We start from the raw sequence: 57,671 nt of genomic DNA, 5'->3' as shown, positions 1-57,671 counted from the left end.
CCGCGCCCTCGTGCGGGAGGATGCCGCGCTCGAGGTTGCGCGCGAGCTGCTGCTCCGCGGGCGAGAGCTCGCGATCCGCCCCCTTCTCGAGCTCGACCTCGCTCGGCGAGGGACGCGCCGCGAGCGCGAACTCGCCGGTGCCCGTCGTGCGCTTGATCGAGAAGCCCTTCACCTCGACGAGCGTGTTGCCCTGCGGGTCGCAGAGGACGACGTCGAAGCTCGCGAGGTCCGCGCCCGGCTTGCCCTCGCCCGTGTAGCGCACCCAGCTCCGGATGCGCGACCCGAGCGGCGCGTGGACCTTCACGCTCTCGTACGAGAGCGGGACCCAGAGCGTCTTCGCGTCGTAGCCGGGGATGAGATCCATCGCGTAGCCGGTCGCGAGATCGAGCAGCGCCGGGTGCAGCTGGTACTCGCCGACCTCGGCCTCGAAGCGCGGATCGAGCGCGAGGTCGGCGATCGCCTCGCCGCGTCCCCAGCGCACCTCGTGCAGGACGCGCCAGCGCGGCCCGAAGCGCAGAAACTGCTCCTGCGGCGTCTTGATGCCCGCGATGTCCGCCTGGCGGCGCAGATCACAGCGCGCCTCGATGGACTCGACGGGCACCTTGCGCGGCTCGCTCAGCTGCGCGAGCGAGAGGCTCGCCTGCGCGTGCAGCTCCCAGCCGACCCTGCCGTCGAGCTCGATGCGGCTGCGCACCTCCATCGTGTACCCGGCCTGCGTCGGCTCGAGGCGCACGCGCACTTCCTTCGCCTCGTCCTCGCCGACCGCGAGCGGACGGATGAAGAAGAGATCCTGGATCTCGAACGCGCTCATGCCTCCGGTCGGCGCAGCGCCGAGCGCCGCGAGCGCCTCGCGCGCGAGCTCGAGGTAGCCGGTGCCGGGGATGAGCGCGTGGCCCGCGGCCGTGCGGTGCTCGTCCAGGAACCAGCACGTCGCGTGGTGCCATCGCGCGACCAGCGTCTCGCGGCGCGTCGCGCCGCTCTCGCGCGCGATCGCGTCGAGCATCGGCTGCCCCGCCTCGCCCACGATCTCGATCGACGAGCCGCGCGACTTCGAGGTCATCGCCTCGTGCGCCATGCCGACGTCGTTCCAGATGCCCCACGCGATCGCGGTCGCGGGCAGCCCGCGCTCGCGACGGCTCTGCGCGAAGGCGTTGAGGAACGCGTTCGCCGCGACGTAGTCCACCTGGCCCGCCGCGCCGATCACGCTCGACGTCGACGAGAAGAGCACGAAGAAGTCGAGCGGCCTGCCCGACAGCACGCGATCGAGGACGAGCGTGCCGTGGATCTTCGGCGTGAAGACGTCCTCGCACTCGCCCTGCGTCTTCTGCGAGATCAGCGCGTCGCGCACGACGCCCGCGGTGTGCAGCACGCCGTCGATGCGACCGAACTTCTGCTCGGCGCGGCGCACCACGTCGCGCATCTCGCTCTCGATCGTCACGTCGGCCGCCGCGACCATCACCTCGGCGCCGATGCGCTCGAGCGCGCGCACCTTCTGGATGCGCTGGCTCGTCTTGTCCTCGGGGCCGAACGCGCGGAGGTGCGCGTCCCACTGCTCGCGCTCCGGCAGCTCGGTGCGGCCGACGAGGATCAGCTTCGCGCGGCGCGTCGACGCGAGGTGCTCCGCGAAGAGCAGACCCAGCCCGCCGAGGCCGCCCGTGATCAGCACGACCGCGCCGTCCTTCACGCGCGCGTGCTGCGCGGACGTCGTGCGCTCGATCGCGGGCAGCTTCTGCTGCTCGACCGCCTCCTCGAAGCGCACCGCGCCGCGCAGCGCGATCACCGCGTTGCGCGCGGGCGCGAGCACCTCGGCCTCGAGCCGCTTCGCGAGGTCGTCGAGCTCCTCCTGCGCCGCCTTGCGACCGGCGAAGGGATCGATGAGCGCGTTGAACAGGTTGCCGCCGAAGAGCCTCGCGCTCGTCTCGGGCAGGCGCAGATCGATCGCGCTGCACGTCACGCCCGGCATCTCGCGCGGGATGACCTTCACCGGGCCGAGCAGCGTCGACTTCTCGGGGTAGGGCAGCGCCTCGTGCTCCACCTGCGCGAGCCCGTTGCCGACGATCGTGATGTGGATCGGCGTGGCGAGCGCCTCTTCCTGCATCGCCTGCGCGAGGAAGAGCAGCGAGTAGAAGCCGCGCTCCTGGTTGCGATGGAAGAAGCTCGAGCCCGGGCGGAACGACTCGTCCGCGGTGACCATCCACAGGTGCGCGATGCGCGACGGCGCGTGCCCGCTCTTGATCAGGTCCTGGAGCAGCGCGACGTAGCCCTCGCGCCCGCGCTCGGGCGCGATCGCGTACTCGGTGTCGCTGCGACGCACGTACGCATCGCCCTCCCACACCGAGATCACGGTGTGCCCGTGCGACGCGAGCCGCTCGCGCAGCCGCTTGCCGAGCCCTGCCGAGTCCATGAAGACCAGCCACGTCTGCGGCTTCGTCGACTCCGGCGGCTGGACGAGCGAGGGACGCCACACCGGGCGCCAGCCCCACTCGCTCACGTCCTCGAGCTTCGGCAGGTCGCGCACGTCCTCCTCGAGGACCTGCACCTTGCCGGGCTGGATGAAGAAGTACTGGCGCTGGAACGCGTAGGTCGGCAGCGGCACGCGCTTGCGCGTCTCGCCCGCCCAGAGGCGATCCCAGTCGAACGTCCCGCCCGCGGCCCACACGCGGCCGAGCTGCGTGAGGAAGTACGCCGCGTCGTCGACGACCTCGTCCTTGTGGCGCAGCGAGACGAGCGCGTGCGTCTGCGGACCGCCGGACGGATGCTGCTTCGCGAGCGAGCTCAGCGTGCGGCCGGGGCCGACCTCGATGACGACGCGATCCTTCGTCTCGAACAGCGTCGCGAGGCACTTCGAGAAGTCGACCGAGCCGCGCAGGTGCGAGACCCAGTACTCGGGATCGGTCGCCTGCGCGTCGGTGATCCAGGTGCCGGTGCGGTTCGAGAGGAACGGCGTCTTCGGCTTGCTGAGCTTGATCGACTTCAGGTACGCGCGGAACTCGCCGAGGATCGGCTCGAGCATGCGCGAGTGCGCCGCGACCGGGATCGCGAGGCGCTTGTGCTCGATCTCGCGCTCCGCGAGCTGCGCCTCGAGCGCCTCGATCGCCGCGACCGGGCCCGACACGACCGTCACGTCGGGCACGTTGATCACCGCGATGTCCACCGCGCCGCCGACGATCGGCTCGAGGTCCTCGCGGCGCATCGCGACGCTCGTCATCGCGCCGCCGGGCACCTTCGCGAAGAGCTTGCCGCGCAGCGTGACGAGGCCGAGGCAGTCCTCGAAGCTCATCACGCCCGCGAGGCACGCCGCGGTGTTCTCGCCGAGCGAGTGACCGAGCAGCGCCGCGGGCTCCACGCCCCAGCTCTTCCAGAGCTGCGCGAGCGCGTGCTCCACGATGAAGATCGCCGGCAGCTGGTGCGGCATCGGCTCGAGCTCGGCGTTGGCCTTCTCGAGCTCCTCGGGCTTGCAGAAGAGGAGCGGGCGCAGATCGATCCCGTGCTTGCTCTTCAGCAGGTCGAGCCCGCGATCGACGTGCTGCTTGAACACCGGCTCGGCGTGGTAGAGGTCCGCGCCCATGCGCGCGTACTGCGCGCCGCCGCCTGGAAGCAGGAACACGATCGACGGCTTGTCCGCCTTGGTGTCGCCGAACACGCGCCGCGCGTCGCTCTCGCGCAGCAGCTTCGCGGCCTCGGCGTGATCGCGCGCGACCACGACGCGGCGCTTGTCGAACTCGCGGCGACCGACGTGCAGCGTCCACGCGATGTCCGCGAGCTTCGTCTGCGGCTCCTTCTCCGAGGAACCGCATGCTTCGAGGTACGCGGCGAGCCGCTTCGCGTTGTCGTCGAGCGCCGCGTTGTTGCGCCCGCTGATCGTCAGCAGCTGCCACGGGCGCTTCGCGTCGCTCGACGCCTTCTGCTCCGGCGCTTCCTCGAGCACCGCGTGCGCGTTCGTGCCGCCGACGCCGAGCGAGTTGACCGCCGCGCGCCGCGGGTGATCGCCGCGCTTCCACTCGGTCAGTCGATCGTTCACGACGAACGGGCTCGTCGCGAAGTCGATCGTCGGGTTCGGCTTCTCGTAGTTGAGGCTCGGCGGCATCTGCCGGTGGTAGAGCGCGAGCGACGCCTTGATCAGGCTCGCGACACCGGCCGCGTTGTCGAGGTGCCCGATGTTCGACTTCACCGAGCCGATGCGGCAGTACCCGACGCGCTTGGTCTCCTTGCGGAACGCCTGCGTCAGCGCGGCGATCTCGATCGGATCACCGAGGTACGTGCCCGTGCCGTGGGTCTCGATGTAGTCGATCGTGTCGGGCGAGACGCCGCTCAGGCCGTACGCCTCGACCATGCAGCGCGCCTGTCCGTCGACGCTCGGCGCGAGGTAGTTGACCTTCGTCGAGCCGTCGTTGTTGACCGCGGTGCCCTTGATGACCGCGTAGATGTGATCGCCGTCCGCGAGCGCGTCGTCGAGACGGCGCAGCACCACGATGCCGGTGCCGCTGCCGAACACGGTGCCCTGCGCGCGATGATCGAACGCGTGGCAGTGCCCGTCGGGCGAGAGCACCTCGCCCTCGTGATACAGGTAGCCGCGCCGATGCGGCATCTCGACGGTGACACCGCCGGCGAGCGCCATGTCGACCTCGCGGGCGAGGAGCGACTGCACCGCGAGGTGCACCGCGGTGAGCGACGACGAGCACGCCGTCTGCACCGCGATGCTCGGCCCGTGGAGGTTCAGCAGATACGAGACGCGCGTCGGGAGGAAGTCCTTGTCGTTCCCGGTGTGGCGCAGCAGGAAGAGCCCGACGTCGCGCGTCAGCTCGGGGTTCGTGCAGAGGTTGAACGCGAAGTAGAAGCCGGGGCCGCACCCGCTCCACACGCCGACGGGACCGTCGAACTTCTCGGGCGGATGGCCCGCGTTCTCCATCGCCTCCCAGGCCGCCTCGAGGAACTGGCGGTGCTGGGGATCCATGATCGCCGACTCCTTCGGGCTGAACCCGAAGAACTCGCCGTCGAACATCTCCATGTCGTCGAGCGGCGCGCCCGCCCGCACGTAGTTCTTCTTGCGCAGGTTCTCGGGGGACTCGCCCGCCGCGAGCAGCTCTTCGTCGGTGTAGCGACGGACCGACTCGACGCCGTTCTTCAGGTTCCGCCAGTACTCGTCGACGCTGCGCGCACCGGGCACGCGCGCCGCCATGCCGACGATCGCGATCGCGTTCCCGTCGACCTCGCCCTCGTCGTCGACGTTCTGGTCCTCGATGGAAGTCTGGTCCGACATCGTCTCGGTCTCGTCCGTCAATCGCGAAAACTGTGGCTGGCTCGCGGGCTGAAGCCGCGAACGTGCGAGGCCCCCGCCTCACGCGGCGAGCGCCAAGGTGCCCCGCCCCGCTGCGTTTCGCAATCGGTCGAATGAGTGCGCCCGCACTGTGAGCGCAGCACGCGACACGGTTCCCCCGACCCTCCGAGCGCTCCTCGGCGAATCGCGCGACATCCCCGCGCGCACCGCCCTCACACGAGGATTCATCGACACCCCGTGACGGGCTCGCAACGTCGGCGAATCGCGCTTGCTCGCATCGGATGGGGCTGGCTTGCGGTCCGCGCGAGGGGAACGTATGCGATGGGCTCGGATGCTGCGGCTGCGAGTGAACGGCGAGGACCTCGAGGTCGACGCGCCGGACGACATGCCGCTCCTCTGGGTGCTGCGCGACGTGCTCGCGCTCACCGGTACGAAGTACGGCTGCGGGATCGCGCAGTGCGGCGCGTGCACCGTGCACGTCGACGGCGAGGCGGTGCGCTCGTGCGTGACGCCGGTCTCCTCGGTCGCAGGTCGCGCGGTGACGACGATCGAAGGGCTCTCGCCCGATCGATCGCACCCGGTGCAGCGCGCGTGGATCGCGGAGGACGTTCCGCAGTGCGGCTACTGCCAGTCCGGCCAGATCATGGGCGCGGCGGCGCTCCTCGCGCGCAACCCACGGCCCGACGGCGCCGCGATCGACGAGGCGATGCGCGGCCACCTGTGTCGCTGCGGCACGTACGCGCGCATCCGTCGTGCGATCGCGCGCGCGGCAGGAGAGGACGCGTGAGCGACGTCGCGGGCATCGTGCTCGCCGCCGGACGCAGCGCGCGCGCCGGGCGGGTCAAGGCGCTCGACACGCTCGACGGCGAGACGTGGATCGCGCGCGCCGTGCGCGCCCAGCGCGACGCGGGCGTCGAGCGCGTGCTCGTCGTGCTCGGCGAGCCCCACGCCGCGCGCATCGCGCGCGCACTGCCCGAGGGCGTGCGGTGGGTCCGCAATCCCGCGCCCGCGCGCGGCATGCTCTCCTCGCTGCAGGTCGCGCTCGCCGCGAGCGATGCCGAGCGCGTGGTCGTGTCGCTGATCGATCATCCGCGCGTCCGCGCGTCGACGGTGCGCGGGCTGATCGCCGCGCTCGACGCGGGCGCGCTCGTCGCGCGTCCCCGCTTCGGAGGACGTCGCGGCCATCCGTACGCGATCGCGGGCGACGCGATTCGCGCGCTGCGCGAGGCCCCGCTCGATCGCAGCGCGCGCGACGTGTTACTCGGGATCGTCCCCGCGCTCGACGTCGAGGTCGACGACCCCGGCGTGCTCGACGACCTCGATCATCTCGGCCGGAGCTCCCTCGGATGAAGATCGCCTACCTCATCAACCAGTACCCCGCGATCAGCCACACCTTCGTGCGCCGCGAGATCCAGGCGCTCGAGCAGCTCGGTGTCGACGTCGTGCGCTTCAGCGTGCGCCGCCACCCCGCGGGCCTGAAGGACCCCGAGGACCAGAAGGAGCTCGAGAAGACGCACGTGCTGCTCGAGCACGGCGCGCGCGGCCTCGCGGAGGCGCTCGCGCGGTGGTCGCTCACGCGTCCCGTGCAGCTCGCGAAGGCGGCGAAGCGCGCGACCGAGCTCGGCCTCAACAGCGATCGCGGCGTGCTCTATCACGGCGCGTACCTCGCCGAGGCGTGCGTGCTCGTCGAGCAGCTCGAGAAGCACGGCGTGGAGCACGTGCACGCGCACTTCGGCACGAACTCCGCGACCGTCGCGATGCTCGCGCGCGAGCTCGGCGGCCCGCCGTTCTCGTTCACCGTCCACGGCCCCGAGGAGTTCGACAAGCCCGAGACCATCAAGCTCGGCGAGAAGATCCGCGCGTCGCGCTTCGTCGCCGCGATCTCGAGCTTCGGCCGCAGCCAGCTGTGGCGTCGCGTTCCCTCGACCGAGTGGAGCAAGGTGCACGTCGTGCGCTGCGGGCTCGACGCGAGCTTCCTCGCGAAGGAGCCGGCGCCGGTGCCCGACGTGCCGCGCGTCGTGTGCGTCGGTCGGCTGCACGAGCAGAAGGGCCAGGCGCTCCTGGTCGAGGCGGTCGCGCGCGTCGCGAAGTCGGGCACACCGATCGAGCTCGTGCTGGTCGGCGGCGGCGAGCTCGAGGAGGAGATCAAGGCCGCGGTCGCGCGTCACGGCATCGAGAAGAACGTGCGCTTCACCGGCTGGGCGAGCGGAGACGTGGTGCGCCGCGAGGTCGAGGGCGGCCGCGCGATGGTGCTGCCGAGCTTCGCGGAGGGACTGCCGGTCGTGATCATGGAGGCGCTCGCGCTCGGGCGTCCCGTGATCAGCACGTACGTCGCGGGCATCCCCGAGCTCGTCGCGCCCGGCGACTGCGGATGGCTCTGCGCGGCGGGCAGCGTCGAGCAGCTCGAGACCGCGCTGCGCGAGTGCCTCGCGACGCCGATCCCGCGGCTGAACGAGATGGCGGTCGAGGGGCGTCGTCGCGTGAGCGCGATGCACGACATCCGCGTGAGCGCGCAGCGGCTCAAGACGCTGTTCGAAGGCGGCGAGCTCGAGGACGACGGCGTCGCGCGCGAAGAGGGCTCGGGCGAGCGCGTCGTCCCGCCGCACGTCGCGGGCTGAGGCGCCGCAGCGAGCGCGCGGCGCGGCCTCGTCGGCCTGGCGCGGCTCGCCGAGCGCGCCGAGGCGGGCTCGCGGGCGTCTCGCGGCGTGTGGAGCGCGCCCACGCCGCGTCGACGGCCTTCGAAAGAGGCGCGAACCGCGCCGAGGCGGCCTCGGGGGGCTTGCGAGGTCTGCGAAGCGCGCCGAGGCGGCCTCGGCGGGCTTACGAGGTCTGCGGAGCGCGCCGAGGCGGCCTCGGCGGGCTTACGAGGTCTGCGGAGCGCGCCGAGGCGGCCTCGGCGGGCTTACGAGGTCTGCGAAGTGCGCCGAAGCGGCCTCGGCGGGGCCTACGAGGTTTGCGGAGCGCGCCGAGGCGGCCTCGGCGTCCGCTCACGCCGTCGTCGCGCGTCGCACGATCCACGGGCCGGCGCCGAGCGCGATCACGCCCGCCACGCCCGCGACCGCCGCTGCGACCAGGTACGCGTCGCCCTGCATGCGTTCGTACAGCGCGCCGGCGGCGGGCGTCGCGACGCCGTACGCGAGCCCGAGGATCGCGGTGTACATGCCCTGTCCGGTCCCGAGCCGCGTGATCGGCAGCGCGCGTCGCACGAAGTCCATCGCGCCGAGGTGCGTCGCGCCGAACGAGAGCGCGTGCAGCAACTGCGCGACCGCGATCCGCGCGAGGTCGTCGGCGCGCGCGAGCAGCACCCAGCGCAGCGCCGCCGCGAGCGCGCCCGCGATCCACATCGGCGCGGGGCCGACGCGCGCGACGAGCGGCGGCGCGAGCGCGAAGAGCACGATCTCCGCGACGACCCCTTCGGCCCAGAGCGCGCCAATCGTCGTCTCGTCGAGCCCGAGCGCGCTCCACCGCAGGCTCCCGAACCCGTAGTAGACCGAGTGCGTCGCCTGGATCGCGCCCGCGAGCACCATGCCCGCCACGAGCGCGCCCCACGCGACCCCGCGCGGCGTCGTCGCCGATGCGTCGTCGCTCGCGCTCGGCACGCGCGCGTCCGCGCGCTTCGGCATCTGCTGCGACGCGACGAGGCACGCGAGCGTTCCGCTCGCCATGAGCCACGGCACGACCGCGGCCCCGACGTGCTCGACGAGCCACCCCGCGCCCGCCGACGCGACGATGAACGCGAGCGAGCCCCAGAGCCGCACGGGCCCGTAGCGCGCGTTGCCCGCGGCCGCGTGCGCCTGCGTGATGCTCTCGGCGAGCGGCAGGAGCGCGGAGTGCGCGCCGAACGTGATCACGCCGAGCACCGCGAGCGCGGGCACGCCCGACGCGAACGAGAACGCGACGAACCCGAGCACCGCGATCACCGCGAGCACGGCCATCGGCGGCCGCGCCGCGCCGACGCGATCCGAGATGCGCCCGGCGAGCGGCGAGCTCGCGATCGAAACCCAGTAGCCGAGCCCGATCAGGACGCCGATCCAGTCCGCGGGCACGTCGCGCGACGCGAGCCAGAGCGCCCAGAACGGAAGGTGGATCCCGGTGCAGGTGAAGTGCGCGACGTAGTACGCCGAGAGGCGTGCAGGGACGTGGCGCATGCGGCCCGAAGGGGTAGCACGCGCGCTCCGCGCGAGGCCGAGATCGCCGAGGATGCGAGAACGCACGCGCGGCGTCGGGGGCGTTCGCCAACCAGAGGCCGTAGGAGTCACGCGCGGGAGGTGCTCGATGCTCTGGTGGATCCTCGGTGGAGTGGTGGTGATCGTCGCGCTCGTCGGTGGGCTCCTCTTCGCGGCGGACGCGAGCGCGAAGCGCGCGGCGCGCGAGGCCGAGCTCGCGAAGGGCAGCGCGGTCGGCACGTGGACGGTCTTCTACGACGTCCCGGGGCGCCGCATCGGCCTCTCGGCGACGTTCGGCGAGCGCGACCTGCTTCGCTACCTGCTCCTGCGCGCGCACGATCTGTTCGAGTACAACCAGGGCCTCGAGAACGAGCGGCGCGCGCTGGGTGACGCGCTCCTCGCCGCGTCGCGCGGCGCTCCGAGCGAGCCGTGGACGCTGCTCTACCCGGTGCCCGAGAGCGAGTGCTTCCACGCGAGCCAGCGCCCGGACGCGAAGCTGTTCAAGTACTTCGACGGGACGCTCTTCGAGCGCGCGATCACGCAGCCGCGCTTCCTCGGCGGCGACTCGATCGCGAAGCAGAAGGGCCTGGTCGGCGAGTGCGTCGCGATCGCGGCGCACCTGAGCCGCGACCCCGCGCGCTCGGCGCAGGTGGCGCGCGCGATCGAACGCCTCGTGCAGCGCGAGCTCGCGGAAGGAACGTCCTCGCCGGGCGCGAAGTTCTGGGACCGCCCGAACGACGCGCTCCGCGACGCGGGCGCGTGAGGCGATCACGCGGCCTCGGTCGAGATCTCCTTCCGCACTCGCTGGAGCCGCCAGAGGTTCCGGTCGACGACGCGCCACGGGTCCATCGCCCCGAGCGCGAGCAGTCGGAACATCCAGAGCGCCTCGCCGCCCTCGACCTTCACGCGCGGGAGCGACACGAGCGCGTCCTCGCGACCCGGCGCCGGGCGGATCGCGCCGTGCTGTGAGTTGAACGCGATCTCGAACCCCGCATCGCGCAGCGCGCGATCGGTCGCGTCGCTGAAGTCGCCGTGCGTGCCGAAGGGATACGCGAACGACTTCACGCTCTGGTCGAGCTCGCGCTCGAGCGTCTCCTTGCTCCGCCGGATCTGCGCGCGCGCATCGTCGATCGACATCTGTCCGAGCGACTTGTGCGCGTGCGAGTGGCTCCCGATCGTCATGCCCGCCTTCGCGCACGAGCGGATCTCGTCCCACGTCATGTAGCGCTCGGGCAGCCCGAGATAGCCCGCGCCGACGAGCTCCGTGCTGATGAACGCGACGCCCGGGATGCGGTGCTTCTGCATGATCGGGAGCGCGATCTCGAGCGTGCTGATGCACCCGTCGTCGATCGTCACGAGCACCGCGCCGTCGGGCAGCGCGCGTCGCCCGCGCACGAACTCGATGACGTCCTCCTGCGACACCGCGAGCCCTTCGCTCGCGAGCCACGCCATCTGCACCTCGAACTCCTCGGGCGCGACGCAGAAGGCCTCTTTCGGCTCGTGGCCGAAGCGGTGGTACGTCAGCGCGCGCACCCGCGGCCCCGGCGAGACCATCCGCTCCGCGCGGACGACGCCCGAGCCCCACGCGCCGAGCGCCACGCCGCCGCGCGCCGCCTTCTTCACGTACCAGCGCAGATCGCTCATCCCTGCGTCCCCTCCTGCAGCCAGCTGGTGAGCACCTTGCGATCGACCTTGCCGTTCGCGTTGAGCGGCCACTCGCGCACGAAGCGGATCTGCCGCGGCTGCATGTACGGAGGCAGTCGCTCGTTCGCCGCGGCGCGGATCGCGTCCGCGTCTCCACCGTCCTGGAGAGCACCGTCGAGGCCGACGAAACCGACGACGCCGTCCGCGCCGCTCGGGCTCTTCGGCCATCCGATCGCGATCGCGACATCACACTTCGCCACGTCGCGCAGCACCGCTTCGATCTCTCCGAGCTCGACGCGATACCCCTGGATCTTGATCTGGTTGTCGACGCGCCCGAGGTAGACCATCGGCGAGCCGTCCTTCGGCTTCCGGACGCGATCACCGGTTCGATAGAACACGCGCGTCTCGCCGGGCGGCACCACGAACGCCTTCGCGGTGCGCTCCTCGTCGCGGAAGTATCCGAGCGTCAGCTGCGAGCCCGTCATCAAGAGCTCGCCGGTCTCGCCGGGCGGAACCTCGCGCAGCTCCTCGTCGACGACCTTGATCTCCATGCCCGGATACGCGTCGCCGATGGGCACCACGCCGAGCTCGCACTCGCGCGGCGAGCTCTCGACGTCCCAACGGTACAGCGTGCACGCGATGGTGAGCTCGGTCGGACCGTAGAGGTTCTCGAGCACCGCGTTGGGCGCGGCCTTCGCGAACTGCTGCGTGACCTCGACGGGCAGCGCCTCTCCGCAGAAGAGCGCGTAGCGCATCCTCGGATAGGTGCCTTCCTTGAGCATGCGGAGCTTGTTCATGAGCACCGCGGTCGACGGCACGCTGAACCAGATCGTGATGTCGCTGCTCGTCGCGTACTTGCCGGGGAACGCCTTCTGCTGCGCGGTGGGGCAGCACACGCACGCGCCCGACCACCACGCCATGAAGAGGTCGAACACCGAGAGGTCGAACGTCAGATCGAACGTGTGCGAGAAGCGGTCCTCGGGCGTCGGGCGGTAGCGCTCGATCATCGAGTCGAGGAACGCGACGACGTTGCGGTGCGCGACCATCACGCCCTTCGGCACGCCCGTCGAGCCCGACGTGAAGAGCAGGTACGCGATGCCATTCTCGTCGACCTCGCGAGGCGACCAATCGCTCGCCGGCGCCAGGTCGTGTGCTCCGAGCACACGATGCGTCGGGTACTTCGCGCGCTCGGCCGCGACCTCGTCCTCGCTCGCGTCGGGCATCAGGATGACGAGCTCGCGCTCGATCCCGTGCAGCACCTCGCCGAGCGTCGCGCGCGCGTGCGCGTCGACGATCAGACAGCGCACCTGCGAGCGATCGAGCATCGCGCGCGTGCGATCCGGCGGGAACACCGGGTTGAGCGGCACGTACCCGTGACCGCGCAGCAGCGCGCCGAGGATCCCCGCGAACGTCGACACGTGACGGTGCCCGTAGATCGCGGTGAGCGCGTGCTCCTCCCGCACGCCGTGATCGCGCACCGCGCGATCGAGCGTCGCCGCGATGCGCGCCGCGCGATCACGGAGCTCGCGATACGTGATCGGCTGCCCGTCGACCGTCAGCGCGGGTCGATCGGGATGACGCTCCGCCGACGCCAGGAACCCGCTGCGCAGCGTGCGCGCTCGTTCGTGCATGGACCGCTAAATGGCAGTTCCGCGACCGCGTCGCAAGACCCTCGCCCGCAGGCGAGGAGGGCGATCACACGACGCTCGCGCGCTCCGCGCGACGCGCGTCAGGCGGACTTGCGGAGGGGCTCGAAGAAGCCCTTCCACAGCGTCTCGACGCTGGTGAACACCTCGGGCTCGATCGCGTCGGTGTCGACCTCTTCGCCGCGCAGCGACTCGATGTAGAGAACGAACTCCACGATGTCGAGCGAGCTCAGGATCCCCTGCTCCAGGATCGGAGTGTCGTCCTGCAGATCCCCACGCACGGCCACCTTCGAGTGGTCGAGGATCCAACGCTTGAGGTTCTTGCGGATCGTCGCTTCGTCCATCGTCGTCGTCCGAGAGATATCGCCCCGCACCGGGTGCCGTCAGCGCCCCATCGGGTGTCGGGAGCGCCAGACAGCCTAACAGTCTGGTCCCCTGCCGCGGCGCGCAAAATGGTGCGGTGTGCGCGGCCGCGCAGCGCTCAGAGCGCGGGCGCCTCCGTGAGCATCCCGTTGCGCAGGAAGTACGTGATGAGCTTCTTGCTCGCCTTCTCGCGGTGCTCGAGGCACTTCGGGTGCGCGAGCGCCATCTGCCGGACCTCGTACGGGTCACCGAGCCCGCTGTCTCGCGTGATCCCCGCGTCGCGGTACATCGACGGGTTGTAGAAGTCGGCCCACGAGCTCTTGAGGTACTGCGCGAGCCAGCTGCGGAAGCGCGTCAGCACCTCCGGCGGCCACGACGGCGAGTGCTTCTCCCACATCTCGCGCGCGAATTCGCGACCGAACCCGAGGTGACGCGCTTCGTCGCGGTGATGGACGAAGTTGATCTCCTGGATGAGCGAGTGGATGCGCTTGTCGCGCTGCATCACGACGTTGTAGTAGTCGCCCAATTCCTCGACGACCATCACCTTGCAGAAGAAGGTGACCTCCGCCTCGCCCTTCGCGTACTCGCGGGGAAGGGCGATCTTCTTCTCCGGATACACCTTGCCCAGGTACCGGTGGCAGAAGATGCCGAACATGATCATGTGCTTGTTCTCTTCGTCGATGAAGTGATGCAGGTACTCGGTGGCCTGCGGCGTCATCTTCGACGAGTAGAGAAGGTCGCTCATGCCCGCGACGAGCGGGCGCTCGCCCTGCAGCGTCAGCGAGAAGAAGTTGCCGATCTCGAAGAGGCTCAGCTTCTTCTGCTGCGCCTCGGTCATGCGCTCCCACAGCTCGGTCCCGTAGATCGAGATCAGCTCGGGGCTCATGTACCAGGCGTCGTCGGGCAGCGACTCCGGCCACTGGAAGTACGAGTACACGTCCCAGAAGCCCTTGCGCGATGCTTTCGTCAGCTGCTCTGCGAGCATCGAGGACTGGGGAACCGTGGTCGTCGTCTGCATGGTCGATGCTCCTGGGATCGTACGAGCGTCGTGAAAAGATCCTCGATGAGGCGTCGCGCTACAAGCCCATCGGGCCGTGACCGTCCATGTTCGTCAAGAACAGGCCGTTGCGCGTCTCCTCGAACGGCGCCAGCGCTTCGCGCAGCGGGGGCGAGCCCGCGAACAGACGGCGATGCGGCACGAGGACGAAGCCCTGCTCCTCGAGCGCGCGAAGCCACGCGGGATGCGACTGGTTGGCGATGACGATGTCGACGCCGCGCGCCTTCAGATGATCGAGCCCCGCGCTCACCACGTCCGCGGCGTCGTCGGGATGCGCGAAGTAGTCGACGAGCGTGCCGACGTGGAGCTCGCCGAAGCGCGGATCGTCGCGCATCTGGCGCGCGCTCACCGCGATCCATCCGATCGTGCGCCCGCCGCGATCCACGCGGAGACGCGTCTGCGGCGACCACTCGGGCGAGGTCCATCCGGGCGGCATCAGGAGGTTGAGCGACGCCGCGTCGCGCACTGCGAGCGCCGCGTACTCGTCCTTCACGCGGTGCCAGAGCTCGTCGGCCCACGAACCGAACGAGTCGATCTCGACGACGTCGACCTGCGGCTTGCGACGCGGACGCCCGACCGGCGCCGAGCGCCTCGACGAGGCCCATTGCAGCGCCGAGAGCGCGGCGTTGCCCAGCCCCGTGAACGCGAGGCCATCGAGGAAGAGACGTCGCTCCGGCGTGCCACGCAGCTGGCGATTGAGGCGCAGGAACCGATACGCGTCGACGACGTGCAGCGCGAAGGGCGTCGGGTGCATCAGCCACCCCATGCGACGCAGCATCTGCACGATCGGCTCCTCGTCGCTGCCGTGCCCCCAGGAGTAGAGCAGCGGCCGCTTCTTGAGCATGTCGCGCACGAGGCGCAGGCCGAGCGAGTTGTATTTGCGGCTGATCGCGCCTTCGCTGACCGGTCCCTGCCAGTCGGTGATCACGAGCGAGCGACCGCGGACGCGCCACTCCTGCGGCTTCAGGCCGTAGCCACCGCGCACCTGATCGTCGCCCTCGACCGCGAGCCAGTACTCCATCCACACGGGCTGATCGGCGCGCTGCTTCGCGATCCACGCGGGGACTGGCTCGACGTACCAGCCCCAGCGGGAGCCACCGAGGCGCATGCGACGGTTGAACGCCTCGACGGCGTCCTTCCACCGCTCGGCATGAGGCACGATCGCGATCGACATCGAGGGCGCGCGAGTATGCGGGCGCGACGCGTCGTTCGCAAAGCGGTGGAGGAATCTTCCCAGGTGGCAAGTCCGGTGCGGGAGTCTATGCTGCCGCGCGAAGGGGCAAGAGATCGCGAATGAACGTCCTCGTGACCGGCGGCGCGGGATTCATCGGTTCGAATTTCCTGAACCTGATGGTGCCGCGGTACCCACAGCACCGTTTCGTCTGCGTCGACAAGCTCACGTACGCCGCGAACCTGCAGTCGCTCGAGGGCGTGTCGAGCGCGTCGAACTACGCGCTCGAGCGCGTCGACATCGCCGACTGGGACGCGGTCGATCGCCTCTTCGCGAAGGAGACGCCGGACCTCGTCGTGCACTTCGCGGCGGAGAGCCACGTCGATCGCAGCATCCTCGGCCCGCGCGACTTCGTGAAGACGAACATCGAGGGGACGTTCAACCTCCTCGAGGCGTGCCGCAAGGCGTGGGGTTCGACAAAAGACGGTGCGAAGAAGAGCGACGTGCTCTTCCACCACGTCTCGACCGACGAGGTGTACGGCTCGCTCGGCGACGAGGGGCTCTTCACGGAAGAGACGCGCTACGACCCGTCGAGCCCGTACTCCGCGAGCAAGGCGTCGAGCGATCACCTCGTGCGTGCCTATTCACGCACGTACGGCATGCCCGTGAAGATCACGAACTGCTCGAACAACTACGGTCCGCGGCAGTTCCCCGAGAAGCTCATCCCGCTGATGATCCAGCACATGCTCGAGCGGAAGCCGCTGCCGATCTACGGCAAGGGCCTCAACGTGCGTGACTGGCTCTACGTCGACGATCACTGCGAGGCGATCTGGGCGGTGATCGAGCGCGGCGTGGTCGGCGAGACGTACAACGTCGGCGGCAACTCGGAGAAGAAGAACATCGAGGTCGTCGACACGCTCTGCGCGATCGTCGCCGAGGAGACGGGCACGAAGGCCGACGAGCTGCTCGGGCTCAAGACCTACGTGACCGATCGTCCGGGCCACGACCTGCGCTACGCGATCGACGCGACGAAGATCCGTCGCGAGTGCGGCTGGACGCCGAAGGAGACCTTCGAGACCGGCATGCGCAAGACGGTGCGCTGGTATCTCGACAACCGCGCTTGGGTCGAGGCCGTGAAGAGCGGCGAGTACCGCAAGTGGATGGACGCGAACTACGGGGGACGCTGAAGATGTCGATCCAGAAGGGCATCATCCTCGCGGGCGGATCGGGCACGCGCCTCTGGCCGATGACGAAGTCGGTCAGCAAGCAGCTGATGCCCATCTACGACAAGCCGATGATCTACTACCCGCTGACCACGCTCATGCTGGCGGGGATCAGCGACGTGCTCGTCATCACCACGCCGCACGAGCAGGCGCTCTTCAAGAACCTGCTGGGCGACGGCTCGCAGTGGGGCATGTCGATCCGCTACGCCGTGCAGCCGAAGCCCGAGGGGCTCGCGCAGGCGTTCCTCATCGGCAAGGAGTTCATCGGCGGCCAGCCCTGCGCGCTGGTGCTCGGTGACAACATCTTCTACGGCCACGGTCTGCAGGGCCTGCTCGAGGACAGCGCGAAGCGCGATCAGGGCGCGACCGTCTTCGGCTACTGGGTGAAGAACCCGCAGGCGTACGGCGTCGCGGAGTTCGACGCCGAGGGCAAGGTGATCGGCCTCGAGGAGAAGCCGCAGAACCCGCGCTCGCACTACGCCGTCGCCGGGCTCTACTTCTACGACAAGCAGGTCGTCGACCTCGCGACGAGCCTCAAGCCGAGCAAGCGCGGCGAGCTCGAGATCACCGACCTCAACCGCCTCTATCTCGAGCAGGGCAACCTGCGCCTCGAGAAGTTCGGGCGCGGCGTCGCGTGGCTCGACACCGGCACGCCGGAGTCGCTGCTCCAGGCCGCGAACTTCATCCAGACGATCCAGCAGCGCCAGGGCCTCCAGGTCGCGTGCCCGGAGGAGGTCGCGTTCCGCAAGGGATGGATCAAGGCGGGCGATCTCGAGAAGCTCGCCGAGCCGCTCGCGAAGACCGAGTACGGGCAGTACCTGATCGCGATCGCCACCGACGGCCCCGCGCGATGAAGGTCACCGAGACCACGCTCCCGGGCGTGCTGCTGATCGAGCCGCAGGTCTTCGGCGACTCGCGCGGCTTCTTCCTCGAGACGTTCTCGGCGCAGCGCTACGCGGAAGCGGGCATCCCCGGGCCCTTCGTGCAGGACAACATGTCCCGCAGCGCGAAGGGCATCGTGCGCGGCCTGCACCTCCAGAGCCCGAACGCGCAGGGGAAGCTCGTGTGGGTCGTGCAGGGCTCGGTGCTCGACGTGGCGCTCGACGTGCGCGTGGGCTCGCCGACGTTCGGCAAGTGGGTCGCGGAGGAGCTGAGCGAGGAGAACAAGCGCCAGCTCTGGATCCCGCCAGGCTTCGCGCACGGCTTCGCGGTCACGAGCGAGAGCGCGGTCTTCGTCTACAAGTGCACCGAGTACTACGCGCCGAAGGACGAGGTCGGCGTGCTCTGGAACGATCCCGATCTCGGCATCCCGTGGCCCGTGATCGAAGCGGTCGTGTCGCCGAAGGATCGCGCGCACCCGCGGCTGAAGGACGTCGATCACGCGCGCCTGCCGAGGTACGTCGGATGACGACGCTGCTGATCTCGCCCGACGGCATGCTCGGTCGTGCGTTCGTCGAGGCGCTCGGTGAGGGCATCACCGGCGTCTCGTATCCGCAGATCGATCTCACGAAGCCCGAGACGATCACCGCGCACCTGACGCCCGGCGTCACGCGCGTGATCAACTGCTCGGCGTACACCGACGTCGACGGCGCGGAGACGAACGAAGCGCTCGCGAACGCGATCAACGGGCACGGCGTGGAGGCGCTCGCGAAGCGCTGCCGCGAGATCGGCGCGACGCTGATCCACTTCGGCACCGACTACGTGTTCGACGGCAACGCGACGAAGCCGTACCCGGTGTCCGCGCCGCTCGCGCCGCAGGGCGCGTACGGACGCAGCAAGGCGCTCGGCGAGACGCTGCTGCGCGAGAGCGGTGCGCAGCACCTCTACGTGCGCACGAGCTGGCTCTACGCGCCGTGGGCGAAGAACTTCGTGCGCACGATCGCGTCGCTCGCGAAGACGAAGAGCGAGCTCAAGGTGGTCGACGATCAGCGCGGACGCCCGACCAGCGCCGAGCACCTCGCGCGCACGACGCTCGCGCTCTCGGAGCGCGGCAAGCGCGGCACGTGGCACGTGACCGACGGCGGCGAGTGCTCGTGGTTCGACTTCGCGCGCGAGATCGTCCGGCTCGGCGGATCGAGCTGCGTCGTGCACCCGTGCACGACCGCGGAGTTCCCGCGCCCGGCGAAGCGCCCCGCGTACAGCGTGCTCGACCTCGCGGAGACCGAGAGCGTGCTCGGCGCGATGCCCGACTGGCGCGAGAACCTCGCGAGCGTGATGGCGCGCCTCGAGTAGTCAGCAGGAGTGCTCGCCCCCGGAGGGCGCGTACGGAAGCGTGCGGAGCACGCGGACGGAAGGGCCCGGAGCGGGCGAGCCGACGTCGAGTAGTCAGCAGGAGTGCTCGCCCCCGCAGGGCGCGTACGGAAGCGTGCGGAGCACGCGGACGGAAGGGCCCGGAGCGGGCGAGCCGACGTCGAGTAGTCAGCAGGAGTGCTCGCCCCCGCAGGGCACGTCCGGAAGCGTGCGGAGCACGCGGACGGAAGGGCCCGGAGCGGGCGAGCCGACGTCGAGTAGTCAGCAGGAGTGCTCGCCCCCGCAGGGCGCGTACGGAAGCGTGCGGAGCACGCGGACGGAAGCGCCCGGAGCACGCGAGCCGACGTTTCGATATTCCTTCACCCCGCGGGACGTCCGGTGTCGTCGACCGGGCACTGGAGCGCGGCCGCCACGCGCGGGTGTCGCGCGACGATCTCGTCGATGCGGACGCGTCCCGGCGGATGCGTGCGGTCGCCCTCGGGCGCGCAGATCGGCTCGAGGGTGCGCTGCAGGTAGCGCTCGGCGTCGCCGGCGCGCGCGTCGAGATCCGCGGCGAGGATGTCGGCTGCGATCGCGTCGGCGCGCACCTCGGCGTCGCGCGCGCGCTCGAGGCCGAGCGTCGGACCGATCGCGACGTGGCCGAGCTCGTGCGCGAGCAGGAACGCGATGCGCTCGCGGAACGCCGGACCGTCGGGCGTCGGGTCGGACGCGTCGCGCGAGACCAGCAGGAACCCCGGGCAGAGCGTGAGCGACTCGGCGTCCTTCGTGACCCACGCGTCGTCGACGAGGAGGTGCTCGCCGCAGCCCATGCGCAGCGCGCGCGGGACCTCGCCGCGCAGCGCCGAGAGGTCGGTCCAGTCGAGCGTGGCGCGCTCCAGGCGCCCGATCGCAGCGCGATCGGCGTGCCGCGCGGCGGCGACGCGCGCGATGGCGAGCGCGCGCAGGCGCTCCATCTCTTCGCGCACCGCGCCCTCGAGCGGCGCGAGGCGCGCGTCGATCTCGAGCGCGCGCGCCTTGCGCACGAGGCGCGTGATCGCGTCGCGACGCTCCGCGGGCTGCGACGCGAGGTACGCGCGCCAGTCGTCGAGCGACGTCGCCTCGACGCCGAGCTGCGCCGTGACCATCGCGAGGACGGCGTGCTCGATGTCGCGGATCACCGCTTTGTGGCGCGATGCGCGGTCGTCGGCGCGCTCCGCGGCGGCGCCGCAGAGGCGCGCGTAGGGGCTCGCGCACTGCGCGTCGGCGCGCTCGTGCGCGCGGGTCTCGGCGTGCTCGTCGCCGATCGCGCGGCCCCTCGCGGCGGGCGCGGTGGGGTGCCCCGGCGTGGCAGCGCAGCCGGTCACGATCGCGCAGAGCGCGGCGAGGAGAGCGCGGCGGAGTGGACGCGAGGACGGCATCGCGCGGAGGTGCGCGAAGACGAGCAAGCTGCGCGCCGCGAGCGTGGGTGAATCGGAGACGTCCGGATGGCTGCGGCGCGGGGGTAGAGCCGACGCGAGAGCCGATCCGCAGAGTGCGGATCGGGGGTGGAGCCGACGCCACAGCCGATCCGCAGAGTGCGGATCGGGGGTAGCGCCGACGCCACAGCCGATCCGCAGGATGCGGAGCGGGGGTAGAGCCGACGGAACAGCCGATCCGCAGAGTGCGGATCGGGGGTAGAGCCGACGGAACAGCCGATCCGCAGAGTGCGGATCGGGGGTAGCGCCGACGGAACAGCCGATCCGCAGAGTGCGGATCGGGGGTAGAGCCGACGGAACACCGGGTCGGCAGACGTTCCGGGGTCGTTGCGGCGGCCGATCGCCGTTCGGATGTCCGCAGAGTGGGGTGCGCCGCGGCTACGGCGCGCCGAAGCGCTCGGCGGTCAGCAGCTCGACGAGCGACATCGCGACCTGCGCGCCGTCGGTGGCGGCCGTCAGCGCGCTCGCGCGGCGGCCCGCTGCGTCGCCGACGACGTGCACGCGCGCCATCGACGTCTCGCCCACCGCGTCGCTGCGCACGAGGCCGCGCTCGTCGAGCGCGAGCCCCGCGTAGAGCACGACGTCGGCCGAGCGCGCCGCAGGGTGCAGGAACAGCGCGCCGCACGCGACGTGCTCGCCGCCCTCGAGCTCGACGCCGCGCAGCGCGCCGTCCTCCGCGACCACCCGCGCCACGGCCCGAGGCTCGACGCGCACGCCCGCCGCGCGCAGCGGCGCGAGCTCGCTCTCCGGCACGTCGGTGCGCCCGTTCAGCAAGAGCACCAGCTCGCGCGCCCACGCGCGGAGCGGCAGCACGGTTCGCGCGACGCCGCGCTCCACCGCGAGCACGGCCCACGTCGCGTCCGCGTGCTCGAAGCCGTGGCAGTGGGCGCACGAGAACGCGTCGCGCCCCCAGACGTCGCGCAGCCCCGCGATCTTCGGCAGCACGTCGACGATGCCGGTCGCGAGGATCACGCGTCGCGCGCGCAGCACGTCGCCGCTCGCGAGCTCGACGCGCACGCCGTTCGTCTCGCGCGCGAGCGATGCGACGCGCCCGTCGACGAGCTCGACGTGCTCGTACTTCGCGAGATCGGCGCGCCCTCGCCGTCGCAGCTCGTCGGGGCTCGCGCCGTCGTGGCCGAGCCATCCGTGCGTCGCGGGCGCGCTCGCGTTGCGCGCGGGGCCACCGTCGACGACGACCGTGCGCAGCCGCGCGCGGCCGAGCACGAGCGCCGCCGAGAGCCCGGCGGGGCCGGCGCCGGCGATCACCACGTCGTGCTGCGTGCGCATCGCGGCGAGCGTACGACGCGGCGAAGCGAGGCGCGCGGTGCGCATCGCGCGATGCGCCGGGGCGCGCAGCATGCTGCGCACGGGACGCGCGTTTTGCGCGCGATCGTGGGTGGCGTACGCGTTGCTCGGGTCGCGCGGCGCAGGAGGCCCGTGTGGGAACCATCGAGTACGTCGATCTGGAGGTCGCGCGCGCGGCGCGCGGGGTGAGGCTCGTGGTCGCGTCGGTGCTCCCGAGCCCGTGGTCCGAGGCGGCGAAGGGCGTGCTGCGGCTCGCGCGCGTGCCCGTCCTCGCGGTGCGTTACCGCTCGGGCGATGCCGAGACCGCGGCGTGGATGGGCGCGTCGAACGTGCCCGTCGTGCGCTACGACGACGAGCTCCCGCGCACCGGCTGGGCCGAGATCACGCAGCTCGCGGCGCGGCTCGCGCCGGACCGTGGGATCGTGCCGAGCGACGACGCGGCGCGGGTGCGCGCGTTCGGTCTCCTCCACGAGATCGCGGGCGAGGACGGGCTCGGGTGGAACGCACGCGCGTGGATGATCCACGCAGGGCTCGAGAGCGGCGGAGCACGCGGGTTCCCGCTGCCCGTCGCGCGGTACCTCTCGTCTCGCTACGCGCTCACGTCCGACGCGGCCACGCGCGCGCCGCGTCGCGTCCGCGCGGTGCTCTCGCTGCTCGACGCCGAGCTCGCGCGCGCACGCGCAGCGGGCCACGCGTGGCTCCTCGGCGACGCGCCGAGCGCGCTCGACGTCTACGCCGCGACGTCCCTCACGCCGCTCGTGCTGCGCGACGACGCGGAGTGCCCGGCGATGGTCCCGTCGCTGCGCGGTGCGTTCGCGTCCCTGCGCGACGCGCTGGGAGACGCGGTGTCGCCTGCGCTCGTCGCGCACCGCGAGCGCGTGATCGAGCGTCCGATCACGCTCTGACGCTCATCGCTGGTAGCGGATCACGACCTCGAAGCGCGCGTCGCCGTCCTGCCCGCCCGAGATCACGCGGCTCGGGAGGCGCGTGAGCCGCATCAGATCGATCACCGCCTCGATGCCGCCGAGGAAGTCGTCCCACATGCGCCGCGTGTACCCGTGGAACTCGTCGAACGCGAAGTGGATGTGCCCCTCGCGCGCGTCGATCACGGTGATGCGCCCGCCGTCGACGTAGCGCGAGACGATGCGCGTCGCGTTGACCAGCGCGCTGCGCGGCGAGACGACGAGCGAGATGACGCGGAAGAGCGTCGAGAAGTCCTCGACGACGGCGGCGCGCGAGAGCTCGCGGCACACGCCCTCGTCGCTGGCGCGCGATGGGATCTCGCGCTCGATCGACGCGAGCAGCGCGTCGTACCAGCTCGCCGGGTACCAGCCGTTCGTCACGACCTCGCCGTCGCGCAGCGCGACGCCCCCGGGGCCCTCCACGCGCGCTCGCACGCGCGCGAGCACGTCGTCGCCGTAGCGCCGCTCGAGCGCGCGCAGCGTGCCGTGGAAGTTGACGCCCTTGAGCCTGCGCTCCTGCATCCCGCGCCGACCTTAGCGGATCGACGCGGCGTGCGCGCGGGGGTCACTCGTCGAGGAAACGGCGAAGGCGCGCGATCAGCTCGGGGCTCGCGTGGGGCCCGAGCGTCTTCTCCGAGGACAGGCCGTCGATGCGGTCGAGCGCCTGCGCGAGGTCGCCCGCGTCCCACGCGACCGGCACGCGCCCGAGCGACTGGAAGCGCTCGGCGGTGGCGACCTGGTGGTCGTTGCGGGTCTCGCGGAGCGCTGCGCGCCGCGGCATCACGAGGATCGGCTTGCCGAGCTCGAGCGCCTGGAGGATCGAGCCCGTGCCCGCGTGCGCGACGATCACGCGCGCCTCGCGATAGCGCGCGAGGAAGTCGTCGGGCTCGAGGAAGCGCGTCCACTTCACGTGCTGCGGCACGTAGTCGGCGGGGCCGATCTGCGCGAACACGTCGGCGCGCTTGCGCGCCGCGGCCCACTCGTCGACGGCCTTCACCATGCGATCGAACGGCATCTGCGCGCCGACCGTCACGAAGATCACAGGATCGCCCCCGCGTACTCGGGCCCGCCGGCGCGCTCGAGCTCCCGCCACTGCGTGAGCCAGAGGTCCGCGAAGGGGCCCACCTTCGCGCCCGACATCGAGAGCTCCTCGACGTTCGCGATGCTGTCGACCCAGATGGTGCGGCAGCCGAGCGACTTGCCGAGCACGACGCCGAAGAAGCCGGGCAGGGCGCCGGTCGAGATCACGACGTCGGGGCGCTCCGCGAGCAGCACGCCGAGCACGCGCGCCGCGCACTTCACGAGGCCCACGCGATCCCAGCGGGTCACGTCGGGCACGACGCGCAGCTTCGCGCCCTGGACGTGCGAGCGATAAGTGTCCGAGACCGTGACGTAGACGACGTCGTGCCCCTCGAACGCAGGGCGCAGGCGCATCAGCTCGATCCAGTGGCCGCCGCCGGAGGAGATCGCGAGGATCTTCTTCCGACCTCTCCGGCGCGGCTTCCGCAGTCGTCCGATCACTCGCGCGTCGCGCTCCAGAACGCTTCGACGTCGCCGCTGCGGTCGGGGAGCGTCGCGTACTCGTCCGCGATGCCGACGACCGCGTAGCCGACGCCTTCCTTGCGGCCGAGGCGGTTCGCGAGATCGCCGAGCTGCGTCACCGTGATCGCGCCCGAGGGCACGACGACGAGCACGCGATCCGCGAGGCGCGCCGCGCGGCGCAGCTGCTGCCCGTTGAGCGGGCCCTCCCACGCGGTCGGGATCAGGCGCTCGGTCTCGTCGCTCATCGGCGTCGAGGTGAGCACGCCGTAGGGCGCCACCGCGCTGACGATCGTCGGCGGGCCGAGGAGCTCGAACGATCCGCCGCGCTGCACCTGCGTCGGCGCGGCCTCGAGCTCCTGCGAGGACATCCCGCCGACCGACGGGCCCGCGCTCGCGGGGAGCGAGCGACGACCGGCGTCCATCGGGCTCGGGCTCACGAGCGTGTCGCGCCCCATCTCGATGAGCGTCGTGTCGGTCCAGTCCGCGGCGAGCTGCTTCGCGAGCTCCATCGCGAGCGGCATCTCGTGCTCCGTGGCGCCGACGACGAGCATCGTGCCGGTCGACTTCGGCACGAAGTCGTCCATGTCGGCGACGAGATCGCCCGCGGCGCTGGGATCGCGCGGCCACGTCGTGGTGCCGACCACCGCGCCGTTGCCCCAGAACGAGACCTCCGACGCGGTGTGGAGCTTCAGGCCGCGCAGCTCGCGACCGACGAGCCCCACGAGCACGAGCAGCACGAGCGCGAGCGGGACGCCTGCCGCGACGTAGTACTTGCGCTTGCTCGGCGCGGCGCTCTCGGGCGCGACCGCGCGTGCGATCACGCGGAACCCGGTGTCCGGGTTCTCGATCATGTTCTGCAGGCGCGCGCGGTGGTTCTGCAGGTTGTTGAGCAGCGTCTGCTTCACCTGCACGTCGGCGAGGAGCGCCGTCGCGTCGCCCTCGATCGCCGAGAAGCCCGCGACGCGCTGCTGCGCTTCCTGCGCGAGGCGCTGCAGCTGCACCGAGCGCTGGCGCGCCGCCTCGAGGTCGGCGGACGCCGTCGCGAGCGCGGTCGCCGCGGTCTCGAACGTCGAGCTCGCGCCCATCGACACCGAGCCGACCCGGCTGCCGCCGCCCGAGCTCACGCGCTCGCGCAGCGAGCGCACCTGACGCTCGGCGACCTGGAACCGCGGGTGATCCTCGGAGAGCTGTCCGCGCAGCTGCTCGAGGTGCGCCTCGGCGCGCGCGAGCTCGGTCTCGTCGACCGACTCGGTCTGCGACGCGACGACCTGCATGCGCGGCTGGCGGCGCACCTCTTCGCGCAGCTCGGTGACGCGCGCCTCGAGCGACGCGATCTCGGCCGCCGCGAGGTCCGCCTCGGCGCGCAGATCCGCGGCCTGCTCGAGCGCCGCCTCCTGCTCGGTCGTGAGGTCCGTGACGCCGTGCTCGGTGCGGAACGCGTCGTAGCGCGAGCGCGTGACGTCGAGCTCCTGTCGCGCTGCGAGGATGCGCCCGTCGAGGTTCGCGATCTCCGTCTCGATCTCGCGGCGGCGCGCGCCGAGCTGGTACTCGACGAACGTGTCGACGATCGTGTTCGCGAAGCGCGCCGCCTCTTCCGGCGACGTCGAGTGCGCGGTGATCGTGACGAGGCCGGCCTCGGCGTCCTGCGTGTTCTCGAAGAGGTTCTGCATGGCGGCGAGGGGCACGGGATCCATGCCCATGCGCCGGCGCACCTCGCGCAGGACCTCGTCTCGGCGCAGCGACTCCAAGCGCGAGGGAAGGTCGCGCCGCGCGTCCTGCGGCGACGCCTCGGCGCCCTCCGCGAGGGGCTGCACGCCCTCGAAGCGCATGGACGCGCTCGAGTCGTAGTTGTGCTTGATGACGAACTTCGCGAGCACGACGCCGACGACGACGCCGATCACGGCGGCGGCGAGGAGCCACCATCGGCCGCGTCGGATCGCACGGAGGAGCCGCGCTGGCTCCACGGGGAGGCCGGGTCTGGCGCGGCTCGACGCTTCGCCGCTCTCGGGGGCCTCGGCCTGGTCGTTCTGAGCGGCCATGTGGAATGCAGCTGGGGGCCGAGTTTTACGCCGATCAGCGGATCGGTCCAGGGGTGGAGAGACGCGTTCTTCCCGGATGGCTCGGAACTCTCGCACGGTACCAGAGAGGCATGAGCACCGGGTGTGATTCCGACGAGCAGCGGGCGTTTGGTACCGGCGCGAAACGCACGTCGGGCCCGGCACCTTCCGATGCCGGGCCCGCTCACGTGTGGCGTCCGTGCGACGAGCGACTACCGGCGGCGGACCTGGTTGCGGCGGTTCATCATCTCGCGCCGCTGGGCCGCGCGATCGGCGGTCTTGCCGAGCTCCTCCGCGCCGCCGCCCGCGTCGCCGCCGCCACCGAGGTAGCTCGCGAGCGCCGCGATCGTCGGGAACCGGAAGATGTCGGTGATCGTCAGGTCCTTGCCGGTCGCCTGCTTGATCTCGCGGTGCGCCTGGACGGCGAGCAGCGAGTGACCGCCGAGCTCGAAGAAGTTGTCCTGGGTGCCGACCTTCGAGAGGCCGAGGATGCGCATCCAGATCTCGGCGATCTGCTTCTCGATCTCGCTCTCCGCGGCCACGAACTCCGCGGCCGAGGCGCGCCCGGCGCTCTCGTCGGGCTTGGGGAGCTGCTTGCGATCGATCTTGTTGTTCGGCGTCAGCGGGAAGCGCGCGAGCTCCACGAAGTGCGAGGGCACCATGAACTCGGGCAGCGTCACCCGCAGGTGCGCGCGCAGCTTCTCGGGGTCGGGCGTGTGGCCCTGGGCCGCCGTGTAGTAGGCGACCAGGCGCTTGTCGCCCGGGTTGTCCTCGCGCGCGACGACGACGACCTCGCGCACGTCCTCGTGGTTCGAGAGGCGCGACTCGATCTCGCCGAGCTCGATGCGGTAGCCGCGGATCTTCACCTGGTGATCCACGCGACCGAGGAACTCGACGCGGCCGTCGCTCGCCCAGCGAACGAGGTCGCCGGTGCGGTACATCCGCGCGCCCTCGGTCTTCACGAAGGGATCGGGGACGAAGCGCTCCTCGGTCAGATCGGGGCGCTGCCAGTAGCCGCGCGCGACGCCGGCGCCGCCGATCCACAGCTCGCCCGGCGCGCCCACCGGCACCGGCTGGCGCGCGGCGTCGAGCACGTAGAGCTGCGTGTTCGCGATCGGCTTGCCGATCGACACCGTGCCCTCGACGGGCGCCGCGACCTCGGTCGACGACCAGATCGTCGTCTCGGTCGGGCCGTACATGTTCGTGAGCGTCGCGCGCGTCGCCGTCGCGAGCTCCGCGACGAGCGAGCCCGGCAGCGCCTCGCCGCCGACGAACATGTGCTTCACGTGCGCGAGCGCGGTGCGCGCCTCGTCGTTGCCGAGGAGCATGCGCAGCATGCTCGGCGTGCACTGCAGGTGCGTGATGCGGTGACGGACGATCTGCGCGGCGATCGACCAGTCGTCCTCCTCGACGCGCGGCTTCGGCTCGGCGGCGAGGCGCAGGCGGTTGAGGTGATCGAGGTGCGCGAGCACCGTGTCGCTGTCGATCCCGTAGTCGATGAGACACGCGATCTCGTCGACGCCGATCGACTTGCACTCGTTGACGCGCTGGAGCGCGCTCTCGGGCGTGCCGAAGAGACCGCTCGTCTCGTAGTAGCGCTCGAACGCGTGATCGAGCAGCGCGTCCGCGTCCTCCGGCGAGAGCGAGGTGAAGTTGTCCTCGAAGCTCGCGCCTTCCTTCGCGTGCTTCTTGAACGCGGGGAACGCCCACGCGTGCGCCGCGATCAGGTTCATCGAGCTGCGCAGGTAGTCCTTCATCGGCTCGCGCGCGGTCTCCTTCACGGCGCGCTCGTCGTCTCCGATGAACGTGTGGAGCATGAGGGTGACGTGGCCGTCGCCCTCGTGGCCCGAGTCCTTCCAGGCCTTGCGATAGACCGCGACCTTCTCGCGCACTTCGTCGAGGCTCTGACCGAGCAGGTGCGTGAGGATGCCGGCGCCCATGCGGCCCGCGGCCGCGAACGTCTCGGGGTTGCCCGCGGCGGTCACCCAGATCGGCAGCTCGGGCTGCACGGGACGCGGCAGCGTCCTCACCTTCACGGGGCCCTTCGGGCCCTCGAACTCGAGCGTCTCGCCGCGCCAGAGCTTCCGGACGATCTCGAGGTCACGCACCATCGCGCCCTTCGCGTTCGCGAAGTTCTCGGGGCGCAGCACGAAGTCGTTCGGGTGCCAGCCGCTCGCGAACGAGATGCCGACGCGCCCGTTCGACAGGTTGTCGACGAGCGCCCACTCCTCCGCGACGCGGATCGGGTGGTGCAGCGGGAGCACGCACGATCCCGAGCGGATCTTCACGTGCTGCGTGACCGCGGCGATCGCGGCGCTCGCGACGCTCGGGTTCGGATAGAGGCCGCCGAACGCGCCGAAGTGCCGCTCGGGCGTCCACACCGCCTGGAACCCGTTGCGATCCGCGAACTTCGCGCCCTCGAGCAGCGCGCGGTACTTGCCCGCGTTCTTCTCGCCCTCGTCGCTCGCGAAGTAGAAGAGCGAGAAGCCGATCTTCCGATCGCTGCCGGGCGCGCGACCGCTCGAGACGAGCGCGCGATCCTCGTCGCTCGAGAGCACGACCTCGAAGCCGCGGCAGAGCGTCCAGAAGAGCTCGAGCACCGAGATGTCGAACGAGAGGCTCGTCACCGCGAGCCAGCGCGCATCCGTCGGTCGCGGGATCACCGGGTCCATGCCGGTGAAGAAGTTCGCGACGTGGCGGTGCTCGATCATCACGCCCTTGGGGCGGCCGGTCGAGCCCGACGTGTAGATGACGTACGCGAGGCTCGCGCTGTCGGTCTCGCGCGCCGGGCGCGTGCGCGGCTCGCTCGCGAACGACGACGCGTCCGCGTCGAGGCGCAGGATCGTCGCGCCGGTCTGCGGCAGCGCGTACGCGAGGTGCTCCTTCGTGAGCACCACCTTCGCCTGCGAGTCCTCGACGTAGAGCGCGACGCGATCCGCGGGATAGCTCGGATCGACGGGCACGTACGCGCCGCCCGCCTTCCAGATCGCGAGCGCGCCGATCACGAGCTCGGGTGAGCGATCGACGTGCAGCGCGACCAGCGTGTCTCGGCCGACGCCGAGCGCGATCAGCTTGTGCGCGAGCTGGTTCGCACGCTCGTCGAGCGCGCGGTACGTGAGGCGCTCGCGCTCGAACGCGAGGGCGATCGCGTCCGGCGTGCGATCCACCTGCGCCTCGAAGAGCTGGTGCACCGAGCGATCGGCCGGGTACTCGGTGGTCGTCGCGTTCCAGTGGCGGAGCACGCGATCGAGCTCGTCGGCGGGCAGCAGCGGGAGGCGCGCGACCTGCGTCGCGGCGTCGTTCGCCGCGCCCTGGAGCAGCGTGCCGAAGCGGCCGACCATCTTCTCGAGGTGCGCCGCAGCGACGCGCGTGCTGTCGATGATCAGCGTCGCGCGCGATCCATCGGGGCTGATCGCGATCTCGAGCACCTCGCCGGCGCGCGGCTTCACGGTGTCGAGCGCGTCGGTCTCCTCGACCGCGATCTCGATCTTCGCGCTGCCGAGCCCCGGCGTGCGCGCGACGAGATCACGCGGGTAGGTGAGGTGCTCGCGCAGACGATCGCGATCCGCGGCGATCTTCTCGCGCAGCTCCGCGAACGTGATCGTGTCGCCGAGCTCCACGCGCAGCGGGACCGACTGCGCGAAGAAGCGCTCCACGCCCTGCGTCGCGCTGGTGATCGCGGGGTGGCGATAGCCGACGTCGAACGTGCGGTTGCCCGTGATGCGCGCGAGCCACGCGATCGCCGCGGCGAGCGTCGACGGCGCGTCCATCCCCGCCGGCACCGGCACCGGCGCGCGCACGAACACCGGCGCCTTGCTCGGCGTGCGATCCGCGTACGGCAGCTCGATCGGCGCGACCTGCGCGAGGCGCTTCGACCAGAACGTCTCGTGCTTCGCGAGCTGCTGATCGGACTCGCCGAGGCGCGTCGCGCGCGTCTCCTCGAGCGCGGGAAGGCGCGCGCCCTTCACGATCCCGTGCTTCGCGAGCGCGGCGTCGTCCTGCGGGATGCCGCTCACGCACGTCGCGCGCGGGAAGCGCAGCGTGCCCTGGCCCGTCGCGACCTCGATCGCGCCGTGCTCGACCGCGACGATCGTGCCCGGCTCGTCGCTCGTCTCGGCGCTGCCCTCGTGCACCTCGGGGAGCAGGAGCGGATCGGTCGCGGTCTGCGTCTTCGCGGCGCCGACCGGGTTCGCGTAGCGCGGACCGAAGTCGAGGGCGCGGACGAGCGACGCGATCTTCGACGCGGGCTGCGCCCAGTCGATCGTGCACATCGCCGCGGGGCGGTCGTAGCGCCCGAAGTACGTGCGCTGCGTGAGGTCCTGCTTCGTGCGCTGCTCGGTGCCGGTGCCGAGCTGATCGACGAGCTCGCTGAACGACTCGATCGCCGCCTCGTAGCAGCGCGTGTTGAGCACCACCGACGTGTCGCGCTCGCCGATGCCGAACGTGCGCTGCGCGAGGATGTCGCCCTCGTCGACGCCGCCCTCGATGACGTGCCAGGTGATCCCGTGGCGCGGCTCGGCGTTCAGGATCGCCCACATCGGGGCGTTGAGGCCCGCGTAGCGCGGCAGCGGGCCGTCGTGGAAGTTGATCGAGCCCCGCTTCGGCATCGCGAGGACGTCGTCGGGGATGATCGTCAGGTTCGCGATCGAGAAGAGCCAATCGAACTCGCCTCCTCCGATCGACTCGGTGTGCGCGCGCAGGCGCTCGGCGAGGCCCTTGCCCGGCGCGATGCGCGCGACGCCGTTCTGGTCCGCCCACTTCCCGATGCCCTCGTCCGACGAGACGATGCCGAGCACGGCGTGGCCTCGCGCTCGCAGGATGTCGGCGCACTGGATCGCGAGCGACTCGTTGCCGATGACGTAGCAACGGAACGGACTGGACATGGGGCTCCCTTGGCGTGTCGAGGTCGAGTGGCGTTCAGGTCGAAGCGAAGCGCGCGGCCACGCTCAGCGTCCCGAGCCGATGATCAGCGACGGCACGGTGATCGAGGCCGCGGTGATCGGGATCGAGAGGAGCAACGAGAGCGAGTTCATGACGTCGCGCAGGTCGGCGTGACCGGCCGAAGCAACGTACACGATGTCGCCCGGGGCGAGCACGACGTCGTGCGCGTCGCCGTCGACGATCGCCGCAACACTGGTCGAATAGACCATCGGATCGGACGCCTCACCACGGATCACACGCACGTCGCCCCAGTTCCCATCGCGGGTCACGCCGCCCGCGAGCGAGAGCGCGTGGGTGAGGCGCATGCCGGGCCGGAACGCCATGATGCGCGGCGAGCCCACCTGGCCGAGCACGCTCACGAGGCGACCGAGGTCCGCCGGGACGTAGAGCGTGTCGCCGGGGCGGACGCGGATGTTGTGGCGAGGATCACCCGTGAGCGCGATCTCGAGCGAGATCGGCAGCGCCTCGCCGTTGCGCACGAGGCGCGCGCCGCCGAGGTCGCCCGACGGCATGGAGAAGCCTTCTTCCTCCGCGACCGCCGCGCCGCCCGCGGCCGCGAGCAGGTCCGCGAGGCGCATGCCCGGCGTCACCGCGATGCGTCCGGGCTCGCCGACCGCGCCGAGCACGCTCGCGAAGTGTCCGCTCGGCTCGCTGACGACGAGCGACACGCGCGACGTGCGATCGAACTGGCGCATCGCCTCTTCGACGCGACGCTCCGCGTCGGTGAGGTCGAGGCCGCCCACCGGGACGTCGCCCGCGAGCGGGATGTGCAGCACGCCGCGCTCGTCGACGACCAGGCCCTCGTACTCTTCGGTCTCGGTGCTGATCAACCGGAGCGTCACGACGTCGCCCGGGTAGAGCTGCATCGCGGCGGCTGCGTCGTCGGCCATGCCCGGCGGAGTCAGATCGGCGCGTTGGAAGCGCGCGTCCTCGCTCGGCATGGTAGGCGTGCGTGGCAGGTTCGGCGTACAGCCTGGACCGAGCGAGCCAGCGAGCACCGCCGCGAGGACACAGGAGAAGAGGTTCCAGTGTCGACGGAAAGGCGAGCTAGTGGTCATCGGAGTCCCACCTACTCCCGCGGCGACGGGCTTGCAAGCACCGAGTACCGCCGTCTGGGCGTCCGCTCAGAGCTGCGTGATCTCGCGCGGCGGCAGCGTGCGACAGGTCGGTAGCAGTACGAAGTCACGCAGGGTCGCGCCCTCCGCGTGGACGTCGAGGCGATGGACGCCGCGCGCGTCGGCGTCGGGGACGAGGAGCAGGCCGCGCTCGGGATCGAGCGCGCCGCTGCCGAGCACGAACGACGCGTCGGCCTCGAGCAGGATCGCGATCGATGCGTCGTCGAGATCGAGCAGCGCGAGGACGTCGCGGCCGCTCTCGCCGCGCGGATCGGCGACGTAGGCCGCGCGCGACGCGTCGAGCGGCACGAGCCCCGCGGTGGGCGACGGCGCGCTCTCGTGATCGGCGGCGCGCCACGCGCGATCGATCGTGATGCGTCCGTCGGGATCGATCGCGACGCGCACGATGCCCGCCTCGCGCCGGCGCTCGAGGCCCGGCGAGAACGCATCGCCGGTGCAGAGGATCATCGCGCGATCGGGCGCGCCCGGGATCGCGCGCGCGCCGTGGCACCCGCTGAGACCCTCGAGCGCGACGAGCTCGGTCAGCGCGCGCGTGTCGGGATCGACGACCGCGACCGCGCCGTCGCCGGTGAGCGTGAAGTCCGCGCTGAGGCGCTGGAGCGACACCAGCACGCGCCGCGCGCCGCTCGGATGCGCGATCGGCACGAGCGTCGTGGGGCGCGCGTAGATCGGCGTGCCGTCCTCCGCCGTGGTGTCGGCGGCGACGTCGATGCGTGCGAGCACGACGCCCTGCGCGACGTCGACGACCACGACGTCGTTGCCGCGCGCGAGCTCGGGCGCGTCGGGATGGAAGCTCGGGTTCGCGCGGCTCACGAGCGCGATCGCGCCGTCGACCGCGAGCACGTCCTGCACGTTGGGCGAGTGACCGCTCGGCGCGTCGGGATCGTCGCCGCGGAGATCGATCTGGCGCACCGTGCCGGTCGCGTACTCGGCGAGGGTGAGGCGATCGGCGTTGAAGCGCTCGAGCAGCGCGAGCGTGCCGGGCTCGGGCGTCGCGACGATCACGACGTCGCCTCCGAGCCCTGCCGCGATGCCCGACGCGCGCGTGCCCGAGTCGATCCACGACTCGGTGATCGCCTCGCCGCGCTCGTCGAGCAGCGCGATCGCGGTCGACGCGTAGTCGGAGAGCACGACGCCGAACGCCGGCGCGCGCGAGATCGGGGCGAGGTCGGCGACGTCGCAGGGGCGCTCGGTGCCGCATGCGGCGAGCAGCACGAGCGAGGCGAGGATCGGACGAGACACGAGCGACCTCCGAGGCGGGGCGCCCTCCCACGAGGCGCCGTGTGCCGCCGCGCGGATCTCGCGCGACACCGTCGGCAGGTCTTCGGGCTCGCAGGCGCTCGGATCGCGTTCGAGCCGATCCGGTCTCTACTGGCCGTCGCTTCCCGGAGGACCATTCCTCCAGTGCTCGGGACGGCGTTCGTTCCTGCACACCGCTGCGGGGCAGCTCCGGATTCGCACCGGATTCCCTCGAGGCGCACGGTCCCACCGCGCGCACCGCTGGCGAGCGCGAACGTGGCGGGCCCGGCGCGAGGCGTCAAACCGGGGCGGGTTGGAAATTCTCCGCGATCGCGCGTACGACGAGCGGATGGGGGACTCCGGCCGCGTCGTGGGCGTGCTCGTGTGCGCCGTCGGGCTGCTCTCGCCGGGCTGCTACCTCGCGCACTCGCTCGATGGCGCGGACGGTCCTGCGCCGCTCGATGCGAGCGTGGTCGACGCCCGCGTCGCGCGTCCCGACGCGGGCCCACCGCCGCCGCCGGAAGAGCCGCCGCCCGGCACGCGCGTGGTGCAGATCTCGGTGGGCGGGGATCACGTGTGCGCCGTGAGCGACGAGGGCGCGCTCTACTGCTGGGGCCAGAACGACATCGGGCAGCTCGGCGTGAACGAGCGGCGCGCGTCCTCGCGACCGCTCCGCGTGCATGGCCTGCCTCCGATCGCGTCGGTGAGCGCCGGGGCCAGCCACACGTGCGCGGTGGACGTCGACGGCGGGCTCTGGTGCTGGGGCTTCGACCACTACCGTCAGCTCGGCGTCAGGGCGGAGGAGCGACCCGACTGTGGTCGCGCCGTGTGCAGCCCGATCCCGCTGCGCGTGCCCGACGTGCCTCCCGTGCGACGCGTGTGGATCGGTGTCCACGGCACGTGCGCGGAGCTCGTCGAGGGCGACGAGCTGCGCTGCTGGGGCACCGACGCGGCGTCGCGCGCCATCTCGCGCTCCGCGGTGCACGGCGTGCGGGATCTCGGGATGGGCCTCTCGCACGCGTGCCTGTGGATGCCCGACGAGCGCGTGCGGTGCGTGGGCGACGGCACGTTCGGGCGCGCGGGCGACGAAGGACGGGGCGACGGGATCGTCGATCTCGACGACGTGATCGATCTCGAGGTCGGCGCGGAGCACGCGTGCGTGCTGCTCGCCGACACGCGCGTGTTGTGCTGGGGCTACAACTGGGACGGCGCGCTCGGCATCAAGGAGGGGCTGCCGTACTGCGTGCACGGGGACACCGGCGGCGCGTGCGCGATCGCGCCGATCGCGCCGACGGGCGATCCCACGGGCACCGCGCTCTCGATCGGCAGCCGTCGCTCTTGCGTCATCGACACCGACGGTGGCGTGACGTGCTGGGGCCCGTGGACGATCGAGGGAGGCACGGTCTGGTGCGGCGGCGGCGCGCCCGAGGAGTGCGACCCGACGCCGACGCGCGTGCCCGGGATCGCGGCGCCCCGCGCGATCTCGGCCGGCGACAGCGTGGTGTGCGCGATCGTCGAGGACGGCGGCGTGATGTGCTGGGGCTGGGACACGGACGGACAGCTCGGGCACGGTGTCGTCGAAGGAACGCTCGTGCGCGAGCCGGTCCGGGTCATCGGCTTCGGCGGCTGAGCCACGCCTCGAACGCGCGGCCCTCGGCGCTCGGGTGGGACGCGTGCATCGGGACCTCGCGGTGGTACACGCGGAAGAGGGCGGCGAACGCGCGCGGATCGAGCTCGGCGCGGTGCGCGGCCTCGTCGCTGCCCTGGACGAGTCGCTCGCAGCGCAGCCGCGCGACGAGCAGCGCCTGCATGCGGACGCCATCGGGATCGACGCGCGCGAGCGCCGCCCGCGTGGGCTCGTCGAGCTCGGGATCGCCTGCCGCGTCGTGCAGCGCGGCGACCGGATCGTCGGCGCGCATCGCGCGCGCGAGGAGCTCCTCGAGGCGCGCGCGGCTCATCGCGCGGCCTTCGTGATCGCGCGGCGGATGCGCGTGAGCTCGTCGTCGAGAAGGCGCGCCGTCGCGTGGTCCGGCACCGTGCCTTCCATCCGCTCGAGCGTCACGCCGCGGAGGTGCGGGCAGCGCGGGAGCACGTCGTCGAGCAGCGCCCACACCGGCTCGGGCACCGCGTCGTCGTGGCCGTCGAGGCGCATCGTGCGGCCCGACGGGAGCCAGCGCGGATCACTCTCGCGACCGCCGCTCACGTGGAGCTCGATCACGCGATCGAGCGGCGCGCGAGCGAGCCATGCCTGCGGATCGAGCCCGTGCAGCAGCGACATCGTGTGGAGGTTGTGCAGGTCGAGCAGCAGGTGACGGTGCGGCGCCGCGAGCACGTCATGCAGGAGGCGGGGCTCGTCGAGCGGATCTCCGAGGACGAAGTAGACGACCGAGTTCTCGACGCCGACGTCGGGCACCACGCGCGACATGAGCTCGAGCCGCGCGCGCAGCGTGGACGCGGTGCGCGCGTCGTACGGCATCGGCATCGGGAGCGCCGTCGTCTCGCTGCCTGCTCCTGACGCGGACCGCAGCGACGTCGCGCCGAGGTGATCGGTCCACCACGCGTACCCGAAGAGCGCGACGTCCTCGCGCATCCGATCGAGCCACGCGCGGGTGCGCGCCTCGTCGCCCTCGCTGCACGTCGAGAAGCCCACGCCGTGCGCGACCACGGGCTTGTTCCACGCGCGCACCGCGGCGAGGAAGCGCGCGTGGAACCCGTTCGGGACCAGCGCGCCGTCGTCGCGATCGATCCACGTCGTCTCGGGCGTGACCTCGAGGTAGTCGGCGCGGCGCGCGATCGGCGCCACGCGCGCGAGCGTCTCGTCGTCGGGCGGCAGCGCGAAGCCGACGCCGATCACGGCGTGAGATACCAGTCGAGGAAGCGCGCGCTGCGCTCGGGCACGTGGCCCATGCCGCACGCGATCATCAGCGACGCGTCGCCCTCGCGGCGGCGCTCCTCCTCGGTCATCTCGACCGTGGTCCCGCACCCGCTGCCGATCGCCCACCGGCTGCCGGGCACGCGACCGCGACGCCACCGCTCGATCCCGACGTCGCGCACGGCCTCGCGGAACGCGGGATGCCTCACGAAGAGCGCGGGCGCGAGCGCCACCGCGACGCGGTCGGACGTGTCGTACACGCCGAGCGCGAGCTCGATGCGCTGCCGTCGATCGACGGGCAGCGCCGCGAGCGCGACGGAGGCACGGCGCTGGAGCGCCGCATCGTCGGGCGCGATCGCGCCGTGCACCAGCGACGCGAGCGCCGCGATGCGCCGATCGATCACCTCGTTCTCGCGCGCGGTGCGCTCCTCGAACGACATCTGCTCGTCATCGCGGAAGATCCAGTACTCCGGCGTCTCGGGGAGCGTCGCGTCGATCGCGCGCGCGACCGCGGGGACGCGCTCCGGCTCGACGAGCACCATCAGCGGCTCGCCCGCGGGCGCTTGCGGCACGAGCGTGCGCAGCGTCGACATCGTCGCGCAGACGACCTCCGCGAGCGCGAGATCGACGAACACCTGATCGGGCCCGTGGTTGAGCAGCTCGCCGAACGCGCCTGCGCGCTCCCAGCGCGCCTCGCGCTGCGCGGGGATCACGATGACGAGCAGCGGACGCCCGGCACGCTGGGCACGGCGGTACGCCTCCGAGAGCGCGGCGAGCCCACCGTCGTCGTCCTGCGCGAACGCGCGCGCCATCCACGCCGGGCACGCGAGCACGCCCGCGAGGGTCGCCGCACCACCGAACAGATCCCTTCGCTTCATTCGATCTCTCCGGTGTCGAAGAACACCTCGCCGCGATCGCTCGGCGAGCGGGCGAACATCTCGGGCGTCGCGGGCGCGAGCCTCACTCCGACGTCGTCGACGAGCGCGTCATTCCAGAGCCGCATGCGGATCGTCGTCTCGCCTCCGTGAGGCGCGAGCTCGATGCCGCCCGGCGCCGGGCGGTACGTGCCGCGCGTCGTGCCCTCGGCGGTGCGCAGGAGATATCCGCCCGCCGCGTCGAGCACGAACAGCACGTCGGAGTACGCGTACGCGCCGACGAGCGCAGCCGCGTCGGGGATCGCTCCATCGTCGTCGGGCTCGGGGACGACGTGGTCGAGCTCGAGCGCGCTCCGCTCGTGCCACGTCAGGTCGCCCGCCGCGAGCCCCTGCTCGAACGAGCTCGCGCGCACCCCTTCCACCTCGACGTCGTGGAGCAGCGCCGCGACCCACGTCACGCCCGGCGCGTGCAGCGCGTAGCGCGCACCGCTCAGCGGCTCGACGCGCGCACCGAGCATCTCGCCGAGCGAGAGCGCGCCCGCGTGCGTCCCGGTGATCACGAACCGATCGGCGTCGACCGCGCCGCGCTGCACCTCGCCGTCGGGGCCACGGATCTCGACGAGCTCACCGGGCGCGAGCGCCAGCCGCTCGCGTCCTTCGGGCCGCACCAAGTACGCCTCGTCGTCGACCGCGACCGGGACGGGCAGGGCGCTCTCGACGGTCTCGCCGCCGACCTCGAGCGCGATGCCCGCGGCGCGCGCGTCCTCGTCGAGGAGGAGCACCGCAGTCTCCTCCGCGTCGGGCGCGGCGCACGAGCCCAGGATCAGGAGCATCAGCGCGAGCGCACGTGCAGGGAGTCGTCGCACCTCTCGCCTCCTCGATGACGGTGCTGACCGAGACCTCCCGGATCAGCTTGGGTTCCGCCTGGGACGAGCGAGCGTACGTCCGGATCTCAGCCGAGCTTCTTGAGGCGCGCGTACTCCCCGTCCGCGGCGCGCTCGAAGCCGTCTGCTTCCATCGCCAGCTTCAGCGCCGTCGTGCGCTCGCGTCCCCCCGCAGGCGGGAAGATGCGTTCGATGAGCGCCTCGGCGCGGATGACGTCGAGGGCGGGTGTGATCACGAGCGCGTCGGTCGGGGCGGTGTCGGTGATCAGGATCGGCGCGAGCCGCGTCGCGCCCGCGCGCCCTCCGTGCAGCGAGAGCGCCTGCTCGACGTGCTCGCTCTCGCCGCTCGCGACCGAGACCGCCGCCACGTCCGCGCGATCCTCGATCACCGCAGCGAGCGCCGCGGGGTGCGTGCCCACGAAGTCCTGCGAGGCGAACGTGCGATCGGGGTCGATCCCGCGCTCCCGCAGGTGCTGCGCGACCAGCAGGTACCCGCCGATCGACCGACGATCGACCCACGCCGCGCGCTTGCCCGCGAGCTGCGCGATCCCGACGTGCGCATCGGCGCGCGCGATCAGCGCCGAGCGATACGTCGAGCGCCCCGCGCGCACGACCTTGAAGACCGCGCGCGCATCGTCGGCGACGTGCGCGCAGATCGCGGCCGGTGCCCAGAGGAGCTCGGCGCCCGCCTCGCGCGCCACGCGCTCGAACGTCGCGTAGTCCGGCGCGACCTCGACCTGGACGCGATCCCCGAGGTCGCTCGAGAGCGATCGCTCCAGCAGCTCGCCCCGGGCCTGGGCGCGCGCGACACCGACCGAGGGAGGCACCAGGAACCGCAGCACGGCTCTGGGCAAGCTAGCAGCCCCGGTACGGGACGGCCCGGCGTTGCCTCGTGATCGTCACTCTCGTACAGTGCGCGCCGATGTCGGCGACTCCGCCGGGCGGCGCGCGGATCCACGCGCCTGCGACTCGATTCACGCCTCCGCTGACCGTCGAAGAACGCCGAGTCGTCTCGTTCGACGGCACCGACATCGCGTACCACCTGGTCGGCGAGGGCCCGCCGATCCTCCTCGCGAACGGGCTCGGCGGGTCGTGGCGCGCGTGGACGCACCAGCTCCGGCACTTCTCGGATCGGTACCGCTTCGTCTCCTGGGACCAGCGCGGGCTCTATCGCTCGGGGGCCCCGCCCGATCGCGGCGCGCTCGACGTCCCGGCGCAGGCGCGCGATGCGCTCGCGGTGCTCGACGCCGAGGGGCTCGATCAGGTCGCGATCTGGGGCTGGTCGATGGGCGTGCAGGTCGCGCTCGAGCTCTGGCGCCGCGCGCCCGAGCGCATCGCGTCGATCGTGCTGATCAACGGCGTCGCCGGGAAGCCGTGGAGCACGCTCGCGAACGTGCCGAAGGTCGGGCTGCTCGCGCCGTACGTGCTCTCGACGCTGCGGCGCATGCCGCTCCTCGTCTCGTCGGTCACCCAGCGCGCCGTCGCGTTCAAGGGCACGCCGCAGTGGGCGATGCGCCTCGGCCTCGCGAGCCGCACGCTCGACGTCGCGATCTTCGAGGAGCTCGCGGGCTCGTTCGGCGGGCTCGACATGGGGATCTACGTGCACACGCTCGAGCAGATCGGAGAGCACGACGCGCACGACGTGCTGCCGACGGTGCGCGTGCCGCTCCTGATGCTCGCGGGCGGGCGCGACCTGATGACGCCGCGCAGCGCGGCCGAGCGCATCGCGCGCGAGGTGCCGGGCGCGGAGATGCTCGTCGTGCCGGGCGGGACGCACTACCTCGCGGTCGAGTACCCGGAGCTCGTCAGCCTGCGCATCGAGCGCTTCCTGCGCGATCGCGGGTATCCGCCGCGCGGCGAGTCGCGGCGTCGTTCGTCGCGGCCTCCGCCGTTCGGAGGCGCGCGGTGATGCGCGTCGTGTTCCTCGTCGCGCTCGCGTCGATCGCGGTCGCGTGCTCGGGCGGCGGCGAGAGCGGTCCGAGCGCGTCGGTGCAGGCCGACGCGGCGGCGCTGCAGGAGCTGCTCGGGAGCGATCCGTCGCGCACGGTGCTCCGCGAGGTCGAGGACGCGGTCGACGGAGAGCGTCCGGTGATGGCTGCCGAGATGATCGAGTCCGCCGCGGCCCCCGCGGTGCGACGTCAGATCGAGCGGCTCCAGCACGCGTCGGTGTCGACCCAGGAAGGCCGCCGGCTGCGCACGCGCGCGGTCCGCGTCCATCGCGAGCGGCTCAACGCGCTCGAGCGCTACGGCCAGCTGCTCGCGCGCGGCATCGGCACCGAGGACACCGAGCTGCTCGACGCGATGCACGCGTACGCCGACGCTGAGCTCGCCATCGTCGCGCTGCACGACGATCTCGCGGCGATTCGTCCGCTCGCGGCGGGCGCCGACGACGAGCGTGACGCGCGGCTCGGAGGTCTGCCCCCGCTGCGTCGCGACGAAGAGCCGGTCGACGAAGGCGAGGCCAGCCCCACGCTCCCGCCCGAAGGTCCTGCTCCGAGCGCCGGCGAGCCCGCCGAGCCGCTGCCCGAATGACGATGGAGAACGCGCCGTGATCCTGGTGATCGACAACTACGACTCGTTCACGTTCAACCTCGTGCAGTACCTCGGCGAGCTCGGCGCGGCGGTGAAGGTCGTGCGCAACGACGCGATCGATCTCGCGGGGATCCGCGCGCTCGATCCCGAGGGCATCCTGCTCTCGCCCGGTCCGGGCACGCCGGACGAGGCGGGGATCACGCTCGACGTCATCCGGCACCAGTCGGGCGAGCGCCCGATCCTCGGCGTGTGCCTCGGGCACCAGGCGATCGGACAGGCGTTCGGCGGTCGCGTGATCCGCGCGCCGCGCCTCATGCACGGGCGCACCTCGCCGATCCTCCACGCGAGCGAGGGCGTGTTCGAGGGTCTTCCGAGCCCGTTCGAGGCGACCCGCTACCACTCGCTGATCGTCGAGCGCGAGACGCTGCCCGACGTGCTCCGCCCGACCGCGTGGACCGCGGAGGGCGAGCTCATGGGGATGCGCCACCGCGAGCTCGACGTCGAAGGCGTGCAGTTCCACCCCGAGTCGTTCCTGACCGAGCACGGGCACGCGATGCTCGCGAGCTTCCTGCGGCGTCTTCCGAGCGGCGGGAAGAAGGCGGCCGCGTGAGCACCTCGGTGCGCGACGCGCTCGCGCGCGTGCTCGAGGGACGTGCGCTCGACGCCGACGCGATGGAGTCGGCGATGGACGCGATCCTCGCCGGCGAGGCCACGCCGGCGCAGATCGCGGGGCTCGCGATCGCGCTCCGGATGCGCGGCGAGAGCCCGACCGAGCTCGCCGCCGCGGCGCGCGCGATGCGCCGGCGCGTCGTGCCTCCGTCGATCGAGATCGACGGCGTGCTGCTCGACACCTGCGGCACCGGCGGTGACGGCGCGGGCACGTTCAACGTCAGCACGACGTGCGCGGTCGTGGTCGCGGCGTGCGGTGTGCGCGTCGCGAAGCACGGCAATCGCGCGGTGAGCTCGCGCGCCGGCAGCGCGGACGTGCTGGAGGCGCTCGGGGTGCGGGTCGACGCGAGCCCCGAGGTCGTCGCGCGTCACGTGCGCGAGCTCGGCATCGGGTTCCTCTTCGCGCCCGCCTATCACGCCGCGCTGCGGCACGCGGCGGGCGTTCGGCGCGAGCTCGGCGTGCGCACGTTCTTCAACCTGCTCGGCCCGCTCGCGAACCCGGCGAGCGCGACGCACCAGCTCGTCGGCGTCTACGACGCGGCGCGGGTGCGCACGATGGCGGAGGTGCTCGGCCTCCTCGGCGTGCGCGCCGCGTGGGTCGTGCACGGCCACGGCGGGCTCGACGAGATCGCGCCCGAGGGCGCGACGCGCGTGGCGCGTCTCGAGGACGGGCGCGTGGTCGAGGACGAGATCGTCCCGCGCGACTTCGGGCTCGAGGACGCGCCGATCGCCGGCCTCAGCGGCGGCGACGCGCACGACAACGCGCGGCTCGTGCGTGCGGTGCTGAGCGGCGAGCGCGGCGCGCGACGGAGCGCGGTGGTGATCAACGCGGCGGCCGCGCTGATCGTCGCGGGCGCGGAGCGGGATCGGCGTGCGGCGCGCGAGCGCGTCGAGGCCGCGATCGACTCGGGCGCTGCCACGCGGCTGCTCGACGCATGGGTGCACGCGTCGTGACCGATCACCTCTCGGCGATCCTCGACCGCAAGCGCGTCGAGGTGCTGCGCCGCGCGCGACATCCGCAGCCGGCGATCGACGGCTCCACGGATCGCCGATCGCACGCGCTCGCGGCGCTGCGTCGTCCGGCGGGCGCGCCGCCTCGCGTCATCGCGGAGATCAAGCGACGCAGCCCGAGCGCCGGCGTGATCCGCGCGCGAGAGCGCGGCGACGTGATCGCGATCGCGCGCGCCTACGAGGCGAGCGGCGCGGCGGCGGTGAGCGTGCTCGCCGACGGCCCGGGGTTCGGCGGGAGCGTGCTCGACGTGCGGCGCGCGGCGCGGGCCGTCGCGCGTCCGGTGCTGTTCAAGGAGTTCGTGATCGACCCCCGGCAGATCGATCTCGCGCGCGCCGCGGGGGCGAGCCTGGTGCTGCTCCTCGTGCGGGCGCTCACGGGGCGCGACCTCGACGTCATGATCGACGAGGTGCGTCGCCGCGGGATGGAGCCGGTCGTCGAGGCGGCGGACGCGGCCGAGCTCTCTCGCGCGCTTCGCACGAACGCGACGATCGTCGGCGTGAACGCGCGCGATCTGCGCAGCTTCCAGCTCGACGGGGGCGCGGCGGCGAGGGCGCTCCAGGAAGTTCCCAACGACCGCATCGCGGTGTACATGAGCGGCGTGGGAACGAAGGAGGACTTCGCACGCGTGGCCGAGGGCAGGGCGGACGCCGTGCTCATCGGCACGGAGCTCATGCGCGCGCCCGATCCCGGCGCGCGGCTGCGTGAGATCCTGGGAGACCGCGCCTGATGCCGGAGACGCTGCTGGTCACGGGCGCCGCGGGCACCGTCGGCAACTACGTGGTCGGCCTCGCCGAGGCGGCGGGCTACCGCGTGATCGCGAGCGACCTGCACCCGAAGGGCGTCGCGGTTCCAGTGCGCGGCGAGGTGCGCCCCGGCGACATCCGCGACCGTGCGTTCCTCGACAAGCTCGTGAAGGGCGTGGACCACGTGATCCACACCGCCGCGATGCTCGACGTCGGCGCGCCCTTCGAGACGCTCGCCGCGGTGAACTCCGAGGCCGTCGTCGCGCTCTACGACGCGGCGGCGCGCGCGGGCGCGAAGCGGTTCGTCCACGTCTCGACGGCGATGCTCTACGCGCAGGGCCAGGACGGTCCGCTCACCGAGGAGTCGCGCATCCTCCCGCGTGGCCCGCACGGTCGCACCAAGCACGAGGCCGAGCGCGCGCTGCTCGAGCGCTCGGAGCGAGGCGGCCCGGCGTGGACGATCCTCCGCCCGGCGCCGCTCTACGGGCGCCGTGGGCGCCACTACGCCGCGAGCCTGCTCGTGATCGGCCCGGTGCTCCGGCTGCTGACGCCGGTGCTTCCGCGGTGGCGCGGCGGTCCGGTCGCGAACCTCGTGCACGCCGAGGACGTCGCGCGCGCCGGGGTGTTCGTGCTCGGCAAGCGCGAGTGCGAGGGCGAGATCTACAACGTCGCCGACGACGATCGGATGACGCTCGGCGATCGCATCAGCGAGACCTATCGCGCGTACGGGCTGCCGACGGTGCCGGCGGGACAGCTGCCGCGGCCGGTGCTCGATCGCATCGGGCAGTTCTTCCAGCGTGACGCGGCGTACACGGGGCTCGATCGCTCGCTGCTCGCGGCGTGGAAGCTCGTCGTGCTGCGCCACCGCCTCAAGCCCGCGCTGCGCGCGCGGCTCGATCGCGAAGCGCTGACGCTGCTCTACGACGACCTGCCGGTCGACACGGGGAAGCTGCGCGTGCTCGGGTGGAAGCCGCGGTTCCCGACGTTCGTCGAGGGATGGCGCCAAGTGCTGCGCTGGTATCAGGCGGAGCGCTGGGTGCCTCGCTACGCTTGATCGGCAAGGCTTCGGCGAGAGGCGCGAGGGGGTGGGTCCGACGCCCTGGGTGCTCGCGGGCTGCTGTACGAGAGGCAGTGAGCGTCGGGAATCCGTGGTCGCGTCGCGGCGCGCGCTTCGCGCTCTGCCGCGACGCTTCGATCAGTCTGTGGTCGGCCTCGGCGAGCCCCCGTCGCACGGGGGCGTCGGACCCACCCCCTCGCGCCCGGCACCGCGGTTCTGCCGCCTCGCTCGGTTCGGGTGAGATGGCTCGCGACGGGTCCGCGCTTCGCCGCGGCCCAGGCGCTCGCGATCCGGGCTCTGCTTAGAAGGGATGAAGTGGCGGTCCACCTGCCCTCGCCCTGGCGCTGGATGAGCACGCGACGGTTCGTCGTGAGAGGGGCCGGTCTCCTCGCGTGCGTGGTCGGGCTTTCGCTCGCCACAAATGAGTGCGCGGTCCTGTCGGCCGCAGAGGAGGAGACCGGCCGTGGAGCATGTTGGGCTCGATCTGGGCGCGAAGCGAACGCACGTCGTGAGGATGGCAGCGAGCGGTCAGGTGACCGCGCGGCTCCAAGTGCCGACGAGAGACCTGCCGGACTGGCTGCGGAGACTGCCGCGCAGTCGCGTCGTGATGGAGGCGTGCACGCAGAGCCCCGCGATTGCACGAGCGTCGCAGGCGGCGAATCACGAGACGGTCGTCGTCCCCGGTCAGCTCGTGCGTGCGCTCGGGGTCGGAGCGCGCGGCATCAAGACGGACGACCGCGACGCGGAAGTCCTCGCGCGTGCGTCGGTGCGCAGCGAGGAGCTCCCGAGCGTGCATCTGAGGACCGACGTCGCGCGATCGCGCAAGCAGCTGGTGTCCGCCAGAGCGGTGCTCGTGAAATCGCGGACGCAGCTCTCGCTCTTCATCAAGACGTGGCTGCGAGGGCAGCTCCTGAACATCGAGAGCCGAGCGTCATCGCCGAAGTTCCCCGAGGCGGTCAGGCGTCTGGCGCTCGACCACGTCGGTGGGCTGCCGATGGAGCTCGAGGTTCTGCTGACCAGTTACGAGAGCCTGACGGAGCAGATCCACAAGCTCGACGAAGAGCTCGAGCAGCTCGCGGAGCAGGACCCGATTTCGAAGCTGCTGATGACGATGCCGGGGATCGGCGCGATCGCAGCGACGATGTTCGCGGCGCACGTCGACGACGTGTCGCGGTTCGAATCGGGCGAGCAGCTCGCGAGCTATCTGGGCCTGGTGCCTGGCGAAGCGACGACGGGCGGCAAAGTCGTGCGCACCTCGACGATCAAAGCGGGACCGAAGCAGCTGCGCTCGCAGATGGTGCAGAGCGCGTGGACGCTCCGGCGAGTGCGGCCGAACGACCCGATCGTGCTCTGGGCGCGTCGCTCGAGGACAAGCGCGGCAAACGCATCGCGCTCGCGAGGAAGATGACGAACGTGCTCTACGCGATGTGGAAGGCGAAGAGGCCGTACGACCCGTCGCGAGCGTCGGAGGCCAGAGCGTCCGACGAGAGCTGAAGAACGATTTCGAGCTCTCGACCGAGAGCTCCGAACAGAGTCCGTTCCGAACTTCGGTTCGCAGCGGCGCTCCAAAGGCGATGACCGCGACGAGTGCGATGAGCCAGCAGGGGCGACCCTGTCTGCAACTCGTTGCTTATGAATGCGGCTCGCCCGCGGATCCCCTCCTGCGCCACCAGAGCGCGAATAGTCGAATGCAGCAGCGCGCGGCGATCGGAGACCGGAACGTGATCGAAGCAGAGCGGCTCGAGGAGACCGAGCTCGCAGGCAGCGGTGTGCCGTTGACGGGCAGGCCACTTCATAGTCGCAGGCGAGGACACGCGCGGAGCGCGGGGCCGCGCCGGTGGTGTCGCGGGGAGGCGAGGACACGCGCGAAGCGCGGGGCCGCGCCGGTGGTGTCGCGGGGAGGCGAGGACACGCGCGGAGCGCGGGTTCACGCCGGTGGTGTTCGGGGAGGCGAGGACACGCGCGAAGCGCGGGGCCGCGCCGGTGGTGTCGTGGGAAGGCGAGGACACGCGCGGAGCGCGGGTTCGCGCCGGTGGTGTTCGGGGAGGCAGGACACGCGCGAAGCGCGGGGCCGCGCCGGTGGTGTCGTGGGAAGGCGAGGACACGCGCGGAACGCGGGGCCGCGCCGGTGGTGTTCGGGGAGGCGAGGACACGCGCGAAGCGCGGGGCCGCGCCGGTGCTGTCGCGGGGAGGCGAGGACACGCGCGAAGCGCGGGGCCGCGCCGAACGCTCTCCGTCGGACTGGAGCAAACATGCGCGTCGAATTCTGCGAAGAGCCCGTCGTCGGTGCCGTCGCGCGGCGTGCTCTGCGGGCCCAACTGCGACTGAGCGCCGCCGGGACAGCCGTCGCGCTTCTGGCGCACGCACGGGGCGAGCGGGCAGCACATGTGGAGCCTTGCGGATCGGGAGCTTGGTGAAGCTGTCGGATCCGTAAGGTTGCGGGTCGAGAGCTTGGTGAAGCTGTGGATCCGTAAGGTTGCGGGTCGAGAGCTTGGTAAAGCTGTTGGATCCGTAAGGTTACGGATCGAGAGCTTGGTGAAGCTGTTGGATCCGTAAGGTTGCGGATCGAGAGCTTGGTGGAGCTGTCGGATCCGTAAGGTTACGGGTTGGACCATCCCGGAGGGTGGTCGGATCCGTAAGGTTGCGGTTGGACCATCCCGGAGGGTGGTGAGATCCGTAAGCGTTGCGGTTGGACCATCCCGGAGGGTGGTAGATCCGTGAGCGTTGCGGTTGGACCATCCCGGAGGGTGGTAGATCCGTAAGCGTTGCGGTTGGACCATCCCGGAGGGTGGTGTGCGCCGCGAGCGGCGCCGTGCCTCGGCGTGCTCCGTCCTTGGGGGCACTCGCGCCGCGGTCTGACCCCGCGAGCCCCGTGCTCGTGCACGTGCTCGTCCCGCGTGCTCGTCCTCGTGCCACCTGCACGTGCTCGGCCTTCCTACCCGCCACGCGCTACGCTTCCTCCAAATGCCCCCCGCCGCGGCCCGCTCCCTCCTCAGCCACGCCGTCGAGCTCGGCCGCGAGGTGCGCGCCGTCGCGCGGCAAGGCCAGCTCATCGCCGCCGCCCGCAACCGCGCGACACCCACGATCCCCGGCGAGCGCGTCGTCATCTTCGTCCACGGCTTCATGGCCGCGGGGCCCGTGTTCGATCCCATGCGCGCCTTCGTCGAGCAGCGCGCGCCCGTCGGCACGATCGACATCACCTACGGCCCGCTCGAGCGCTTCGACCGCGCCGTCGATCGCCTCGCCTCCATCGTCGATCGCGTCGCCGAAGGACGCCGCGTCGACATCGTCGGGCACTCGCTCGGCGGCATCGTCGCGCGCTGGTATCTCCAAGAGCGCGGCGGCGCGACGCACGTCGATCGCCTCGTCACGCTCGCGAGCCCCCACGCCGGTACCCGCGCCGCGCGCGTCGCGATGGGGCCGCTCGTCGCGGGCTCGCTGCTCGAGGCGATCCGCCCCGACAGCCACGTCATCCGCATGCTCCGCGAAGGCCGCGCGCGCGCCTCGCGCGTCCTCCACACCGCCGTCGTCGCCGGCCTCGATCGCATGGTCACACCGCCCGAGAGCGCCGCGTCGATCGACGACGCGACCATCCACTGGCTCGACGACGTCGGTCACAACGAGATGCTCTTCGAGCCGCGCGCCTTCGCGCACGTGCACGACGGCCTGACGCGCTGAGCCGACTTCTCCCGCTCGTCGCCACGTCAGGCTTCGAGCGCGCTCGGCTGCTCGATCGCGCCGTGGCTCCCGCTCGTCCGCGCGCCACGTCGCGGCAGCACCACGCGGAAGCGCGCGCCCGCGCCGGGTCGGCTCTCGACGCGCACCTGCCCGCCGTGCGCCTCGACGATCTGCTTCACCAGCGCGAGCCCCAGCCCCACGCCGTGGCGGCGCTTCGTGAAGAACATATCGAAGACCTTCTCGAGGTCCTCCGCCGCGATCCCCGCGCCTCGGTCCTCGACCTCCAGCGAGACCGAGCCGTCCTCCAGCGCGCGCACCCGCACCGTCACCACCGCGCCGCGCGGCGAGTACTGCATCGCGTTCTTCACGAGGTTCCACAGCACCTGACGCAGCTGCGCCGGGTCCGCGTGCGCGTGCACGTCCTCGTCCGCCTCGAGCCGCACCTCGACGCCCGCGCTGCGCGTCGGCCCGCGCCGCGCGACCTCGATCACCTCGCCCGCGAGCGAGCGCAGATCGACGTCGATGCGATCCGGCGTCACCGGCCTTCCGACGTCGAGCATCGTCGTCACCAGCTCGTTCAGGCGCTCGACCTCCCCGAGCACCATGCCGAGCAGCCGGCGATCCTCCTCACCGAGCTCCTGCGCGTCGCGCACCAGCTCGACCGATCCCGAGATCGATCCCAGCGGGTTCCGGATCTCGTGCGCGAGCCCGGCCGCGAGCTGCCCGAGCACCGCGAGACGCTCCGCCTTCTCGGCCTTCGCGCGCAGCTGCGCGATCTCGGTGAGGTCCTGGAAGAGCACGAGCGTCCCGTGCTGCGTTCCGTCGGCGCCGACGAGCGGCGTGCGCGTGAAGCCCACGGGCAGCTCGCTCCCGTCGGGGCGCGTCGCGAACGACTCGCCGCGCTCGCCCTGACGAGCCGGCGAGCTCATCGGCGTCGCGGAGATGCGCGGCAGGATCTCGGCGACCGGCGTGCCGACCAGCGCGTCCGTGCTGGTCCCGAGGATGCGCGCGCCCGCGTCGTTGATCGATCGGATGCGCCCATCGAGATCCGTCGTGATCAGCCCCGAGCCGAGCGAGCGCACGATGTCCTCGGTGAGCCGCGCGTACTCCGCGGCGCTCGCGGTCGCGATCCGCAGCTCGCCGCCGGTGCGGCGCAGGCGCGCGCTCAGCACGTTCGCGAGCAGCCCCACGAGGAAGAGCCCGACCACGTTGCGCAGCAGCGCGATGCTGAGCTCGGTGGGCGCGAGCGTCGCCATCGCCCCGCTGGGATCGGGAAGCCATCCCGTCGGCAGCGCGATGCCGATCGACACGTAGAGCACGCCCGCGAGGCCCGCCGTCGCGGCGACCTGGCTCGGCCCGGCGACCAGCGCGGAGAGCAGGATCACGACGCCGTAGAGGAAGCTGAACGAGCTCACCGCGCCGCCGGTGAGCCACACGAGCGCGCTCGCGATCGCGAGGTCGACCGCGAGCTGCGCGGTGACGAGCCCGCGCACGCTGCGCCGCCACTGCATCCACAGCAGCGAGCCGAGCGACGTCGCGTAGACGGCGACCACGAGCCACGTCAGCGCCGACGCGCCGAGGTCGGCGCCGCCGAGCGCGACCGTGCCCCCGAGCAGCACCGTCGCGACGACCAGGCGCCCTCCGACGAGCCACGGGATGCGTCGCTGCGTGATCGCGTCGTCGTCGGCGATCGTCGCGACCGGCGGCGCCGGTGCGATGCTCATGCGCCGCTCGGCACGCCGGTCACTAGTGCCCCTGCACCTTCCCGGCGATGTCGAAGATCGGCATGTACATCGCGATCAGCATGAAGCCGACCATGCCGCCGATGACGACCATCATGATCGGCTCGAGCAGCGAGGTGAGCGCGGCGACCGCGACGTCGACTTCCTCTTCGTAGAAGTCGGCGATCTTGTTGAGCATCTGATCGAGCGCGCCGGTCTGCTCGCCGACGCCGATCATCTGCACGACCATCGGCGGGAAGACCTTCGTCTCCATCAGCGGCTCGGCCATCGTGCGGCCCTCGCGGATGCGATCCGAGGTGTTCTTGATCGCCGCCTCGACGATCACGTTGCCCGACGCCTTCGCGACGATGTCGAGCGCCTCGAGGATCGGCACGCCCGACGCGAGCAGCGTCCCGAGCGTGCGCGTGAAGCGCGACACCGCGATCTTGCGCATCACGGGCCCGAGCACCGGCACCTCGAGCAGGAAGCGATGCCAGAAGCGCTTCCCGCCCGGCGTCCGGTAGCTGTACGAGATGCCCGCGATCAGCGCGAAGAGCCCGCCGAAGATGAAGAAGAAGTTCCCGACGAAGAACTCCGACATGTCGATGACGAGCTGCGTCGGCCCCGGCAGGTCTCCGTCGTCGCCGAAGTCGGCGAACATCGACTGGAAGCTCGGGATCACCCACGTGAGCAGCACGGTGAGCACGCCGCCCGCGATCACCATGACGGAGCTCGGATAGACGAGCGCGCTGCGCACCTGGCGCTTCAGCTTGACGCGCTTCTCGATGTAGACCGCGAGGCGGCCGAGGATCGTGTCGAGGATGCCGCCGACCTCGCCGGCCTGGACGAGGTTCACGAAGAGCTCGTCGAAGACCTTCGGGTGGCGCCGCAGCGAGTCGGAGAACGTCGCGCCCTGCTCGACGTTCGCCTTCACGTCCTTGAGGATCCGGTTGAACGCCTTGTTGTCGCCCTGCGCCGAGAGGATGTCGAGGCACTGCACGAGCGGGAGGCCCGCGTCGATCATCGTCGCGAACTGACGGATGAAGACGACGAGCTCCTTCTCGGAGACCGGCGCGCCGAGCGTGATGTTGATGTCGCGCGGCTTCTTGCGGACGCGCGTCGGCGTGAGGTTCTGGGTCTTGAGGCGATCCTGGACGGCGGCTTCGGTCGCCGCCTCCATGATGCCCTTGCGCACTTCGCCGGTGCGCGTGCGCGCCTCCCAGACCCACTCCTGCATGCCGTCGCGATGCTACAGGCGCGCGCCCGAGAACGTCAAAATCGACTTGGAATTCCAGCCCGATCGGACAGGCCGCCCGAGCTCAGCGTCGCGCCGCTCCGGCGGGCACGACCGGCGAGCGACCTTCGATCATCGCCTGGAGCTCCGCGGGCTCGCTCGAGTAGCCCATCGCGTCCTCGATCGTGATCATGCGGCGCTGGTAGAGCGAGTAGAGCGTCTGGTTCATCGTCTGCATCCCGCTCTTCCCCTGGCCCATCTGCATCTGCGAGTACATCTGGTGGACCTTGTCCTCGCGGATGAGGTTCCGGATCGCGGCGTTGGGGATCATCACCTCGCACGCCATGACGCGACCGGGCCCGTCGGCGCGCGGGAGCAGCAGCTGCGTCATCACGCCCTGCAGCACGAACGAGAGCTGCGCGCGGATCTGCGACTGCTGGTGCGCGGGGAACACGTCGATGATGCGGTTGATCGACGAGATCGCGCTGTTCGTGTGCAGCGTCGCGAACACCAAGTGACCGGTCTCGCTGATCGTGAGCGCCGCCTCGATCGTCTCGAGGTCGCGCATCTCGCCGACGAGCACGACGTCGGGATCCTGGCGGAGGATGTACTTGAGCGCGTCCTTGAAGCCCTTGGTGTCCGCGCCGACCTCGCGCTGGTTCACCACGCAGAGCTTCGAGAAGTGCTCGAACTCGATCGGGTCCTCGACCGTGATGATGTGCTGGCGCGTCTCGCGGTTGATCTTGTCGATGATCGACGCGAGCGTCGTGCTCTTGCCCGAGCCGGTCGGGCCGGTGACGAGCACGAGGCCGCGCGGCAGCGACGCGAGATCGGCGATCACCGGCGGCAGGCCGAGCTCGTCGAAGCTGCGGATCTTGTGGGGGATCGCGCGGAACGCGGCGGCGACCGCGCCGCGCTGCATGAAGACGTTGCCGCGGAAGCGCGACACGCCGCGCACGCCGAACGAGAAGTCGAGCTCCCAGGTCTTCTCGAACTTGATCTTCTGCTCTTCGCTGAGCGCCGAGTAGACGAGCTGCTTCGTGTCCTCGGCGCGCAGCGGCGGCATCTTGAGGGGCACGAGGCTGCCGTCGATGCGGAACTGCGGCGGCGTGTCCTTCGTGATGTGCAGGTCCGACGCACCGCGATCGATCATCGCGCGCAGGAGCTGGATCAACGTGACCTGGAGCGGCGCGTTCGCGTCCGACGGAGGCGGCTGCATCTCGTCCGCGATCATACACGGGTTGCGAGGACGCCCGGGTTCGTGTGATGGGTCGTGCGACAGGAGGAACACACGATGGAGCTCCGCAGCGACAGCTTCGCCGATGGCGCGGCGATCCCGACGAAGAACGCGTTCGGTCGGTTCCACCCCGAGACCCACGTCGAGCTCAGCGAGAACCTGAGCCCACACCTCGCGTGGAGCGGCGTGCCCGAGGGGACGAAGTCGTTCGCGATCCTCTGCACCGACAGCGAGGTGCCGAGCCGCGGCGACGACGTGAACCAAGACGGTCGCACCGTGCCGCTCGACCTGCCGCGCGTGGAGTTCGTGCACCTCGCGCTCGTCGATCTGCCCGCGAGCGTGCGCGAGCTCGGAGAGGGCGCGCTGAGCAAGGGCGTGACGGTGCACGGCAAGGGCACGCTCGGCGTGCACGGCAGCAAGCAGGGCCTCAACGACTACACCGGGTGGTTCGCGGGCGACCCGCACATGAAGGGCGACTACCACGGCTACGACGGGCCCTGTCCGCCGTGGAACGACGAGCGCCTCCACGTCTACACGTTCACGGTGCTCGCGCTCGACGTCGCGTCGTTGGGCGTCGAGGGATCGTTCACGATCGCCGACGCGCGCGACGCGATGAAGGGGCACGTGCTCGCGAAGGCGTCGCTCACCGGGACGTACGCGATCTACCCGAAAGCGGTGCGCGCGAAGTGATCACCCGCTGCGCTACGCGCTCTCACTTGGGCGCGTAGCGCAGCTCGAACCGGCAGCGCGGCGCGCCCTCGGAGATGCACGCAGTGCGCGTCGCGGCGGCGACGCGATGGCCATTCATGCCGTCGCTGATCGCGAGGATCGTCCCGAGCAGCGTCATGCACAGCAGCGGGCCGTGGCCCGCCCAGTCGCTGCGCTCGACCACGAGCACGCCGCGCGCTTCGTCGTACGCGCCCTCGACGTGGCCCGAGTCGTACGCCTGCTGCCAGATCGAGTCGAAGTGCTTCGCGACGCGCTGCGGCGTCGCGAAGAGGCTCATCACGGTCCGGCCCACGGTGCCCGCGGCCTCGCTGACGACGCTCCCGCCGAGCGAGCGCGCGTAGTCGAGCGGATCGCGTCCGAGCATCTGCGCAGGGCGCGAGATGAGCTCCTCGATCCCGGCGACCGGATACCACTGCGTCGCGACGAAGCGCTCGCGCAGGATGCGCGCCACGTCGGGCGATCCCTCCTCGAGCAAGCGCGCGTGCTGCGCGGGCGAGAGGTCGCGCTTGAGCGCCTTGCGCACCGCGCTGCCCATCTTGCCCTTGAAGAGGGCGCCCCGTTCCCCAGCGTCCACGATCGCGATTCTGCCATCTCGGGAGATGCAAGCGAGCCGCGTGAGGAGCCGCTCGGATCGGCTCTTGACCCGTCGGTAGAATCAATGACCATCGGGTCACCATTCTTGGCGATGGGGGTGCGGCATGCGCGGACGATGGGCGGTCGCGTGTCTGGTGGGGGCGGTGCTCGGGGGCTGCGACGAGGCGGGCGAGGCGCCGGGCGATGCGTCGGCACAGGGCGACGCGGGCGCGATGCACGACGCGGGGCCGCGTCCGCCGTACGTCGGCGAGCACACGTTCCCGGCGATCGAGCTCGAGGCGTACGGCGAGGTGCTCAGCCTCTGTCAGAGCTGGACGCTGAACAATCCGACCGAGCTCTGGGTGCACGCGGTCGAGATGAGCGCGGGCCCGGGCTGGCACCACTCGAACTGGATGTACGTGCCGGAGCCCGCGTACGACGGCGGCGACGGCACGTGGCGCTGCAGCGAGCGCAGCTTCAACGAGGTCGCGGCGAGCGCGCGCGGCGGTGGTGTCTTCTTCGCGCAGTCGACGCAGTCGACGGCGGAGACGCAGCAGTTCCCCGCGGGGGCGGCGTATCGCATCCCGCCGTGGAGCCGGATCGTCGGCTCGGTGCACGTCATCAACCCGACGCCCGACGCGCTCTCGAGCGCGCTCACGTTCCGCATCACCACGATCGAGCCGGGCGAGGTGACGACACGCCTGCGCCCGCTCGCGATCGACAACCGCGGCATCGAGCTCGCGCCGCGCAGCGAGACGAGCGTGCGCACGGAGTGCAACCTGCGGCAGGCGCATCGTCGCGAGCTCGACTTCTCGGTGCACTACGTGCTGCCGCACTACCACGGGTACGCGGACGGGATGCGCATCGAGATCTTCGGCGGGCCGCGCGACGGCGAGGTCGTGTTCGAGACGATGGGCGGCATCGGGAACGCGCTGGGCGCGCTGCTCGATCCGCCGGTGGATCTCGCCGGCGCCGAGGGACTGCGGACGATCTGCGGCTATCGCAACGAGGGCACCGAGACGATCACGTGGGGCCCGCTCGCGAGCGACGAGATGTGCACGATGCTCGCGTACACCGATGCGGATCGGCAGTTCGGCGCGCTCGCGGACGACATCGTGACGCGCACGCCGATCGAAGGCGGAGAGCTGCAGGAGTCGCGCTGCGCGGTGATCGCGATCGACGACCGCTGAGGCGCGGTCCGGATTGCGGGCTCGACAGGAGTGCTCGCGAAGCACTCGGCGGACGGGAGTGCCCGGGCACGGACGGGAGCCGGGTGCGCAGCGAGCCGTTGAAATGCGGGCTCGACAGGAGTGCTCGCGAAGCGACCCGGCGGACGGGAGTGCCCGTGACGGGCACGGACGGGAGCCGGGTGCGCAGCGAGCCGTTGAAATGCGGGCTCGACAGGAGTGCTCGCGAAGCAGCCGGCGGACGGGAGTGCCCGCCTCGGGCACGGACGGGAGCCGGGTGCGCAGCGAGCCGTTGAAAGTGCGGACTCGACACGGCGCGCGGCGCGCGCGATCGATCGCGCGTGCTCGCCCGCTACACCATGGCCCGGGGCGTCCCGGCCTCGAAGCTGCCGAAGGGCATCCGCCAGGACACGCGCAAGCACACGAAGCACGTGCTGCGTCCGACTCCCGAGCTCGTCGCGTCGGTGATCGGCGAGGACGACGCCGCGGCCTGGCGCGAGTTCGCGAAGCGCTACCGCGCGCTCCTCGAGCAGCGCTTCGGCGAGGATCGCGCGCCCTTCGATCAGCTCGCGGAGCTCGCGCGATCGGAGGACGTGCTGCTCGGGTGCAGCTGTCCGAGCGCCGCGAACCCCGACGTCACGCGCTGCCACACGACGCACGCGCTCGCGTTCATGAAGAAGCACTACCCCGACCTCGACGTGCGGATGCCGGCGGGCGGAGCGTGACGACGATCGGCGCGTGATCGCTGCGACCGCGCGCGTCCTCGAGGATCGACGCAGCGGTGACGCGCGGCACGAGCTCGCGGGACACGAGCGCGAAGTCGACGCGCGCCGCATCGAGGAGCCTGCCGCGCGCGCGCCACGTGTATGCGCGCTCGTCGGGATGGAGCGCGCGGAACACGTCGACGAGGCCGAGCGCATCGACGAAGCGCTCGTGGAGCTCGCGACGCGCGGTGGCGTGCGGCTCCTCGGTGCGGAGCCGCGGCGTGACGTCGATGCGCGCCTGCGAGACGTTCCAGTCGCCGATCGCGATGATCGCGAGGCCGCGCGCCTGAAGCGCCGCGAGCTCCTCGCCGAGCAGGCGCTGCACGTCGCGCTTCCACGCGTGGCGATCGCCGACGACGAGCCCTTCGCGGACGTAGGGCTTGGACGTCCCGTTCACGCCGTAGACGTCGGCGACCGCGATGCCGCGCGCCGGGAGCTCGGTGATCACGACGCGGCCTTCGAGGTCCCACTCCGGCGTGCGCGCGACGACACGACCGCAGCGACGCGCGACGTAGGTCGCGACGCCGTACGTGCGACCGCCCCGGAACGACGCGTTCACGCGATCGCGATTCAGCGACGCGTGGCAGTCGTAGCCGGACAGGGCGTTCCGCATCCGCGTGATCGCGGGCGCGTCGTCGTCCCGGATCCGCACCTCCTGCAGGCACAGGATCTCGGGGCGACCGAGCGCGTCGACGAGCGCGGGGAGATCGTCGACGACGCGCGCCAGGCCGTCGACGTTCCACGACACGATCGACCACGAGGTCACGATCGCGCCACGTAGCGCCCACGGCTGCGCGCTTCAGCCCTTGCGCCAGTGGCGCGAGAGCTCGACCTCGTCGCGATAACGCTGCAGCTCGCGCTGCCTCGTCGCGTCGTCCCATCCGAGCAGCGTGCCCATGTGCGACGCGACGCGCTCCGCGCAGCCGAGGCCCTGATCGACGTCGCGGAAGAAGAGCTGGGTGCGGCGCACGAGCACGTCGCACACCGTCGCTGCCATCTCCTCGCGCACCGCGTGCTCGATCTGCGCGAGGATCTCCGGGCGCCCCGGGACCAGCGGCGAAGCGAGCGCGGGGCGCGCCGCGCAGAGCGCCGCGATCGCGATGGCTCGCGTGCCGTACTGATCGGTCAGGGCCGCCGCGATGGCGTTCGAGATCGTGCCGTTGCTCGCCTGCTCGACCTGCGCGACGACCTGCGTCGCGTCGTCGTCGTCGGGCCAGCCCTCGGCGCCGGGCAGCGGCGCCTTCTCGGTGCGCGACGGCTCGATGTCGCGCCCGGCGAGGCCGTTCGAGAGCTGGAGGTAGCGCACCGCCGTGTCGACGACCTCGATGCTCATGCGGCGGTACGTCGTGAGCTTGCCGCCGGCGATCGTGATGAGGCCCTCCTGGCCGATCACGATCTTGTGCTCGCGGCTCACCTGCGACTCGTTCGCGCCCGCGCCTTCGTCGATCAGCGGACGAAGCCCCGCCCACGTCGCGATCACGTCGGCGTGCGTGAGCGTGTGCTCGGGGAAGTACGCGTTGCTCGCCGCGATCAGGTAGTCGACGTCCTCGCGCGTGGCGTGCACGCGCGACGGATCGCCGGGATCGTCGGTGTCGGTCGTGCCGACGTACGAGCGATCGCCCCACGGGATCGCGAACAGCACGCGCTTGTCGACGGGGTGGAAGCAGACGACCGCGTTGTTCAGCGGGAGCTTCGCGCGATCGACGACGATGTGGACGCCCTTCGTCGTGCGCAGCATGCGCGGCGGCGCGGGCGCGTCGGAGCCCTTGCGCGGCAGGGCGAGGGTGCGATCGGTCCACGGGCCGGTCGCGTTGATCACCGCGGACGCGCGCACGTCCTTGGTCGCGCCGGTGAGCTCGTCGCGGACCGTCGCGCCGCACACGCGCCCGTTCTCGACGAGCAGCTGCGTGACCTTCGCCCACGTCGTGATGATCGCGCCGTTGCGCGCGGCGTCGATCGCGGTCTCGAGCGTCAGGCGCGCGTCGTCGGTCGAGCAGTCGTAGTAGAGCGGCGCGCCCTTCAGATCCTCGCGGCGGAGCGCGGGCTCCTCGGTCTCGAGGTCGCGCGGCGAGAGCATGCGGTGGCGCTTGGGCGAGCGGAACAGCGAGAGCCCGTCGTAGAGCCACATGCCGGCCTGGATGACGAACAGGTTGCGGCGGCTGTCCTTGTAGACGGGGAAGAGGAAGCCGAGCGGGCTGACGAGGTGCGGCGCGAGATCCATCAGGATGCGGCGCTCGCTGACCGACTCGAAGACGAGGCCGACCTCGTACTGCTCGAGGTAGCGCAGGCCGCCGTGGATGAGCTTGCTCGAGCGCGAGCTGGTGCCGAACGCGAGGTCGTTCATGTCGACGACCGCGACGCTCAGCCCGCGTCGCGTCGCGTCGCGCGCGATGCCCGCGCCGTTGATGCCGCCGCCGATGACGAGCAGATCGACCGGAGCGCTGCCGAGGCGCTCCCACATCTGCTGGCG

47 protein-coding genes, 1 pseudogene and 1 riboswitch (2 of these 49 running past the window's edge) are annotated in these 57,671 nt (G+C 71.6%); of the genes and pseudogenes, 21 read left to right on the top strand and 27 right to left on the bottom strand.

Features of this window, described 5'->3' with window-relative positions; translation table 11 throughout:
• Positions 1–5,260, bottom strand: the 5' portion of a protein-coding gene (locus DB32_RS21215) for a type I polyketide synthase (protein WP_083458533.1). It extends 1,448 nt beyond the left edge of the window; the window shows 5,260 of its 6,708 coding nt (coding positions 1–5,260); the start codon lies at positions 5,258–5,260; its stop codon lies off the left edge, out of view.
• 349 nt (positions 5,261–5,609) lie between these two features.
• On the opposite strand from DB32_RS21215, the gene DB32_RS21210 reads away from it, so the two are divergent.
• From DB32_RS21210 to DB32_RS21200, 3 genes are read left to right on the top strand one after another with little or no spacing between them, the layout of a single operon-like run.
• Positions 5,610–6,065 (top strand): (2Fe-2S)-binding protein, encoded by a 456-nt coding sequence (locus DB32_RS21210; protein ID WP_053234471.1) that lies wholly within the window; start codon positions 5,610–5,612, stop codon positions 6,063–6,065.
• The gene (locus DB32_RS21205; RefSeq protein ID WP_053234470.1) at positions 6,062–6,628 is read left to right on the top strand and encodes a nucleotidyltransferase family protein; all 567 of its coding nucleotides are present in this window, start codon (positions 6,062–6,064) and stop codon (positions 6,626–6,628) included. The genes DB32_RS21210 and DB32_RS21205 overlap by 4 nt, the downstream gene beginning before the upstream one ends.
• Positions 6,625–7,896, top strand: a complete 1,272-nt coding sequence (locus DB32_RS21200; RefSeq protein ID WP_075097578.1) for a glycosyltransferase family 4 protein — start codon at positions 6,625–6,627, stop codon at positions 7,894–7,896. Before DB32_RS21205 ends, DB32_RS21200 begins: the two co-directional genes overlap by 4 nt.
• Positions 7,897–8,265: 369 nt before the next feature.
• On the opposite strand, the gene DB32_RS21195 is transcribed toward DB32_RS21200, so the two are convergent.
• Positions 8,266–9,426, bottom strand: a complete 1,161-nt coding sequence (locus DB32_RS21195) for an MFS transporter (protein ID WP_053234469.1) — start codon at positions 9,424–9,426, stop codon at positions 8,266–8,268.
• Between the two features lie 127 nt (positions 9,427–9,553).
• On the opposite strand from DB32_RS21195, the gene DB32_RS21190 reads away from it, so the two are divergent.
• The gene (locus DB32_RS21190; RefSeq protein WP_053234468.1) at positions 9,554–10,207 is read left to right on the top strand and encodes a hypothetical protein; all 654 of its coding nucleotides are present in this window, start codon (positions 9,554–9,556) and stop codon (positions 10,205–10,207) included.
• A 5-nt stretch (positions 10,208–10,212) separates the two neighbouring features.
• On the opposite strand, the gene DB32_RS21185 is transcribed toward DB32_RS21190, so the two are convergent.
• The 5 genes from DB32_RS21185 to DB32_RS21165 form a co-directional block, all read right to left on the bottom strand.
• On the bottom strand, positions 10,213–11,088 hold the full coding sequence (locus tag DB32_RS21185; RefSeq protein ID WP_053234467.1) for a polysaccharide deacetylase family protein: 876 nt from the start codon (positions 11,086–11,088) through the stop codon (positions 10,213–10,215).
• Positions 11,085–12,719, bottom strand: a complete 1,635-nt coding sequence (locus tag DB32_RS21180; RefSeq protein ID WP_053234466.1) for an amino acid adenylation domain-containing protein — start codon at positions 12,717–12,719, stop codon at positions 11,085–11,087. The genes DB32_RS21185 and DB32_RS21180 overlap by 4 nt, the downstream gene beginning before the upstream one ends.
• Positions 12,720–12,817: 98 nt before the next feature.
• On the bottom strand, positions 12,818–13,078 hold the full coding sequence (locus tag DB32_RS21175) for a hypothetical protein (RefSeq protein WP_053234465.1): 261 nt from the start codon (positions 13,076–13,078) through the stop codon (positions 12,818–12,820).
• 137 nt (positions 13,079–13,215) lie between these two features.
• The gene (locus DB32_RS21170; protein WP_053234464.1) at positions 13,216–14,115 is read right to left on the bottom strand and encodes a diiron oxygenase; all 900 of its coding nucleotides are present in this window, start codon (positions 14,113–14,115) and stop codon (positions 13,216–13,218) included.
• 58 nt (positions 14,116–14,173) lie between these two features.
• A complete protein-coding gene (locus DB32_RS21165; protein WP_053234463.1) occupies positions 14,174–15,328 on the bottom strand; it encodes a hypothetical protein in 1,155 nt (384 codons plus the stop codon).
• Between the two features lie 119 nt (positions 15,329–15,447).
• On the opposite strand from DB32_RS21165, the gene rfbB reads away from it, so the two are divergent.
• The 4 genes from rfbB to rfbD are packed head-to-tail and all read left to right on the top strand — an operon-like array spanning position 15,448 to position 18,780.
• On the top strand, positions 15,448–16,512 hold the full coding sequence (gene rfbB, locus DB32_RS21160; RefSeq protein ID WP_053234462.1) for a dTDP-glucose 4,6-dehydratase: 1,065 nt from the start codon (positions 15,448–15,450) through the stop codon (positions 16,510–16,512).
• A 2-nt stretch (positions 16,513–16,514) separates the two neighbouring features.
• Entirely contained in the window at positions 16,515–17,402 is an 888-nt protein-coding gene (rfbA, locus tag DB32_RS21155) for a glucose-1-phosphate thymidylyltransferase RfbA (RefSeq protein WP_053234461.1), read from the top strand.
• Positions 17,399–17,956 carry a dTDP-4-dehydrorhamnose 3,5-epimerase gene (rfbC, locus tag DB32_RS21150; protein ID WP_053234460.1) on the top strand — a complete coding sequence of 186 codons (558 nt, stop codon included), beginning with the start codon at positions 17,399–17,401 and terminating at the stop codon, positions 17,954–17,956. The genes rfbA and rfbC overlap by 4 nt, the downstream gene beginning before the upstream one ends.
• Entirely contained in the window at positions 17,953–18,780 is an 828-nt protein-coding gene (rfbD, locus tag DB32_RS21145) for a dTDP-4-dehydrorhamnose reductase (RefSeq protein ID WP_053234459.1), read from the top strand. Before rfbC ends, rfbD begins: the two co-directional genes overlap by 4 nt.
• Before the next feature lie 377 nt (positions 18,781–19,157).
• Here rfbD and DB32_RS21140 read toward each other — a convergent pair whose 3' ends face one another.
• Together DB32_RS21140 and DB32_RS21135 are read right to left on the bottom strand one after the other, a co-directional pair.
• A complete protein-coding gene (locus DB32_RS21140; RefSeq protein ID WP_157069247.1) occupies positions 19,158–20,195 on the bottom strand; it encodes a hypothetical protein in 1,038 nt (345 codons plus the stop codon).
• Positions 20,196–20,630: 435 nt separating this feature from the next.
• The gene (locus tag DB32_RS21135) at positions 20,631–21,539 is read right to left on the bottom strand and encodes an NAD(P)/FAD-dependent oxidoreductase (protein ID WP_075097971.1); all 909 of its coding nucleotides are present in this window, start codon (positions 21,537–21,539) and stop codon (positions 20,631–20,633) included.
• Between the two features lie 152 nt (positions 21,540–21,691).
• On the opposite strand from DB32_RS21135, the gene DB32_RS21130 reads away from it, so the two are divergent.
• Positions 21,692–22,462, top strand: coding sequence for a glutathione S-transferase family protein (locus DB32_RS21130; protein WP_053234456.1), 771 nt, complete (start codon positions 21,692–21,694; stop codon positions 22,460–22,462).
• Between the two features lie 3 nt (positions 22,463–22,465).
• On the opposite strand, the gene DB32_RS21125 is transcribed toward DB32_RS21130, so the two are convergent.
• The 7 genes from DB32_RS21125 to DB32_RS21095 form a co-directional block, all read right to left on the bottom strand.
• The gene (locus DB32_RS21125) at positions 22,466–23,041 is read right to left on the bottom strand and encodes a hypothetical protein (RefSeq protein WP_053234455.1); all 576 of its coding nucleotides are present in this window, start codon (positions 23,039–23,041) and stop codon (positions 22,466–22,468) included.
• A 43-nt stretch (positions 23,042–23,084) separates the two neighbouring features.
• Complete coding sequence (locus DB32_RS21120) at positions 23,085–23,561, bottom strand: glycosyltransferase (protein WP_053234454.1); 477 nt, start codon at positions 23,559–23,561, stop codon at positions 23,085–23,087.
• On the bottom strand, positions 23,558–24,040 hold the full coding sequence (locus DB32_RS21115; RefSeq protein ID WP_205627066.1) for a glycosyltransferase: 483 nt from the start codon (positions 24,038–24,040) through the stop codon (positions 23,558–23,560). The genes DB32_RS21120 and DB32_RS21115 overlap by 4 nt, the downstream gene beginning before the upstream one ends.
• Entirely contained in the window at positions 24,037–25,962 is a 1,926-nt protein-coding gene (locus DB32_RS21110; protein ID WP_169791506.1) for a GumC family protein, read from the bottom strand. The genes DB32_RS21115 and DB32_RS21110 overlap by 4 nt, the downstream gene beginning before the upstream one ends.
• A 368-nt stretch (positions 25,963–26,330) precedes the next feature.
• Complete coding sequence (locus DB32_RS21105) at positions 26,331–31,001, bottom strand: MupA/Atu3671 family FMN-dependent luciferase-like monooxygenase (RefSeq protein ID WP_053234452.1); 4,671 nt, start codon at positions 30,999–31,001, stop codon at positions 26,331–26,333.
• Between the two features lie 63 nt (positions 31,002–31,064).
• Positions 31,065–32,117, bottom strand: a complete 1,053-nt coding sequence (locus tag DB32_RS21100; RefSeq protein ID WP_083457579.1) for an SLBB domain-containing protein — start codon at positions 32,115–32,117, stop codon at positions 31,065–31,067.
• 66 nt (positions 32,118–32,183) lie between these two features.
• Positions 32,184–33,437, bottom strand: a complete 1,254-nt coding sequence (locus DB32_RS21095) for a hypothetical protein (protein WP_053234450.1) — start codon at positions 33,435–33,437, stop codon at positions 32,184–32,186.
• Positions 33,438–33,493: 56 nt separating this feature from the next.
• Positions 33,494–33,712: riboswitch (cobalamin riboswitch) on the bottom strand.
• A gap of 71 nt (positions 33,713–33,783) precedes the next feature.
• Between DB32_RS21095 and DB32_RS21090 the strand changes: the two genes are divergently transcribed.
• A complete protein-coding gene (locus DB32_RS21090) occupies positions 33,784–35,064 on the top strand; it encodes an RCC1 domain-containing protein (RefSeq protein ID WP_053234449.1) in 1,281 nt (426 codons plus the stop codon).
• On the opposite strand, the gene DB32_RS21085 is transcribed toward DB32_RS21090, so the two are convergent.
• The 5 genes from DB32_RS21085 to DB32_RS21065 all read right to left on the bottom strand — a co-directional run bounded on the left by DB32_RS21085 (position 35,045) and on the right by DB32_RS21065 (position 38,907).
• A complete protein-coding gene (locus DB32_RS21085; RefSeq protein WP_053234448.1) occupies positions 35,045–35,392 on the bottom strand; it encodes a hypothetical protein in 348 nt (115 codons plus the stop codon). The genes DB32_RS21090 and DB32_RS21085 overlap by 20 nt on opposite strands.
• On the bottom strand, positions 35,389–36,288 hold the full coding sequence (locus DB32_RS21080; protein WP_053234447.1) for an MbnB/TglH/ChrH family RiPP precursor modification enzyme: 900 nt from the start codon (positions 36,286–36,288) through the stop codon (positions 35,389–35,391). The genes DB32_RS21085 and DB32_RS21080 overlap by 4 nt, the downstream gene beginning before the upstream one ends.
• Entirely contained in the window at positions 36,285–37,184 is a 900-nt protein-coding gene (locus DB32_RS21075; protein WP_053234446.1) for a hypothetical protein, read from the bottom strand. Before DB32_RS21075 ends, DB32_RS21080 begins: the two co-directional genes overlap by 4 nt.
• Positions 37,181–38,047 carry a hypothetical protein gene (locus DB32_RS21070; RefSeq protein ID WP_157069246.1) on the bottom strand — a complete coding sequence of 289 codons (867 nt, stop codon included), beginning with the start codon at positions 38,045–38,047 and terminating at the stop codon, positions 37,181–37,183. Before DB32_RS21070 ends, DB32_RS21075 begins: the two co-directional genes overlap by 4 nt.
• An 86-nt stretch (positions 38,048–38,133) precedes the next feature.
• Positions 38,134–38,907: a phosphate/phosphite/phosphonate ABC transporter substrate-binding protein gene (locus tag DB32_RS21065; protein WP_053234444.1), complete on the bottom strand. Its 774-nt coding sequence runs from the start codon at positions 38,905–38,907 to the stop codon at positions 38,134–38,136.
• An 80-nt stretch (positions 38,908–38,987) separates the two neighbouring features.
• On the opposite strand from DB32_RS21065, the gene DB32_RS21060 reads away from it, so the two are divergent.
• The 8 genes from DB32_RS21060 to DB32_RS21025 all read left to right on the top strand — a co-directional run bounded on the left by DB32_RS21060 (position 38,988) and on the right by DB32_RS21025 (position 47,756).
• Positions 38,988–39,974, top strand: coding sequence for an alpha/beta fold hydrolase (locus tag DB32_RS21060; RefSeq protein ID WP_053234443.1), 987 nt, complete (start codon positions 38,988–38,990; stop codon positions 39,972–39,974).
• Entirely contained in the window at positions 39,974–40,597 is a 624-nt protein-coding gene (locus tag DB32_RS21055; RefSeq protein WP_053234442.1) for a hypothetical protein, read from the top strand. The genes DB32_RS21060 and DB32_RS21055 overlap by 1 nt, the downstream gene beginning before the upstream one ends.
• Positions 40,598–40,613: 16 nt before the next feature.
• Entirely contained in the window at positions 40,614–41,207 is a 594-nt protein-coding gene (locus DB32_RS21050) for an anthranilate synthase component II (protein ID WP_053234441.1), read from the top strand.
• Complete coding sequence (trpD, locus tag DB32_RS21045; protein WP_075097577.1) at positions 41,204–42,220, top strand: anthranilate phosphoribosyltransferase; 1,017 nt, start codon at positions 41,204–41,206, stop codon at positions 42,218–42,220. Before DB32_RS21050 ends, trpD begins: the two co-directional genes overlap by 4 nt.
• Complete coding sequence (locus DB32_RS21040; protein WP_053234440.1) at positions 42,202–43,005, top strand: indole-3-glycerol phosphate synthase TrpC; 804 nt, start codon at positions 42,202–42,204, stop codon at positions 43,003–43,005. Before trpD ends, DB32_RS21040 begins: the two co-directional genes overlap by 19 nt.
• On the top strand, positions 43,005–44,075 hold the full coding sequence (locus DB32_RS21035) for an NAD-dependent epimerase/dehydratase family protein (protein ID WP_053234439.1): 1,071 nt from the start codon (positions 43,005–43,007) through the stop codon (positions 44,073–44,075). The genes DB32_RS21040 and DB32_RS21035 overlap by 1 nt, the downstream gene beginning before the upstream one ends.
• A gap of 424 nt (positions 44,076–44,499) precedes the next feature.
• Positions 44,500–45,486, top strand: coding sequence for an IS110 family RNA-guided transposase (locus DB32_RS21030; RefSeq protein WP_083457575.1), 987 nt, complete (start codon positions 44,500–44,502; stop codon positions 45,484–45,486).
• Positions 45,487–47,042: 1,556 nt separating this feature from the next.
• On the top strand, positions 47,043–47,756 hold the full coding sequence (locus tag DB32_RS21025; protein ID WP_053234437.1) for an esterase/lipase family protein: 714 nt from the start codon (positions 47,043–47,045) through the stop codon (positions 47,754–47,756).
• Between the two features lie 26 nt (positions 47,757–47,782).
• Here the strand turns inward: DB32_RS21025 and DB32_RS21020 are convergent, their stop codons facing one another.
• From DB32_RS21020 to DB32_RS21010, 3 genes are all read right to left on the bottom strand, one after another.
• Positions 47,783–49,480: a two-component system sensor histidine kinase NtrB gene (locus tag DB32_RS21020; protein ID WP_053234436.1), complete on the bottom strand. Its 1,698-nt coding sequence runs from the start codon at positions 49,478–49,480 to the stop codon at positions 47,783–47,785.
• Between the two features lie 22 nt (positions 49,481–49,502).
• Positions 49,503–50,714 carry a type II secretion system F family protein gene (locus tag DB32_RS21015; protein ID WP_053234435.1) on the bottom strand — a complete coding sequence of 404 codons (1,212 nt, stop codon included), beginning with the start codon at positions 50,712–50,714 and terminating at the stop codon, positions 49,503–49,505.
• Between the two features lie 82 nt (positions 50,715–50,796).
• The gene (locus DB32_RS21010) at positions 50,797–51,930 is read right to left on the bottom strand and encodes a type IV pilus twitching motility protein PilT (RefSeq protein ID WP_053238889.1); all 1,134 of its coding nucleotides are present in this window, start codon (positions 51,928–51,930) and stop codon (positions 50,797–50,799) included.
• Positions 51,931–52,005: 75 nt separating this feature from the next.
• Here DB32_RS21010 and DB32_RS21005 point away from each other — a divergent pair, with 75 nt between their 5' ends.
• Positions 52,006–52,638: a YbhB/YbcL family Raf kinase inhibitor-like protein gene (locus DB32_RS21005; protein ID WP_053234434.1), complete on the top strand. Its 633-nt coding sequence runs from the start codon at positions 52,006–52,008 to the stop codon at positions 52,636–52,638.
• Between the two features lie 22 nt (positions 52,639–52,660).
• On the opposite strand, the gene DB32_RS21000 is transcribed toward DB32_RS21005, so the two are convergent.
• On the bottom strand, positions 52,661–53,251 hold the full coding sequence (locus DB32_RS21000) for a hypothetical protein (protein ID WP_157069244.1): 591 nt from the start codon (positions 53,249–53,251) through the stop codon (positions 52,661–52,663).
• 124 nt (positions 53,252–53,375) lie between these two features.
• Here DB32_RS21000 and DB32_RS20995 point away from each other — a divergent pair, with 124 nt between their 5' ends.
• A complete protein-coding gene (locus DB32_RS20995; RefSeq protein WP_053234432.1) occupies positions 53,376–54,440 on the top strand; it encodes a hypothetical protein in 1,065 nt (354 codons plus the stop codon).
• A gap of 317 nt (positions 54,441–54,757) precedes the next feature.
• Positions 54,758–55,162: pseudogene (locus DB32_RS20990) on the top strand (DUF488 family protein, N3 subclade); the annotation flags it as partial.
• On the opposite strand, the gene DB32_RS20985 reads toward DB32_RS20990, so the two are convergent.
• Positions 55,107–55,967, bottom strand: coding sequence for an exodeoxyribonuclease III (locus DB32_RS20985; RefSeq protein WP_053234430.1), 861 nt, complete (start codon positions 55,965–55,967; stop codon positions 55,107–55,109). The pseudogene DB32_RS20990 and the gene DB32_RS20985 overlap by 56 nt on opposite strands.
• A 33-nt stretch (positions 55,968–56,000) precedes the next feature.
• Positions 56,001–57,671, bottom strand: the 3' portion of a protein-coding gene (glpD, locus tag DB32_RS20980) for a glycerol-3-phosphate dehydrogenase (protein WP_169791504.1). 51 nt of this gene lie beyond the right edge of the window; 1,671 of the gene's 1,722 nt are visible here — the last part of the coding sequence; its start codon lies off the right edge, out of view — the gene reads right to left on this strand; it ends in the stop codon at positions 56,001–56,003.

The sequence above is a fragment of the Sandaracinus amylolyticus genome (assembly GCF_000737325.1).
GTDB lineage: Bacteria > Myxococcota_A > Polyangia > Polyangiales > Sandaracinaceae > Sandaracinus > Sandaracinus amylolyticus.
This window is presented reverse-complemented; position numbering and strand designations above follow the sequence as displayed.

Bases quoted from the DNA above. Each gene is read 5' to 3' on its own strand.
- DB32_RS21210 (WP_053234471.1), top strand. From the start codon at position 5,610: ATGCTGCGGCTGCGAGTGAACGGCGAGGACCTCGAGGTCGACGCGCCG.
- DB32_RS21200 (WP_075097578.1), top strand. From the start codon at position 6,625: ATGAAGATCGCCTACCTCATCAACCAGTACCCCGCGATCAGCCACACC.
- DB32_RS21195 (WP_053234469.1), bottom strand. From the start codon at position 9,426: ATGCGCCACGTCCCTGCACGCCTCTCGGCGTACTACGTCGCGCACTTC.
- DB32_RS21190 (WP_053234468.1), top strand. From the start codon at position 9,554: ATGCTCTGGTGGATCCTCGGTGGAGTGGTGGTGATCGTCGCGCTCGTC.
- DB32_RS21185 (WP_053234467.1), bottom strand. From the start codon at position 11,088: ATGAGCGATCTGCGCTGGTACGTGAAGAAGGCGGCGCGCGGCGGCGTG.
- DB32_RS21180 (WP_053234466.1), bottom strand. From the start codon at position 12,719: ATGCACGAACGAGCGCGCACGCTGCGCAGCGGGTTCCTGGCGTCGGCG.
- DB32_RS21175 (WP_053234465.1), bottom strand. From the start codon at position 13,078: ATGGACGAAGCGACGATCCGCAAGAACCTCAAGCGTTGGATCCTCGAC.
- DB32_RS21170 (WP_053234464.1), bottom strand. From the start codon at position 14,115: ATGCAGACGACGACCACGGTTCCCCAGTCCTCGATGCTCGCAGAGCAG.
- DB32_RS21165 (WP_053234463.1), bottom strand. From the start codon at position 15,328: ATGTCGATCGCGATCGTGCCTCATGCCGAGCGGTGGAAGGACGCCGTC.
- rfbB (WP_053234462.1), top strand. From the start codon at position 15,448: ATGAACGTCCTCGTGACCGGCGGCGCGGGATTCATCGGTTCGAATTTC.
- rfbA (WP_053234461.1), top strand. From the start codon at position 16,515: ATGTCGATCCAGAAGGGCATCATCCTCGCGGGCGGATCGGGCACGCGC.
- rfbC (WP_053234460.1), top strand. From the start codon at position 17,399: ATGAAGGTCACCGAGACCACGCTCCCGGGCGTGCTGCTGATCGAGCCG.
- rfbD (WP_053234459.1), top strand. From the start codon at position 17,953: ATGACGACGCTGCTGATCTCGCCCGACGGCATGCTCGGTCGTGCGTTC.
- DB32_RS21140 (WP_157069247.1), bottom strand. From the start codon at position 20,195: ATGCCGTCCTCGCGTCCACTCCGCCGCGCTCTCCTCGCCGCGCTCTGC.
- DB32_RS21135 (WP_075097971.1), bottom strand. From the start codon at position 21,539: ATGCGCACGCAGCACGACGTGGTGATCGCCGGCGCCGGCCCCGCCGGG.
- DB32_RS21125 (WP_053234455.1), bottom strand. From the start codon at position 23,041: ATGCAGGAGCGCAGGCTCAAGGGCGTCAACTTCCACGGCACGCTGCGC.
- DB32_RS21105 (WP_053234452.1), bottom strand. From the start codon at position 31,001: ATGTCCAGTCCGTTCCGTTGCTACGTCATCGGCAACGAGTCGCTCGCG.
- DB32_RS21100 (WP_083457579.1), bottom strand. From the start codon at position 32,117: ATGACCACTAGCTCGCCTTTCCGTCGACACTGGAACCTCTTCTCCTGT.
- DB32_RS21090 (WP_053234449.1), top strand. From the start codon at position 33,784: ATGGGGGACTCCGGCCGCGTCGTGGGCGTGCTCGTGTGCGCCGTCGGG.
- DB32_RS21085 (WP_053234448.1), bottom strand. From the start codon at position 35,392: ATGAGCCGCGCGCGCCTCGAGGAGCTCCTCGCGCGCGCGATGCGCGCC.
- DB32_RS21075 (WP_053234446.1), bottom strand. From the start codon at position 37,184: ATGAAGCGAAGGGATCTGTTCGGTGGTGCGGCGACCCTCGCGGGCGTG.
- DB32_RS21060 (WP_053234443.1), top strand. From the start codon at position 38,988: ATGTCGGCGACTCCGCCGGGCGGCGCGCGGATCCACGCGCCTGCGACT.
- DB32_RS21055 (WP_053234442.1), top strand. From the start codon at position 39,974: ATGCGCGTCGTGTTCCTCGTCGCGCTCGCGTCGATCGCGGTCGCGTGC.
- DB32_RS21040 (WP_053234440.1), top strand. From the start codon at position 42,202: ATGGGTGCACGCGTCGTGACCGATCACCTCTCGGCGATCCTCGACCGC.
- DB32_RS21035 (WP_053234439.1), top strand. From the start codon at position 43,005: ATGCCGGAGACGCTGCTGGTCACGGGCGCCGCGGGCACCGTCGGCAAC.
- DB32_RS21030 (WP_083457575.1), top strand. From the start codon at position 44,500: ATGAGTGCGCGGTCCTGTCGGCCGCAGAGGAGGAGACCGGCCGTGGAG.
- DB32_RS21025 (WP_053234437.1), top strand. From the start codon at position 47,043: ATGCCCCCCGCCGCGGCCCGCTCCCTCCTCAGCCACGCCGTCGAGCTC.
- DB32_RS21020 (WP_053234436.1), bottom strand. From the start codon at position 49,480: ATGAGCATCGCACCGGCGCCGCCGGTCGCGACGATCGCCGACGACGAC.
- DB32_RS21015 (WP_053234435.1), bottom strand. From the start codon at position 50,714: ATGCAGGAGTGGGTCTGGGAGGCGCGCACGCGCACCGGCGAAGTGCGC.
- DB32_RS21010 (WP_053238889.1), bottom strand. From the start codon at position 51,930: ATGCAGCCGCCTCCGTCGGACGCGAACGCGCCGCTCCAGGTCACGTTG.
- DB32_RS21005 (WP_053234434.1), top strand. From the start codon at position 52,006: ATGGAGCTCCGCAGCGACAGCTTCGCCGATGGCGCGGCGATCCCGACG.
- DB32_RS20995 (WP_053234432.1), top strand. From the start codon at position 53,376: ATGCGCGGACGATGGGCGGTCGCGTGTCTGGTGGGGGCGGTGCTCGGG.